Genomic DNA, 56,382 nt, shown 5'->3' with positions numbered 1-56,382 from the left:
GAAGCCGGTGAGGACGATCTCCGCGCCCTGCTCCTGCGCCAGCCTGGCCGTGTGGAAGGCGATGGAGGACTCGAGCAGGACGCCCGTGACCAGGATCCGCTTGCCGTTGAGAAGTCCGCTCATGGTGATCAGTGACCCATGCCCAATCCGCCGTCGACGGGAACGACGGCTCCGGTGATGTACGCGGCGTCGTCCGAGGAGAGGAAGCGCACCGCGGAGGCGATCTCGGCGGGCGCGGCGTAGCGGCCGAGGGGCACGCCCGCGAGGATCTCCGCGCGGCGCTCCTCGTCGAGCACCGCGGTCATGTCGGTGTCGACGAAGCCCGGGGCGACGACGTTGACGGTGATGTTGCGCGAGCCCAGCTCGCGCGCGAGGGAGCGGGCGAAGCCGACCAGTCCGGCCTTGGAGGCGGCGTAGTTGGCCTGGCCCGGGGAGCCCAGCAGGCCGACGACGGAGGAGATCAGGACGATCCGCCCCTTCCGCAGGCGCAGCATGCCCTTGGCCGCGTGCTTGACGACGCGGAAGGTGCCGGTGAGGTTGGTGTCCAGGACGGAGGTGAAGTCCTCCTCCGACATGCGCAGCAGCAGGGTGTCCCGGGTGATGCCGGCGTTGGCGACCAGCACCTCGACCCGGCCGTGCCTCTCCTCGATCTCCTTGAAGGCGTCCTCGACCTGCCGGGAGTCGGTGATGTCGCACTTCACGGCGAGCACGTCGTGCCCGGCGAGCGCCTCGGGGACCTCACCGGAGCGGCTGGTGACGGCGACCTTGTCGCCGGCCTCCGCGAAGGCTAGGGCGATCGCGAGGCCGATGCCCCGGTTTCCTCCGGTGACGAGAACCGAGCGGCTCAACGGTCCACCTCTTTCCTGGTCGTACGGGGCTTTCCTGGTCGTACGGGGCCGGCCGGGCGGACCGGCCGGATGCCCCGGCCGGGTGTCCCCCCGAGGCGGCGGGACGGGCGCGGCGAGGGCGCGCATTGTGACGCTATCCGGCCGCCGGGGCCTCACGTGCCTCCGCCTCCCACAGCTCGCACGGCGTCGAACTGTGGGTTCCCCACAGTCCGGGCACCGGCGGCGGGGCTCCGACGGCGGGGCCGTCAGTGCGGCCGGGGCCCCTCGGGCGCGGGCATGAGGACGGTGGTGAGCAGGCGTCGGACCCGGTCGCCGCCCGGCCGCAGGGCCAGCCGGGGCTCCAGGACGGCGCGCAGGTCGGCGAGGAGGTCCGCCAGCTCCTCGTCGGTGAGGTACAGCGCCGCCTGGCGGTAGCCGACCATGTCGCGGGCGAGGTCGACACCGGCGGCGCCGGGTTCTGCCCCGGGTTGGGCGCCGGGCTCGGGCCCGGCGGCGGCGAGGTAGCGGTCGAAGTCGGCGAGGAGGCCGGAGACGAAGGTGAGGAAGGCCCGCGCGTGCCCCTCGCGGGTCATCCCGGCGGCCTCCTCGGGGCCGACGGACGCGGCCTCGGTGCGCAGCCGGTAGGTCCGCTCGACGGCGCCCCGCACCTTCCGCTCGGCGGCCACCTCCAGCACGCCGCCGTCGGCGAGCGCGGCGATCTGCCGGTAGAGCGTCGCCGGGGGCACGCCCGTGACCTCCGCCCGGATGTCGGCCGTGGTCATCTCCCTGCCGCCGAGCAGCGCCTGGACGATGCGGAGCCGCACCGGGTGCAGCAGAAGGTCCGCCGAAGCCATCGTCTCGTCCACCTCCGGGTCCCATGCTCTCACAATTGACTTCATTCTCGATAATGATAAGAATCGATCCATGACCACTGTGCGCCTCACCGCAACCGGGCTCGACGTCCGCTTCACCGCGTGGGAGAAGGCCCTCGGCCTGGTGCGCGACGTGCGCGTGCCGCTGGCCGCCATCACCGGCGCGGAGGCCGTACCCGCGGCCGACAGCCTCGCGGCGGTCCGCGGGCTGCGGGCCCCGGGGCTCGGGGTGCCCGGCGTGCGCAGGCTGGGTACCTGGCGCGGCCGCGGCCGCAAGGCCCTGGTCTCCGTCCGGCGCGGGCAGCCCGCCCTGCGGGTGCGGCTCACCGGGCAGCCCTGGGACGAGCTGCTGCTCGGCACCGACGACGCGGCGGCCCTCGCGGCCGCCCTCGGCCGGTGACGGGGGTGCGCGAGCTCCCGCTCCCCTTCGCCTGCGGCGGCCGGCGGCTCTCCGGCACGCTCGCCCTCCCCGACGGCCCCGGGCCGCACCCGGCCGTCCTGCTGCTGCCCGGCTCGGGGCCGGTCGACCGCGACTCCGACCACCGCCGGATGCCGCTCGGCGTGACCCGCCTGCTCGCGCACGCCCTGGCCGGCGCCGGCCTGGCCTCGCTCCGCTACGACAAGCGGGGCGTGGGCGCCAGCCCCGGGGACTGGCGCCGCGCCGGGCTGCACGACAACGTCGACGACGCGCAGGCCGCCCTCGCCGCCCTGGCCGCCCGCGGGGAGGTGGACGCCGGACGGCTGCTGCTGCTCGGCCACAGCGAGGGCGCCGTCCTCGCGACGGCGCTCGCCGGCCGTGGCGCGGACGTGGCGGGCCTCGGCCTGCTCTGCGGGGCGGCCCGGCCGGGCGAGGAGGTGCTGCGGTGGCAGGCCCGGCGGATCGCGCCGACGCTGCCCGCCCCGGTGCGGGCGGTCCTGCGGCTCCTGCGGACGGACCTGGAGGCCAGGGTCGCGGCCAACCACGCACGGGTGAGGGCCACCACCGGCGACACGGCCCGGATCGGCGGGGTCCGCCTCAACGCCCGCTGGGTGCGCGAGTACCTGGCGTACGACCCGGCGGCGGACCTGGCCCGGGTCCGCGTGCCGGTGCTCGCGGTCACCGGGGAGAAGGACCTCCAGGTGGACCCGGACGACCTCGCGGTGATCGCCGGACTGGTGCGGGGGCCGGTGGAGACCCACCGGCTCCCCGACGTCACCCACACCCTGCGCGCCCGGTCCGGCCCGCCGTCGCTGCGCGCCTACCGGCGGGAGGCACGCCTGCCGCTGGACCCGCGGGTGACCGCGCTGGTGACCGGCTGGGCCGTCCGCACGGCCGGGGGCGGCGCGGGCCGCTGAGACCTGCGGACCGCCGGGGCGCGGGGGCCGCCGGACTGCGGGGCCGCCGGGCAGCCGGGCAGCTGCGGCCCGGCCGCCGCCGGTCCGGTCAGCCCTGCGGGTCCGGCAGGCGCGAGGAGCGGGTCGGGCCGGGGACGGCCGTCCGCCACAGGGCCCGCACGGGCGTCCCGGTGCCGGGGACGAGGGCGTCCTGCGGTACGGACCAGACGTGCACGGGTCCTCCGTCGGCGGTGAGCGGCGGCCAGCCGGGGTCGCCGTCGGCGGCGAAGGCCGCCCAGGACCGCACCATGCGGTCGGAGAGCGCCCGGTCCGCGTCGTCGGGCGGGCCGCCGACCAGGAAGGCGAGCTCGGGCCGGTCCAGGGTGCCGAAGGCGAACGGCACGTCGGCGGCGTGCCAGGCCCGGACCCGCCCGCGGGGGGTGTCGCGGCGCCGGTCGAAGCGGGCGAGGTACGCCCGGCCGCCGCCCCGGGCGTGGTGCTCGGCGAGGCGGCAGGTGTGCTCGGAGAAGACCGCGTCGCCGGTGAGGGCCAGGGAGACGTCGGCGACCGGGGCGTCCGGCATCAGCGCCCGGTACCCGTCGGCGAGTTCCCGGGGGAGGCCGAGCGCCGCCGCCGTCGCGGCGAGGTCCGCCTCCGTGGCGGCCGGGAGGGCCTGCCCCACCGCGTCGAAGAGCCACCACTCCTCGGTGGTGTGGCAGAGCAGCAGGTCCAGGGCCGGGTCGGCGGGCGCGTCGAGGGGCGCGGCGGGCAGGACGTCCCCGTCCACGACCGGGCCGAAGAGCACGTCGGTGCGTTCCGGGCCGGGTGCGCCGTCCTGGGCGCCGTCCGGGGTCCGGTCCCGGTGGGCGGCGACCCGGTCGGCGGCCGCGACCAGGGCCTCGGGCGGTGCGGAGCGCAGACCCTCGGCGGTGGGCGCCACCCCGGCCGCCGCGGCGATCCGCGCGGTGACGGCGGCGGCGGTCGCGACGGGCTCGTAGCTGTCGGGGACGCTGTGCGCGACCGCCCGGCGGAACAGGCCGCGGGCCTGCTCCATCACGGTCAGGCAGAGCACCGCGCCGCCGCCGGCGGACTGCCCGGCCACGGTGACGTTCCCCGGGTCGCCGCCGAAGGAGGCGGCGTTGTCGCGGACCCAGCGCAGCGCCGCGGCCTGGTCGAGCAGCCCGCGGTTGTGCGGGTGCCCGGGGACGTGGCCGAACCCCTCGAAGCCCACCCGGTAGTTGCAGGTCACCACGACCAGCCCGGCGCGGGCGAGGGCGGTGCCGTCGTGGTCGGGCTGGGAGGAGGAGCCGAAGGTGTACGCGCCGCCGTGGATCCACACCAGGACCGGCAGCGCACCGCCCCGGCGCTCCCCGCCCCGGCCGCCGCCTCCACGGGCGCCGCCCTCACGGACGTCCCCTTCACGGACGAGGGGGGCCCACACGTTGAGGGTGAGCACGTCCTCGTCGCCGGGCGACCAGGGGGGCATGCCGGGCAGCTCGGCGGACTGGGGGGCGGTCGGACCGAACCGCAGGCAGTCCCGGACGCCGCGCCAGGGCTCGGCCGGCTGCGGCTCCCGGAACCGCGCCTCCCCGAAGGGCGGCGCGGCGTACGGCACGCCGAGCCAGGCCGCCACCCCCTCGGCGGCCTCGAACCCGCGCACCCGTCCGCCCGACGTGTCAACGATCATGTCCATCGCCGCGCAGTCTGCCCGACCGCGGAGCGTCCGCCAACCGGAAATCCGGCCCCGGGCCGGAGCGGCCCTCCACCGCGCGGTGCGGGGGCGGGGGCCGGGGGTGCGCCCGCCCGGCCGCGGCCGGCACGGGTCGGACGGCACGCGTGGAGGCGGCACGCGTGGAGGCGGCACGGCAGGGGTGGCCCGGCAGGGGGACTTGTCCCCCTATGGCCTATCCTGAAGATGGCCTGCTGCACACGGCCCGATCCGCCCTGAGGGAAGTGATCCGGATGGCGGACGTCCTGGGGGGTACCGCCCGGCTCACCGTCGACACCTACGACAGGTTCCTCGCCGGAGAGCCCCTGACGACGTACGTACGCCCCCCGATCCTCGACTCCTGGCGCCGGTGCCGCTCCCTGGGCCTCCTGCCCGACTGGCCCGAGATCCCCTTCCGCGGCGACCCGGCGGCCGCCGAGCGGCTGCTGCGCGCGGCCGCGCCCGTCCTGGACCGCTTCGAGTCGACCATCGCCGACAGCCGTGTGGCGGTGGCCCTCACCGACGCGGACGCCACCGTGCTGCACCGCCGGGCGGGCGACCCCTCCCTGCGCGCGGTCCTCGACGACCTGCTGGTCGTACCGGGCTTCAGCTACGCCGAGTCCGACGTCGGCACCAACGCCTGCGGCACCGCCCTCGTGGAGCGGCGGCCGTGCCTGGTGCTGGGCGCGGAGCACTTCGCCGAGCGGCTGCGCCCCTACGCCTGCGCGGCCGCCCCGATCCGCGACCCCGTCAGCGGCCGCATCGAGGGCGCCGTGGACATCACCTGCCGGCAGGACGACGCCAACCCGCAGATGGAGGCGCTCGTCCGGCGGATCGCGGCCGACATCGAGGGGCGGCTGCTCGCCCGGTACCGGGAGCGGGAGCAGGCCCTGCTGCGGGCGTACGCCCGGGCCGGGAGCCGCGTACGGCCGGCGGACCCCGGGCCCGCGACGCTCCTCACCCCGGACGCGGCGGTCGGCTCCGGGGACCTGGTACGGCTCCGTGAGCAGGCCACCCGGCTGATCTCGGCGCCCGGGCGGGGGGCGGTCGAGGTGCCGCTCACGGGCGGCGGCGCGGCCGTGCTGCACTCCCGGCCGGTGAGCGGTCCCGGCGGGATCGCGGGCGTGGCGGTGGAGGCCAGCGTCTCCCCCACCCCGGCCGCGGGGACCGGCCCGGCGGTCGCGGACGGCGGTGCGAACAGCTCCGCGAACGGCTCCGGGGGCCACGGTGGGACCCCCGGCACGGGCAGCGCGGCCACGGGCAGCGCGGCCACGGACGGCACGGGGACGGACGACACGGGCACCGGCGGTGCGGCCGGCCGGTGGCTGCTGCTCGTGGGCGAGCCGGGGGTCGGCAGCCTCGCCGTCGCAGCCCGCCGGCGGCTGGACCTGCTGTACGAGGCCGGGGTGCGCATCGGCACCACCCTCGACCTGCGGCGCACCGCCGAGGAGCTGGCCCGGGTCGCCGTGCCGGGCCTCGCCGACCACGTCACGGTGGACCTGCCGGACTGCGTCCTGGAGGGCGAGGAGCCCGGTCCTGCCGGACCGGACGCCGAGCTGCGCCGCACGGCGGCGGTCGGCCTCGCCGGCGACTGCCCCTTCTACGCCGTCGGCGAGCTGGTGCGGTTCATCCCCGACAGCCCGCAGGCCCGCGCCTACACCGGACGGCGGGCGGTGCTGGAGCCCCGGCTGGCCGAGTCCTCCGGGTGGACCGCCCAGCGCCCCGAGGAGTCGGGGCGGATCCTGGGGTTCGGGGTGCACTCCCTGATGTCCGTCCCGCTGCGCGCCCGCGGCGTGGTGCTGGGCGTGGCGAGCTTCTACCGGCTCCGCAGGCCCGAGCCCTTCGAGGACGACGACCTCTCCCTGGCCGAGGAGTTCGTGGCGCGTGCCGCCGTCTGCATCGACAACGCCCGCCGGTACACCCGGGAGCACGCCACCGCCCTGGCCCTGCAGCACAGCCTGCTGCCGCACCGGCTCCCCGGGCACAACGCCGTGGAGGTCGCCCACTCCTACCTGCCCTCCCACGCCGCCGTCGGCGGGGACTGGTTCGACACGATCCCGCTGTCCGGCGGCCGGGTGGCCCTGGTCGTCGGCGACGTCGTCGGGCACGGCCTGCACGCCGCCGCCACCATGGGCCGGCTGCGCACCGCCGTCCACAACTTCTCCGCCCTCGACCTGCCGCCCGACGAGCTCCTCACCCACCTCGACGACCTGGTCGGCCGCCTCGACGAGGAGGCGGGGGGCGGCGACGGGGGCGGCGGGGGCGACGGCGTCATCGGCGCGACCTGCCTGTACGCGGTCTACGACCCGGTCGCGCGGCGCTGCACCCTGGCCCGCGCCGGCCACCCCCTCCCCGCGCTGGTGGCCCCCGACGGCACGGTCGACTTCCCCGAGCTCCCCGCCGGGCCCCCGCTCGGCCTGGGCGGGATGCCCTTCGAGACCGCCGAGCTGGACCTGCCCGAGGGGAGCCGGCTGGTCCTCTACACCGACGGCCTGCTGCAGGGCGGCGCACACGACCCCGTCCTCGGGCTGGAGCGGCTGCGCGGGGCGCTGCGCCACGCCGGCCCCACCGCCCGGCAGACCAGGGACGCGGTGCTCGACGCCCTGCCCGCCACCGACCCGCACGACGACGTCGCGCTGCTCGTCGCCCGCACCCGAGCCTTCGGGCCGGCGCAGGTCGCCGAGTGGGAGGTCCCGGCCGCCCCGGCCGCGGTCTCCGCCATGCGGGCCACGGCGCTGCGGCAGCTCACCGCGTGGGGGCTGGACGACCTCGCCTTCACCACCGAGCTGGTCCTCAGCGAACTGGTCACCAACGCCATCCGCCACGCCACCGGGCCGATCCGGCTGCGGCTGCTCCGCGACCGCGCCCTGGTCTGCGAGGTCGCCGACGGCAGCAGCACCTCCCCCCGGCTGCGCCGGGCCGACTCCGGCGACGAGGGCGGCCGCGGGCTCTTCCTGGTGGCCCGCCTCACCCAGCGCTGGGGCACCCGCTACACCCCCCGCGGCAAGGTCATCTGGACCGAGCAGCCCCTCCCCGACGGCCCCCTCCCCGCACCGGCCGCCGCCTGAGCCCGCCGCCCGGGCCGTCCGCCGCCCGGGCCCGCGCCGCCGGAGCCGCCCGGACCCTCCCCTCCGCCCCCGGACCGGCCGGCGGCGCGTGCCGGGCGCCCCGCGGCAGCGGCCGGTCAGCCGACGGGCAGGGCCAGCGAGGTGGGCGGGGCGACCGACCCATTGCGCTGGAGCAGGACCAGGTCGGCGACGGTGGCCCCCTCGCCGAGGCCGAGCCGGTCGATCGGCACGGTGCCCGGGAGCGGGACGGCCGAGAGCGCGGTGAGGTGGAGCTCGGAGTCGCCCGTGCGCACGGCCAGGGCGCCGGAGGCGGTGTGCGGGCCGAGCAGCCGCACCACGCTGTCCAGCCGGTCGAAGGGCACCGCGCAGACGACCACGAGCCGGCCGGCGTCGCCCCGGGGCAGCCCCGCGAGGTGGCTCAGCACCTCGGGCCGTTCGGCGATCATCCGGTCCAGGTGGGTGCGGACGTACTCGCGGTCCTCGCGGTGCTCGTCGCCGTCCGCGACCACGGTGATCTCCAGGGTCTGCCCGGGCGCCGCGTGCGGGCCCTCCGGCTCCTGCCAGAACCGCAGCGAGAGGTCGACGAGCAGCGCCTCGTCGCGGCTGGCGCGCGCCATGCCGTCGTCGGCGCCGACCCGCGCCAGCCAGGCGTTGACCTCGGCCCAGCGCCAGACGAGGGAGTGCCCGGCCGTGCCCTCGGGCTCGGGGAAGGGCGCCTCGGCCGCGGCCCGGCGCTCCCCGCCGACCCACTGGGCGACGTTCTGGCGGCTGCGCCCGCAGCGCTCCGCGATGTCGGAGACCCCGACGAGCTCGGGGTCGAGCCGCAGCACGCGCAGACCGGGGAGGGCGCGTCGCAGACCGGTCACGAGGGCGTGCGCGGCCTCCAGGGCGGTGCCGGCCTCGGCGGAGACGGTGAGCAGGCACCGGCCGCGGTGCTCGGCGAGCAGCCCGTCGAACCGCTCGACGAGGACCGTCGCGGCCGCCTCGTCGTCCGGCGTGACGCCGTCGACGACGAAGGTGAACTCGAACTCCATACGCCCCGCTCTCCCGGACGGTGCCGCCCGGACCGGGGCACCGGGGTCCGCCGTCCCCCGCCGCAGCTTCGCCCAGCGGGCCGCCGTTGTCAAACGACAACGCCGCCTCTCGGGGGACGGCTGGGGTCGTCCTCGGGCTTCGGGCAGCGGGCCGCGGCCTGCGCGATCCGGCGGGCCGCGGTGCTCGCGCTCCGGGGGGTCCCCGGCACCAGGACCCGGGTGCAGAGCGGACTGCAGGAGCAGTGCAGGACGCCCCAGTGCCCGCCCTTGCGCAGCGTCCACCCCCGGTCGCAGACGAGCCGCTGGAGGACCTCGCGGACCTCCTTCCTGGTGTGGTCCGCCGGCGACAGCTCCCGCCCCGTCATCCGCACCTCCGCACCTCGGCCCGGTCCCGGACGTCAACGGCGTTGCGTGCGGGGCGTGTTCGGCAGGAATCCGCCTCCGGCGGACCACGCTACCGCGCGCCGCCCGCCGCGGGGCCCGGGCGGCGGACCCCGGCGCCCGCGGGGGCGCCTTGTGGCCGGGGGCCGGGTGTGCGTGACTGGAGGGTGGACGGGTCGGAGCGAGCACGGGAGCCGGCGGCATGGGACTGGTCAACACGGTGGGCCTGGTACTGCACCCGGAGCGGGAATGCGCGGAGACGGTCGCGACGATCGTGGAGTGGACCCGGTCGCGCGGCGGGACGGTCCTGGCCTCGCCCGGGGAGGCGGCGCGGCTGGACGGGGCGGCGGTGGCCGTGGAGGCCGGGCAGCTCGTCCGGCGGGCGGACCTGGTGCTCAGCCTGGGCGGGGACGGCACCATGCTGCGGGCGATGCGGCTGGCGGCGGGCGTCGGCACGCCGGTCCTGGGCGTCAACGTCGGCCGGCTGGGGTTCCTCGCGGAGGTGGACATCCCGGAGGTGCCGGAGGCGCTGTGCGCGATCGACGAGCACCGCTTCACCGTGGAGGAGCGCTCGGGCGTCCGGGCGGTCGGCGGCGGCTGCGAGGAGCTGGCCTTCAACGACATCGCCCTGGTGCGGGTGCCCGGGGACCGCTCGGCGGCGGTCGGCATCCGGGTCGACGGGCACGCCTTCGTGAGCTACGCGGCGGACGCGGTGATCGTGGCGACGCCCACCGGTTCGACGGCGTACAGCTTCTCGGCGGGCGGGCCGATCGTCTCGCCCGGCGCCGAGGGGGTGCTGGTGACGCCGGTGGCACCGCACTCGGCGTTCAACCGGGCCCTGTACCTGTCGGGCGGCGAGAAGCTGGAGCTGGACGTGCTGCCGCGCAGCGGGGAGCTCGCCGTGGAGGCCGACGGGCGCGTGGTGGGGCGGGTGGGGCCCGGCGACAGCGTCGGCGTCGCCGTGCTGCCGGGGGCCTCGCGGGTGGTGCGGCTCGGCCGGACCACCTTCTACCAGCGGGTCCAGCGCAAGCTGCGGATCACCGGCTCCCCCGAGGCGGACTGAGGGGACCGGCGGGACGGACCGGGCAGGCGGGCCGGGCGGACGGGCGGACGGGAGGTCCTGACGGGCCCGGCGGGGCGGACCGTGGGACGATGGAGGAGGGGTGCGGCACGAGAGCCGCCGCCGGTTCCGCGGAGGGCCTGCGACGGGGTCGCACACGGCGCCGAACACGGGAGGTGGCCCATGGGTCTCTCCATGCACGACAGGCGGGTCCTCGCCGACATCGAGCGGCACCTGAGCGAGCGCGACCCGGTGCTGGCGCGCCTGCTGGCCTCCTTCGGCGACCGCCGCAGCAGAGTCCGGGCGGCCGCCCGGGACGTCTGGCTGGGCACGGTCGTGATCGGGGCGGGGCTGGCGTTCCTGCTGGGGGTGGCGCTGTTCTCGGCCGGCGTCGCCGGGCACGACCGGGCGATGACCGCCTTCGGGGCCGTGGCCTTCGCCGCGGCCGAGCTGACGGTGGTGTGCGTCCTGGCGGCAGCCTGGCGCAGGCGCCGCGCCGGCTGACGGCGCTCCCCCGTCCCGGACCGCCGGGCCGGGGCCGGGTCCGACGGCGCGGGGGCGGACCACGGTCCGTGCACGGACGGGGCCGCGGCGGCGCGCCGGGAAACCCGCTGGCAGCAAACGGGTGGACACGCGATGATGCCGTGCGGGCGCCCCTGTGCCGGGGGCGCCCGCACGCCGCCGTCCGGGCGCACCCCGGGGCGGCGGCGCGACACCGTCGGCCCGGACACCACCGACCCGGACAGGGAGCCCCATGCCGGAGACACCCCCCACGGCCCGCGAGCGGGCCGTCGACCCGCTCTTCCTCGCCCTTCCGCTGCGCTCCCTCGCGGACGCCGCCCTGAGCCGGGCGTCGGAGCTGGGCGCGAGCCACGCCGACTTCCGCCTGGAGCGGATCCGCAACGCCTCCTGGAGACTGCGCGACGCCCGCCCGGCGGGGTCGTCGGACAGCCTCCAGCTCGGCTTCGCCGTGCGGGTGGTGCTGGACGGCGCCTGGGGCTTCGCGGCCGGGGTGGACCTGACGCCCGCGGCCGCGGCCCGGGTGGCGGAGCAGGCGGTGGAGGTGGCCCGGCTGTCGGCGCGGATCGGCGCGGCGGCGGGCGGCGGCGACCCGGTGGAGCTGGCCGAGGAGCCGGTGCACCGGGACGGGGTGTGGGTCTCCTCGTACGAGGTCGACCCCTTCGAGGTGCCGGACGCCGAGAAGACCGCGCTGCTCGCCGACTGGAGCCGGCGGCTGCTGGCGGCGGACGGGGTCTCCCACGTGGACGCGTCGCTGCTGACCGTCCAGGAGAACAAGTTCTACGCGGACACCGCGGGCACGGTCACCACCCAGCAGCGCATCCGGCTGCACCCGGAGCTGGAGGCCGTGGCGGTGGACGAGCGGACGGGCGCGTTCGACTCGATGCGCACCCTGGCGCCGCCGGCCGGGCGCGGCTGGGAGTACCTGCGCGGCACCGGCTGGGACTGGGACCGCGAGCTCGCGGAGATCCCGGGGCTGCTGGCCGAGAAGATGAGGGCGCCGAGCGTGGAGGCCGGGCGCTACGACCTGGTGGTCGACCCCTCCAACCTGTGGCTGACCATCCACGAGTCGATCGGCCACGCCACCGAGCTGGACCGGGCGCTGGGCTACGAGGCCGCGTACGCGGGCACCTCCTTCGCGACCTTCGACCGGCTGGGCAGCCTGCGGTACGGCTCCGAGGTCATGCACGTCACCGGCGACCGCACCGCCGAGCACGGCCTGGCCACCATCGGCTGGGACGACGAGGGCGTGGAGACGCAGTCCTGGGACCTGGTGAAGGACGGCGTGCTCGTCGGCTACCAGCTGGACCGCCGCATGGCCCGGCTCAAGGGCCTGGGCCGGTCCAACGGCTGCGCCTTCGCCGACTCGCCCTCGCACGTGCCGGTGCAGCGGATGGCCAACGTCTCGCTGCAGCCCGCGGCGGACGGCCCGGACACCGAGGGGCTGATCGCCGCGGTGGAGGACGGCGTCTACGTCGTCGGCGACCGCTCGTGGTCGATCGACATGCAGCGCTACAACTTCCAGTTCACCGGCCAGCGGTTCTACCGCATCCGGAACGGGCGGCTCGCGGGCCAGGTCAAGGACGTGGCCTACCAGGCGACGACCACCGACTTCTGGGGGTCCATGGAGGCCGTCGGCGGCCCGCAGACCTACGTCCTCGGCGGCGCCTTCAACTGCGGCAAGGCCCAGCCGGGCCAGACGGCCGCGGTCAGCCACGGCTGCCCGTCGGCGCTCTTCCGCAACGTCAACGTGCTCAACACCCAGCAGGAGGCGGGTCGCTGATGCAGTCCACCCACGGCACCGCGCCGCACGAGGTCGTCGAGCGGGCGCTGGAGCTCTCCCGCGCCGACGGCTGCGTCGTCATCGCCGACGAGGAGTCCTCCGCCAACCTGCGCTGGGCGGGCAACGCGCTCACCACCAACGGCGTCACCCGCAGCCGCACCCTCACCGTGATCGCCACCGTGGACGGCGCCGAGGGCACCGCCTCCGGCGTGGTCTCCCGGGAGGCGGTGACCGCCGACGAGCTGGAGGCGCTGGTCCGGGCCGCCGAGGCCGCCGCCCGCGAGGCGGGCCCGGCCGAGGACGCGCAGCCGCTGGTCGCGGGCGGCCGCACCGACGCGGCCTTCACCGAGGCCCCCGCGGAGACCGGCATCGGCGTCTTCGGCGACTTCGCGCCCGCGCTCGGCGAGGCGTTCGCCCGCTGCCGCGACGGCGGGCGGCTGCTGTACGGGTTCGCCCGGCACGAGATGGCCTCCACCTACCTGGGGACCTCCACCGGCCTGCGGCTGCGCCACGACCAGCCGACCGGCACCGTGGAGCTGAACGCCAAGACCGCCGACCTGTCGGGCTCCGCCTGGGCGGGCGCGGCCACCCGGGACTTCCGCGACGTCGACCCGGGCGCCATGGAGGAGGACCTCCGGCGGCGCCTGGAGTGGGGCAAGCGGCGGATCGACCTGCCCGCCGGGCGGTACGAGACGCTGCTGCCCCCGTCGGCCGTCGCCGACCTGATGGTCTACCTGGGCTGGTCGCTCGGCGGGCGGGACGCGGCCGAGGGCCGCACCGTCTTCAGCCGGCCCGGCGGCGGCACCCGGGTGGGCGAACGGCTGTCGGCGCTGCCGCTGACGCTGCGGTCGGACCCGGCGGAGCCGGGCCTGGAGGCGGCGCCGTTCGTGGTCGCGCACTCCTCCGGCGGCAACCAGTCGGCGTTCGACAACGGGCTGCCGCTCGCGGCGACCGACTGGATCCGCGACGGGGAGCTGGCGAACCTGCTGACGACCCGCCACACGGCCGGGCTGACCGGCCTCCCGGTGGCCCCCTCCGTGGACAACCTCGTACTGGAGGCGGGCGGCGGGAGCGACGGGCCGACGCTGGAGGAGATGGTCGCCCGCACCGAGCGCGGGCTGCTGCTCACCTGCCTGTGGTACATCCGCGAGGTGGACCCGGCGACGCTGCTGCTCACCGGCCTCACCCGGGACGGCGTGTACCTCGTGGAGGGCGGCGAGGTGGTCGGCGCGGTGAACAACTTCCGGTTCAACGAGTCGCCGGTGGACCTGCTGGGCCGGGTCGCCGAGGCGGGCCGCACCGAGCGGTGCCTGCCGCGCGAGTGGGGCGACTGGTTCACCCGGGCCGCCATGCCGCCGCTGCGGGTGCGCGACTTCAACATGAGCTCGGTCAGCCAGGCCTCCTGAGGGGCCCGGCACCGAGGGGGACGGGCGAGCGGCGCGGGCGGAGAGGACGAGGGGGAGGCGGCGTGGACGAGCGGACCACGGTCAGGGCGTCGAAGTTCCTGAGCCGGGTGCTGCGGCACGACCCGGCGGCGGCCGGCGTCGAGCTGGACCCCGCCGGGTGGGTGGAGGTCGAGGTGCTGCTGGCCGCCCTCGCCCGGCACGGACGGCCGCTCACCCGGGAGCAGCTCGACCACGTCGTGGCCTCCAACGACAAGCGCCGCTTCGCCTACTCGGAGGACGGCCTGCGCATCCGGGCCAGCCAGGGGCACTCGGTCGCGGTGGACCTCGGACTGCCGCCCGCCGACCCACCGCCGGTGCTCTACCACGGGACCACCGGGCGCACCCTGGGGACGGTCCTCCGGGAGGGGCTGCGCCCCATGTCCCGGCAGGACGTGCACCTGTCGGCCGACCGGGCGACCGCGGTCCGGGTCGGCTCCCGGCACGGCAGGCCGGTGGTGCTGGTGGTGGACGCGGCGGCGATGGCCGCCGCCGGCCACGTCTTCCGGGTGAGCGCCAACGGGGTCTGGCTGGCGGCGGCGGTCCCGCCGCAGTACCTCTCCCCCGGCTGAGGACGGCGGGGCGGCCGGGGAGGACAGGGCGGCCGGGGACGGCGCGGGCCCGGGCCGCGGCTGCGGCCCGGGCCCGCGCACAGCGGTGCGGCCGGGCGGATCTCCGCCCGGCCGCACCGCTGTGGACCGCTGTGGACCGCGGTCACACCCGCCGACGGCCCCACATGGGGGTGACGACGGCGATCAGCAGGGCGGCAACGCCGACCTGGAGGATGTGGCGGATCCAGTCGAAGCCGCCGGTGTCGCGGACGCCGAAGGCGGTGGCGAGGGCGTTGCCCACCAGGGCGCCGACGATGCCGAGGATGATGGTCAGCCAGATCGGGATCGGCTGCCGGCCGGGCAGGACGAGCTTGGCGATGACACCGATGATGAGGCCCGCGATGATGGCCCATACGAAGGACATGCGCTGTCTCCCTCTCGCTGCTGACCCGGACCCCTGCCGGGTGCATCCGGCATCTGCCCTCGCGCCGAACTCCTACTCCCCGGATGTCGCAACCGCGCCGGGGCGCCGTCGTCCCCGTCCGGAACGCGGCGTACCGTTGTAGGGGACCCGATGACACCGGAGGCCCGGCGATCCCGGGGGTCCGGCGTGGAGATGGGGTGGCGAGGGTGATGGGCAAGAGCAGCGGGCACGGCCAGGCCATCCGGATCACCGGGGCGCGGACCGGCCTCAGCGAGGACGTGCGGGGGCGGCAGCGCCGCTACATCATCTCCATGTCGATCCGCACGCTGTGCGTGATCCTCGCGGTGGTGCTGTGGAACGTGGAGCGCCCGCTGGCGTGGGTGGCCCTGGTGGGCGGCGCGCTCCTGCCGTACGTCGCGGTGGTGATCGCCAACGCCGGGCGGGAGAACGCCCCCGGGCTGCCCGACAGCTTCGTCGGGGCGCAGCCGAAGCCGATGCTCGGGGCCCCCGAGGCCGCCGGGGAGCAGGACGCGGAGCAGCCCCGGGAGCCGGTGACGCTGGTCGGCGAGGCCGAGGAGGTGCGCCGGGAGACCCGGCGCGGGCAGGGCTGAGCACCTGCCCGGTCCGGCGGTCCGTTCTGCCCGGAAGGGCACCCCACGGGAAACCTCAGGAGAAGCTCAAATCAATCGGGGGGTTCCGTGGTTCCGGCGGGTGCCGCGCGTGCCATACTGCTCACACGCTCCGCATCCCCCGTCGGAGCGATGGACCGACGCCGGGCAGCTCCCCCCGTGGCTGCCCGGCGTCGCCATGTCCGGGCCCGGTGCTCCCCGGCGCGGCACGAGGGCCCGTACGCGCCGGTCAGGGGCGGTGGGGTCCGGAGGGCCGGGCGGCCGCGGACGCGGACCGGCGCACCGGCCCCTCGGCCCCGGGCGGGCGGAGCGGATGGCAGACTGGCGGCACGCCCCCTCCCTCCCCCGGCACCGTCAGGAAGCGCCCGATGAGCACCCCGCAGCAGCCCCCGTCCCTCCTCGGAACCGCCCCGTCGGCGGCAGGGACCGCGGACGGCGCCCCGGTCTGCTCGGCCAAGGGCTGCCGGGCGGAGGCGGTGTGGGTGCTGGCCTGGAACAACCCGAAGCTGCACACCCCGGACCGCCGCAAGACGTGGCTGGCCTGCGGGGAGCACCGCGAGCACCTGTCGCAGTTCCTGGGCGTCCGGGGATTCCTCAAGGACGTGGTGCCGCTCGCCGACTGGCACGGGGAGGACGCGGCCCCGCGGCCGTAGCCGGGGCGCAGGCCCGTGCGGGCGGCCCTGCCGTCGGCTGCCAGGCGGCGCCGGGGCGGTCAGGGCCGGACCGTGCCCCGGCCGGGGGTCGGTGAGACCCGACGGCCCGCTCCGGCGGTTCCCGCGGTGCGGGGCCGCGGGGCCAGTGCCGCGCGCAGCGCCGGGCCGAGGACGCGGCGGGTCTCGGACGGGGTGAGGGCGGCGGGGGTGGGGAGGGGGTTGAGGTAGCGGGTGTAGATGAGGCCGCCGAGGATCGTCACCACCGCCGTGGCGCGGGCGGTCGCGTCCCGGCCGCCGAGGAATTCAACGAGCCGGGCCAGCAGTTCGCGTTCCAGGTACTCGCGGACCACCTCGGCGGGCTCCTCCCCCCGGGTGGTGAGCCGGATGAAGTCGGCGTCCTCCCACAGGCCGGTCACGGCGTCGACCAGGCGGTCGGGGAGGGTGTCCGGATCCCCGCCGAGGACGTCGTCCACCGCCAGCGCGTCGGCGCAGTGGACCTGCATGACGTCCGCGAACAGGCCTTTCTTCGAGCCGAAGTGGTACGCGATCAGCGCCGGGTCGACCCCGGCGGCACCGGCCACCGCGCGCAGGGTGGTACGCCGGTAGCCGCGCTCCAGGAACAGCGTCCGGGCCGCCGAGACGATCGACTCACGGGTCGGCGGGTTGCCTCGGGGGCGGCCCCGGCTGCGGGCGGGGGCGGGGGCGGCGTTATTCATCGGCGTTGAGCCTGCGTTTCACGACCGGCAGAGTCAAGGGCGTTCCGGAAACCACACGAAGGGATGTTCCGACACCGTGCGTATCGCAGTCTTCGGCGCCAACGGACCGACCGGCCGCCACCTCACGGACCAGGCCCTCGCGGCCGGCCACGAGGTCGTCGCCGTGACCCGCCGCCCCGGCTCCATCACCGCACGGCCCGGCCTCGCCGTGGCCGTCGCCGACGCCACCGACCCGGCGGCCGTCGACGCCGCGATCGGCGGGACGGACGCCGTCCTCTCCTCGTTGGGCGCGCGCTTCAGCAGGGATGCCGTCACCACGTACTCGACGAGCGCCACGGCCATCACGGGGGCCATGGCCCGCCACGGCGTCAGGCGACTGCTCGTCGTCAGCTCCAGCGTCGCCGACCCGCACTGGCGTCCCACAGGCGCGCACTTCTTCAACCACGTGCTCGACCCGCTGGTGAACCGGCGTCTCGGCCGCACCCTCCACGAGGACATGCGCCGCATGGAGGACGTGGTCCGCGGGACGGCCCTCGACTGGACCCTCGTCCGGCCCTCGGGCCTCTTCGAACACCCCGTCGTCACGGACTACCGCACCGCCGAGACCAGTGCCGACGGCCTCTTCACCGCCCGCGCCGATCTCGCCGCGAGCATGCTGCGCGAGCTGGGGGAGCGGCGGTACGTCCGTACGGCCATGGGCGTCATCACCACGGCTGTGAAGCCGAACATCGCCAAACTGATCTGGAACGAGGGCGTGAGGAAGAAGTGAGCCGGCCGGCCGTCGGGCCCCCTCCCGCCGCAGAGGCGTTCCCCGCCCCTCCCCGCACGGCCGCCCTCACCCTCCCGGACGGCCGGACCCGGGGCCCGGGCCCCGGGCCCCGGGTCCGGCGGAAGCCCGGCGGTCCGGCAGGGGCCCGGGGGCCCGGGCCGGTCAGCCGCCGATGGCCGACATCGGGCGGTCGGGCTGGAGGAAGCCGGGGTCGTCGATCCCCGCGCCGGCCTTCTTGCCCCACATGGCGGCCCGCCACAGCTCCGCGATCTCCGCGTCGGAGCCGCCGCCGCGCAGGGCGCCGCGCAGGTCGGTCTCCTCGCGGGCGAAGAGGCAGGTGCGGACCTGGCCGTCGGCGGTGAGCCGGGTACGGTCGCAGGCGCGGCAGAAGGGACGCGTGACCGAGGCGATCACGCCGACGGTCCCCGGCCCGCCGTCCACGGTCCACCGCTCGGCGGGTGCCGCACCGCGCAGCGCCCCGGGCTCGGGGGTGAGGGTGAAGCGGGCGGAGAGGCGCTCCAGGATCTCCTCGGCGGTGACCATCGAGGAGCGGTCCCAGCCGTGCTGGGCGTCGAGCGGCATCTGCTCGATGAAGCGCAGTTCGTAGCCCTGCTCCAGGCAGTGGGCGAGCAGGTCGGGGGCCTCGTGGTCGTTGACGCCGCGCATGAGCACGCTGTTGACCTTGACCGGGGTGAGGCCGGCCTTCTCGGCGGCGGCGAGGCCGTCGAGCACGTCGCGGTGGCGGTCGCGGCGGGTCAGGGTGCGGAAGACCGCGGGGTCGAGGGTGTCGAGGGAGACGTTGACCCGGTCGAGCCCGGCGTCTGCCAGGGCGGCGGCGGTGCGGGCCAGGCCGATGCCGTTGGTGGTGAGGGAGAGCTCGGGCCGGGGCTCCAGGGCCGCGCACCGCTCCACGACGGACACCAGGCCGGGCCGCAGCAGGGGTTCGCCGCCGGTGAAGCGGACCTCGGTGACGCCCAGGCCGGTGACGGCGATCCGGACGAGCCGGACGATCTCGTCGTCGGTCAGCAGCTGCGGCTTGGCCAGCCACTGCAGGCCCTCCTCGGGCATGCAGTACGTGCAGCGCAGGTTGCAGCGGTCGGTGAGCGAGACCCGCAGGTCGACGGCCTTGCGGCCGAAGGAGTCGATGAGAACGGTGGCCACCTCCCTGTCCCTTGCGCCCAGCTTAGTCGCCGCGTCCGACAGCGAGGAGGCCGGACGGCGGGGCGGCGGGGCAGGGAGGCGGCCGGAAGCGGTGTCAGTGGGCGCCGAGGCCGGTGAGGGAGCGCACCTCCAGTTCCGCGTACTTGGCGGGGTCGGCGGTCTCCTTCGAGAGCAGGGTGCCGAGCCAGCCCAGGAGGAAGCCGGCGGGGATGGAGACCAGGCCGGGGTTCTCCAGCGGGAACCAGGCGAAGTCGGCACCGGGGACCAGCGAGGTGGGCCGGCCCGAGACCACCGGGGAGAAGACGACGAGCAGCACCGAGACGGCCAGGCCGCCGTAGACGGAGCAGACGGCGCCGGCGGTGGTGAACCGCTTCCAGAAGAGGCTGTACAGGAGGGTGGGGAGGTTCGCGGAGGCCGCCACCGCGAAGGCCAGGGCGACCAGGGCGGCCGCGTTGAGCTTGTCGGCGAAGATGGCGAGCAGGATGGCGACCGCCCCGATGACGACGGCGGCGATCCTGGCGACGCCGACCTCCTCCTTCTCCCCCGCCCTGCCGCGGCGGACGACGTTGGCCCACAGGTCGTGGGCGAAGGACGCCGAGGAGGCGAGGGTGAGGCCGGCGACGACGGCCAGGATGGTGGCGAAGGCCACCGCCGAGATCACCGCGAGCAGGACCGCGCCGCCGGTGGACCCGGCGCCGCCGCCGAGCTCCTGGGCGAGCAGGGGGGCCGCGGTGTTGCCCGCAGGGTTGGACGCCTTGATGGCGTCCGGGCCGACGAGGGCGGCGGCGCCGAAGCCCAGCGCGAGGGTCATCAGGTAGAAGCCGCCGATGATGCCGATGGCCCACAGGACGGAGGTGCGGGCGGCGCGGGCGGTCGGCACCGTGTAGAAGCGGACCAGGATGTGCGGCAGGCCCGCGGTGCCGAGCACGAGGGCCAGGGCCAGGCTGAGGAAGTCCAGCTTGGTGGTGCCGGTCGCCCCGTACTTGAGGCCCGGCTCCAGGAACGCCGAGCCCTTGCCGCTGGCCTCGGAGGCCGCGCCGAGCAGCGCGGACGGGTTGAAGTGGTACTTGGCCAGCACCAGGACCGTGAGCAGCAGGGTGCCCGCGATCAGCAGCACCGCCTTGACGATCTGCACCCAGGTGGTGCCCTTCATGCCGCCGACGGTGACGTAGAGGACCATCAGCGCGCCGACGGCGACGATCGTCCACTGCTTGGGGGCGTCCCCGGTGACGCCGAGCAGGAGGGCGACCAGCGAGCCGGCGCCGACCATCTGGGCCAGCAGGTAGAAGACGGAGACGACGATGGTGGAGATGCCCGCGGCGGTGCGCACCGGGCGCTGCCGCATCCGGAAGGCGAGGACGTCGGCCATGGTGTACCGGCCGGAGTTGCGCAGCGGCTCGGCGACCAGCAGCAGGGCGACCAGCCAGGCGACGAGGAAGCCCACGGAGTAGAGGAAGCCGTCGTAGCCGAAGAGGGCGATGGCGCCGGCGATGCCGAGGAAGGACGCGGCGGACATGTAGTCGCCGGAGATGGCCAGGCCGTTCTGGAACCCGGTGAAGGAGCGGCCGCCGGCGTAGAAGTCGGTGGCGTCCCTGGTCTGCCGGCCGGCCCACACGGTGATGCCGAGGGTGACCAGGACGAAGACGGTGAAGAGGGCGACGGTCAGGCCGCGGTGCTGGGTCGCCGCGGAGGCGAGCAGGGCCGGTGCGGTGACGGCGTGGGCGGTCATTCGGCAGCACCCTCCTGCGGCGCGGCGGACGGGGAGGCGGCGGGGGCCGGGACGGCGGCGGTGCCGCCCGCGGCGTGCCCGCGCAGGGCCGCGGCGGCCGGGTCCAGCCGGCGGGCCGCATGGCGGGCGTAGAGCCAGGCGATGGCGAAGGTGGTGGCGAACTGGAGCAGCCCCATCACCAGCGCGACGTTGACGTGGCCGGCCACGGTGGCGCCCATGAGGCCGGGGGCGTAGCCGGAGAGCAGCACGTAGAGCAGGTACCAGGCCACGAAGGCCGCGGTGAGGGGGAAGGCGAAGCCGCGGAAGGAGCGGCGCAGGCCGCGGAACTCCTCCCCCTCCTCGATGCGCGCGAAGGTCCCGGGGTCGCCGGGCGGCGGGGCGTCCGGCTGCGGGGTGGTGTCCACTCGGTCTCTCCTGACGTCGTCCTGGGCGGGTCGTCCTGAGCGGTGCGGCGGAGGCCGGGGCGGCGGGTGGTGACCGCCCGTCGGAGGGCGTGGCGCAGCCACGGGGTGACGCTGCGTCATGTGACGTACGCCACTCCTTTGCGCTCCTTTGTGCATCCGCCGCATCGTAGAGCCGTGGACCATCCGGTGACAGGCCTCGGACACGATCGGCTGCGGCCCGGGCGGACGCGCGCCGCCACCGGGGGTGACCGGCGCCGCGGCCGGTCGACGGGGGCGGGGAGGAGACGGCGGACATCCGGGCACGGAAGGCCCGGAGGAGGCCGGAACGGGCACTCCCGGCCAAGGGGGGCGGCAGCGGACACCGGTGCCGCCCCGGCGCCTGTCGGCGGCTGCCCCTAAAGTGGTCCCCCATGCACGCGATCCAGCCCCGGGGCGGGGGCGCCGCCTGGGCCGCCCCCTTCGCCGACCCGCAGTCCTCCTGGCCCGATGCGTACCCCGAGGGGTACGCGGTCGTCGACGTGGAGACCACCGGACTGGGCCGCAGCGACCGGATCGTCTCCGCCGCCGTGTACCGGCTGGACGCCCGCGGCGCGGTGGTCGACCACTGGTACAGCCCCGTCAACCCCGAGCGCGACCCCGGTCCGGTGTGGATCCACGGCCTCACCAGCGAGGCGCTGGAGGGCGCCCCGACCTTCCCCGAGGTGGCGGAGGAGCTGGGCGCCCGGCTGGCCGGGCGGGTGCTGGTCGCGCACAACGCGCTCTTCGACTGGAACATGATCGCCCGCGAGTTCCTCCGCGCGGGCCTCACGGCCCCGGTCGAGCAGCGGCTCTGCACCATCGTCCTCTCCCGCGACCTGCGGCTGCCGCTGCCCAACCACAAGCTGGAGTCGCTCGCCGCGCACTTCGGCGTGGCCCAGCAGCGGGCCCACCACGCGCTGGACGACGCCCGCGTCCTGGCCGAGGCCTTCCGGCCCAGCCTGCACCTGGCGGCCGCGGCGGGCCTGGCGCTGCCGCTGACCGCGTGCGTGGCGCCGGTGGAGTCCGAGGACCGGCCGGCCGCCGGGCGGCCCGCGCCGGGGGTGCGCGGCGGCGGGTCCTCCTGGGGCCCGTACCGGCCCTCGCGCCGCCGCACGGCCTGCCCGTACCCGAACCCGGGGCGCTGGCAGGACGGCGGGCCGCTGGTCCAGGGGATGCGGGTGGCGTTCACCGGCGACACCGCCACCGACCGCGAGCTGCTGGAGGACCGGGCCGTGGAGGCCGGGCTGCACGTCGCCTCGTCGGTCAGCAGGCTGACCAGCCTGCTGGTCACCAACGAGCCCGGCAGCTGGAGCGGCAAGGCCCGGCGGGCCCGGGAGCTGGGCACGCCGGTCCTGGACGAGCAGGGGTTCCTGCAGCTGCTGCGGGACGTGGCGCCGCACGGCACGGCCCCCGGGCCGGGGGCGGACCGCGGAGCGGGCGGAGCGGGCGGCACGGACCGCTGACCCCCGCGGGGCGGGGGCGGACCGCCCCGGCGGGGGCGGACCGCGGCGGCAGGGGTACCGTTCCGGTGTGTACCGTTTTCTGCTCTCCCGGCGGTGGCTGGCCCTCACGCTGCTGGCGCTGGTGCTCGTGCCGGTGATGGTCCGGCTGGGCTTCTGGCAGCTGCACCGCCACGAGGCCCGGGTGGCCCGCAACGCCCTGATCGCCGGCAACCTGGCGGCGCGGCCGGTACCGATCGGGTCGCTGACCGGGCCGGGCCGCCGGGTGCCCGGCGACCTCGTCTGGCGCACGGTCAGCGCCACCGGGCGCTACGACGCCGCGCACGAGTTCGTGGTGCGCCAGCGCACCGACGCGGGCGGCGACACCATCGGCTACTTTGTGGTCACCCCGCTGGTGACGGCGGACGGCGGCACCGTGCTGGTCAACCGCGGATGGGTGGACTCCGGGGACGACGCCACCGCCTACCCGAAGGTGCCGGCCGCCCCCTCGGGGACGGTCACCGTCACCGGGCGGCTCCGCGCCGACGAGACGCCGGGCACCAGCGGCATCCGCGACCGGGGCGGGCTGCCCGCCCGCCAGTACATGCTGATCAACAGCGGGCAGCAGGCCGGGCGGACCGGCGAGCGGGTGCTCGGCGGCTACGTCGAGCTGGTCTCGACCTCGCCCGAGCCGCGGGCCCACGCCCAGCTGCTGCCCGAGCCGAACCACTCCGACATCGGCCCGCACATGGCGTACGCGGTGCAGTGGTGGCTCTTCGCCGCGATGGTCCCGGTGGGCTGGGTGGTGCTGGCGCGGCGGGAGGCGGCGGACCTGCGCGCGCAGGCGGCGGACGCGGACGGGGAGGGCGCCCCCGGGGGCGGCCCGGACCCCGAGGGGACCGGGTCCGGTGCCGGCCGCCCGGAGGGGGCCGACCGCACCGACCGCGGAGGCACGGCCGCCGAGGACGCCGCCCGGGCCGGGGGCGCCGGCGGCGGGGAGGGCGGACGGTCCGGGCAGCCGGAGCCGGCCGCCCGGGCGTCGGCGGCCGGGGAGTAGACCGGGGACCGCCGGAGCGGACCCGGGGCGGTCCGGCGGGCGGACCCGCCGCGGGCGGAGGGGGATGGCGCGGAGGGGGATAGCGGCGCCGCACCCGGGGAAGTGTCGCTGTGGGGCCGTGCGGGCACCTGACCTCCCGCACGGCCCCTCGCCGTGCCCGGGGCCGCGCGGGGGCCCCCGGCCGGGCCCGCGGTGCGGCTCCGGCACGGCTCGCGGTGCGGCTCCGGCACGGCTTCGGACGGCTCGCGGTGCGGCGGGGCGGCGCCCGCCGGGCGGCGGGGGGCACTATGGGTCCATGGATCTTGGACTGCGGGACAGAGTCTTCATCGTGACCGGCTCCACCCGGGGCCTGGGGCTGGCCGCCGCCCGCCAGCTGGTGGCCGAGGGCGCGCGGGTCGTGGTCACCGGCCGCGGGCAGGAGGCGGTGGACAAGGCCGTCACCGAGCTGGGCGGGTCGCCCGGCGCCCTCGGGGTGGTGGCGGACAACGCCGACAGCAGCACCCCGGAGCGGCTGGTCGCCGCCGCCCAGGCCCGGTTCGGGCGGCTGGACGGCGTGCTGGTCAGCGTCGGCGGGCCGCCCGCGGGCGCGGTCACCGCGATCGACGACGACCAGTGGCGGGACGCCTTCGAGTCGGTCTTCCTCGGGGCGCTGCGGCTGGCCCGGTCGGCGGCGGCCGCGCTGGAGGAGGGCGGCGTGATCGGCTTCGTGCTGTCCTCGTCCGTCCGGCAGCCCATCGGCGGCCTGGGGGTCTCCAACGGCCTGCGGCCGGGGCTGGCCATGGCCGCCAAGACCATGGCCGACGAGCTGGGCCCGCGCGGCATCCGCGTGGTGGGGCTGCTGCCGGCCCGGATCGACACCGACCGGGTGCGGGAGCTGGACGCCCTGGGCGGGGACCCGCAGGCCGAGCGGGAGCGCAACAGCGCGGCCATCCCGCTGCGCCGCTACGGGACCCCGGAGGAGTTCGGCAGGGTCGCGGCGTTCCTGCTGTCACCCGCGGCGTCCTACCTCACGGGCGTGATGGTGCCGGTGGACGGCGGCGCGATGCGGGGCCTGTGACCGTACGGGGCCTGGGGCGGTAAGGGGCCCGCGGCCGTGCGGGGCCGGTGACGGGCGGCCGGTGCGCCGGGGGTCCGGTCCCCCGGGCGTGCGGCGGGCGCCGCACGCCCGGGGGCGCGGCCGTCAGTCGCCCAGGCCGGCCAGGTCGCGCATGCGCCGGGCCTGGGCGGCCCGCTCGGCGGCCCGCTGCGCGTCGTGGTCGCGGCCCGCCGCGCCCCGGAGCAGCGCCTTGGTCTCGATCACCGCGTCGCGGGGCGCGGCCAGCAGGGCCGCGGCCAGGTCGCGGGCGGCGGCGTCCAGGTCGGCGGCGGGCACCGCGAGGTTGGCCAGGCCGGTGCGGACGGCCTCGTCGGCGCCGACCCAGCGGCCGGTGGCGCAGATCTCCAGGGCCCGGGCGTAGCCGACGAGGTCGGTGAGCGGCTTGGTGCCGGCCAGGTCCGGGACGAGGCCGAGCGAGGTCTCCTTCATGGCGAACTGCACGTCGTCGGCGACCACGCGCAGGTCGCAGGCGAGGGCGAGCTGGAATCCCGCGCCGACCGCGTGGCCCTGGACCGCCGCCACGGTCACCAGGTCGGGGCGGCGCCACCAGGTGAACGCCTCCTGGTAGCCGGCGATGGTCGCGTCGAGGTCGGCGTCGTCGGCGTGGGCCAGCGCGATCAGGTTCGGCTCGCCGGGGATGCCCTCGGGGGTGAACATGGCGCGGTCGAGCCCGGCGGAGAAGGAGACGCCCTCGGCGCGGAGCACGGCGACCCGGACCGTGCCGGGCAGGGAGCGGCCGACGGCCGCCAGCGCACGCCACATGGCGGGGGTCTGGGCGTTGCGGCGCTGCGGGTGGCAGAGGGTGACGGTGGCGAGGGCGTCCTCCACCAGGAGGCGCACGCCCGCCTGCTCCCACTCCTGCGCATGGTCCTGCGCGCCGGTCACGGCTCCGGAGGTGGCGGCGGTTCGGTCGGCGGGGATGGTCACGGCAGCCTCCATGGTCGCGTCCGTCCCCGGAAGGGGACGCTACCGAAGAGTAACCACCGGGACGGGGCGCACGGAGGGCAGGGCGTCGGGCGGCCGGGCACCGTGCGGGTCGGGCGGATCGGATCGGGCGGATCGGATCGGGCGGGCGCCGCACCGCCGCCGGTCCGCCCGGGGAGAGGTCCGTGCGGCGGACGGGGACCGTGCCGCGGACGGCCGCCCCGTGGACGGACGGCGCCGTGGCGCGGTACGGGTCGCGCCGCACGCCGGGCCGTGGTGCGTACCGGTCGGCGGTGCGGTGCAGTGCAGTACGGTCACCGGTGCGACGGACCCGGCCGGTCCGGGGCGTCCGCGCCGGTGCGGCGGAGGTGCGTCGGGTCCGTCAGGAGCCCGCGACCGCCGCCGTCCTGGCCTTGCCGCGCGTGGCACCGCCCCGGCCCCGAAGGGTCACCCCGGACTCACTGAGCATGCGGTGCACGAAGCCGTAGGAGCGGCCGGTCTCCTCCGCGAGCGCGCGAATGCTCGCCCCGGAGTCGTACTTCTTCTTCAACTCGGCCGCGAGCTTCTCACGCGCGGCACCGGTCACCCGGCTGCCCTTTTTCAGAGTCTCGGCCACCCGTGCCTCCTCGTAGCAGTGCTCGGTCGGATTCCCATGATCACCCATGGGGGGCATCCTGGCCACCCATTCCGCAAGGTCGATACCGGGAAAGTGCGCACGACCGGTGGTGGCCGTCTCCCACAAGGGCGCCCACCCTTGCCCCGCACGCCCCCGAAGGGGTGCGCCGCGGCGAAGAAATTGCTGATCAACGCGCTTTTACCAGTAAAACGGAAGCGAAATAACTCCCGGGGGTGCCGGTACCCCCGAAAGAAGGCACCGACACCCCCGGATATGCGCTCCGCTGCGCCGGACGAAGGACCTGCGCCGGACTCAGGCCAGCGAGACCAGGTCGGCGTAGTCCGCGCTCCACAGGTCCTCGACGCCGTCGGGCAGCAGGATGATGCGCTCCGGCTGGAGGGCGTCCACGGCCCCCTCGTCGTGGGTGACCAGCACCACGGCGCCGGTGAAGGAGTGCAGCGCGCCCAGGATCTCCTCGCGGCTGGCCGGGTCGAGGTTGTTGGTGGGCTCGTCCAGCAGCAGGACGTTGGCGCTGGAGACGACCAGGGTGGCCAGCGCCAGGCGGGTCTTCTCGCCGCCGGAGAGCACCCCGGCGGGCTTGTCCACGTCGTCGCCGGAGAAGAGGAACGAGCCGAGGATCTTGCGGATCTCCACCAGGTCCATGTCGGGCGCGGCGGAGCGCATGTTCTCCAGGACCGTGCGGTCCGGGTCCAGGGTCTCGTGCTCCTGGGCGTAGTAGCCGAGCTTGAGGCCGTGGCCGGGGCGGACCTCGCCCGTGTCGGGCTGCTCCACGCCCGCCAGCATCCGCAGCAGGGTGGTCTTGCCGGCGCCGTTGAGGCCGAGGACGACGACCCGGGAGCCGCGGTCGATGGCCAGGTCGACGCCGGTGAAGATCTCCAGCGAGCCGTAGGACTTGGAGAGGTCCTCGGCGGTCAGCGGGGTCTTGCCGCAGGGCGCGGGCTCGGGGAAGCGCAGCTTGGCGACGCGGTCGCTCTGCCGGACCTGCTCCAGCCCGGCGAGCAGCTTCTCGGCGCGGCGGGCCATGTTCTGCGCCGCGACGGTCTTGGTGGCCTTGGCGCGCATCTTGTCGGCCTGGGAGTTGAGGGCCGCGGCCTTCTTCTCCGCGTTGGCGCGCTCGCGCCTGCGGCGCTTCTCGTCGGCCTCGCGCTGCTGCTGGTACTGGCGCCAGCCCATGTTGTAGACGTCGATGCAGGAGCGGTTGGCGTCCAGGTAGAAGACCTTGTTGACGACGGTCTCCACGAGGTTGATGTCGTGGGAGATCACGACGAAGCCGCCGCGGTAGGTCTTCAGGAAGTCCCGCAGCCACATGATCGAGTCGGCGTCGAGGTGGTTGGTGGGCTCGTCGAGCAGCAGGACGTCGGAGTCGGAGAAGAGGATCCGGGCCAGCTCCACCCGGCGGCGCTGGCCGCCGGAGAGGGTGTGCAGCGGCTGGCCGAGCACCCGGTCGGGCAGGCCGAGGCTGGCCGCGATGGTGGCGGCCTCCGCCTCGGCGGCGTAGCCGCCCTTGGTGAGGAACTCCGTCTCCAGGCGCGAGTACTTCTTCATCGCGTTGTCCCGGGTGGCGCCCTTGCCGGTGGCGATCTTCTCCTCGGCGATGCGCATGTTGCGCAGCACCGCGTCCAGACCGCGGGCGGAGAGGACGCGGTCGCGGGCGAGCACGTCGAGGTCGCCGGTGCGGGGGTCCTGCGGCAGGTAGCCGACCTGGCCGGAGCGGGTGACGGTGCCGGCGGCGGGGATGCCCTCGCCGGCGAGGACCTTGGTGAGGGTGGTCTTGCCGGCGCCGTTGCGGCCGACGAGGCCGATGCGGTCGCCGGGGCCCACCCGGAAGGAGGCGGACTCGATGAGGACGCGGGCGCCCGCGCGCAGTTCGAGGGCGTTGGCGGCGATCATGGCGGTGGTGACTCCTGCAAGCGGATCGGCCCCGGGCGCGCACGGGGGCGCGGCTCGGCGGGGACCGGACGGACGGCGGGCCTGGGGGGACGGGGTGCGGGCCGCGCGCCGCTAATGCCCGGAGAGAACAGCCATGCGGGCCAGTCTACCGGTCGGCCGGGGAGGCCCCCGGGGGTCGTCCGGCCGGGCAGCGCTCCGCCGGGGCCTCGGCGGCGAGCCGCAGGGCGGGGTCGCCGCAGGCCGGTACCGGGGCGCCGCGCACGGCGTCGACCACCCGCACGCCGAGGACCGGGCCGTCCCACACCGCGACCCGCCGGCCGTCGAGCCGGTCGGGACGCGCCTGCGGGCCCGCCGTGAGCCTCCACAGGCGGCCGCCGATGCCGTAGCCGGCCACCTCCCCCGTCCGGGCCCGGCCGCCGTCGCCGGTGCCCGTGCACGGCCGGGCGACCACGGCGGCGCCGTCGGTGCGGGCGGCCCGGTCGGGGGCGAAGGCGCAGCCGCGCGGCGGGGCGAGGATCCAGCGCAGGTCGCCGTCGCGGTCGCGGAAGCCCATGGCCAGCGCGGGGGTGAAGACGCCGAGCCACGGTTCGGGGCCGTCCACCGGCTGCAGGACGGTCCGGGCCCGGCCCACCGCGGCCGGCGTGCCGCCGGGGCCGGGGGAGCCGCCGGGGCCGCCGCGCAGCCACGCGGCGAGGCCGGGCACGGCGCGGTGCCAGCGCACCCGGTGGCCGGCGGGCCGCACCGCCGTGAGCAGGCCGTCGTCCCAGACCACCACGGCGTCGCCGCCGGACCGCACGGCGTGCAGGGCGGCGGCGCCCCGGCGGCGGTAGGACCACAGGTGCCGGCCGGTGCGGGCGTCGTACGCCTCCAGGCCGGGGCCGATCCGCAGGTCCAGCCCGTCGACGGCCAGACGGCCCGTGGCCGGGCCGTCCGGGCCCGGGCCACCGGCGGACGCGCCCGCGGAGCCGGCGGGGAGGACGCCGGCGGCCCCGGGGGCGGCGATCCGGTCGCCGTAGGGGGCGGGCCGGTGGGCGTGGGCGGCGGCCCCGGCGAGCAGCACCAGCAGGACGGCGGCCGGGGGCAGGGCCGCCCGGGGGCGCAGGCCGCGCGGCCGTGGGCGCGGCAGGGACGGGCGGCGCAGCGGTATGCGGGGCACGGGCGGAGCGTACCGGCGGCCCGGGGGTCCGTCAGGCGGATTACGGCGGCCTGCGGCGGCCGGTCCGGGGAACGCCCGGCGAACGGCCGGGGAAGGCCCGGGAGTCGGCCGGGGATCGCGGCGGGCGGCCCGGGGTAGACGGGGCGGGAGGAACGCCCGCACCGGTGCGGGCCGCTGACGAGGCGGTGCAGGATGCAGTTCGACGACCAGGCGGGACTGGACACCTCCCAGGTGGAGGACCGGCGCGGGATGTCCGGCGGGCGGGTCGCCGTGGGCGGCGGCGTGGTGGGGATCGTCGGGCTGCTGCTCGCCCTGCTGCTCGGCGTCGGGCCGGACCAGCTGGGGCTGACCGGCGGCTCCCCGGGCGGCCCCGCGCAGCCGACGACGGCGGGGGAGCTGTCGCAGACCTGCCGCACCGGCGCCGACGCCGAGCGGCGCGAGGACTGCCGCATCGTCGCCGTCGTCAACAGCGTCCAGGCCTTCTGGACCGGCGAGCTGAACCGGCGCGGCTACCGCTACAGCCCCGCGCCGACGGTGTTCTTCACCGGCAGCGTCAACACCGCGTGCGGCACGGCCGGCTCCGACGTGGGCCCCTTCTACTGCCCGGGCGACCGCAAGGTCTACCTGGACCTCGGCTTCTTCGACGAGCTGCACAGCCGCTTCGGGGCGAACGGCGGCCCGTTCGCCCAGGCGTACGTCGTGGCCCACGAGTACGGCCACCACGTGCAGGACCTGCTGGGCACCATGGACCGGGTCGGCGGCGACCGGCAGGGCGCCGACAGCGCCTCGGTCCGGCTGGAGCTGCAGGCCGACTGCTACGCCGGGGTGTGGGCGAAGCACGCCGAGGACACCCCGCAGCCCTCCACCGGGCGGCCGCTGATCAGCGGCATCACCCGGGCCGACATCGCCGACGGGCTCGACGCGGCGGCGGCGGTCGGCGACGACCGCATCCAACAGCGCTACCAGGGCCGCGTCACCCCGGACACCTGGACGCACGGCTCCTCGGCGCAGCGGCAGCAGTGGTTCACCACCGGCTACACCACCGGCGACATGGCCCGCTGCGACACCTTCGGCGGCCGCTGAGCCCGCCGTGGGACGGGACGGCGGCCCGGACGCGCCGGAGCTGCGCGCGGACGGGCGGACGGTGGCGTACGCGCGGGCCGTCGCCGAGCTGCTGGAGCGCAGGCACCCGGGGCTGGTGGTGTCGCGGACGGACCGCTCGCTGCGCGGCGGCCGGGTGCTGGTGGACTGGGCCCGGAACAACGCGGCCAGGACCACCGTCGCCCCCTGCTCGCTGCGCGCCCGCGCCCTGCCGACCGTCTCCACGCCCCTGGCGTGGGACGAGGTGGAGGCCTGCCGGGAGGCGGAGGAGCTGCGGTTCACCGCGCCGGACGTGCTGGAGCGGGCGGAGCGGCGGGGCGACCCCATGGCGGAGGTGCCGGGGACGCGGCAGCGGCTGCCCCGCGCCCCCGCCGCGGCCTCCTGACCTGACTGCCGGGCCCCCGGGCCTGCCGCTCCCCCGGCCCGCCGGCGCCCTGACCTCCCGGCCTCCTGTCCTCCCGGCCCGCTAGACGAGGCCGGGCGCCTCCAGGGTGAGGGTGGCGGCGTCGGCGTCCAGGACGGCGGGCACGCCGAGCGGCACGGTGAGGGTGGACGGGCCGTGCCCGAAGCCCAGCTCCTCGACGACGGGGACGCCGAGCGGCCCCAGGCGGTCCAGCATCAGGGCGCGGACCGCCTCGGCGGGCCCGCAGTCCTGCCAGGAGCCGAGGGCGACGCCCGCGACGCCGTCGAACACGCCGGAGCGCAGCAGCTGGGTGAGGATCCGGTCCAGCCGGTACGGCTCCTCGCCGACGTCCTCCAGCAGCAGGACCGCCCCCGCGAAGGACGGGCGGGCGTGCGGGGTGCCGCGCTCGGCCGCCAGCAGGCTGGCGCAGCCGCCCGCGGTGATGCCGCGGGCGCGTCCGGGCACGAGGGTCGCGGCGGTGGGCGAGGTGAGGACCAGCGCCGACTCCGGCTCCATGAGGGCGCGGCGCAGCCCCTCGGCGGTGGGCCCGTCCTTGACGAAGGTGAGCGCGGCGGCCATCGGCCCGTGGAGGGTGGCCAGGCCGAGGCGGACGGCGAAGGCCTCGTGCAGGGCGGTGACGTCGCTGTAGCCGACGAACGCCTTGGGCGGGGCGGCGCGCAGGGCGTCCCAGTCCAGCAGGTCCACCATGCGCTGGGCGCCGTAGCCGCCGCGGGCGCAGACCACCGCGGCCGTGCCGGGGTCGAGCCAGGCGCGCTCCAGGTCGCGGGCGCGGTCGGCGTCGGTGCCCGCCAGGTAGGGGCGGCCGGGGTCGACGTCGGTGGTGTGCGGGGCCACCTCGACCTCCAGGCCCCAGGAGCGCAGGAGGCCGCAGCCCAGCGCCAGGCGGTCGGCGGGGACGGGCCCGCTGGGGGCGACGACGGCCACCCGGTCGCCGGGGACGAGGCGGCGGGGGCGGGCGAGCGGGCGGAGGGGGGCGGTCATGGGCTCCTGCCGTGGGGGTCCGGGTGTGGGTGTCCGGGTGTGGGGGCCATCGTGCCACCGACGGCGGGACGGCGCCGGTGCGGTCCGGGCCGCGGGCCGCCGGGCGGCGGTGCGGGGGCGGTGCGGTGCGGGGGCGGTGCGGGAGTGCGGTGCGGTGCGGCGGCGGTCCGGACGCGGGGTCAGCCCGCGGTGGTCAGGAACCTGTCGAGGACGCGGGCGCCGAAGTGCAGGGCGTCCACCGGCACCCGCTCGTCCACGCCGTGGTACATGCCGTGGTAGTCGAAGCCGGGCGGCAGCCGCAGCGGGGAGAAGCCGTAGCCGGTGATGCCCAGCCGGGAGAACTGCTTGGCGTCGGTGCCGCCCGACATGGAGTACGGCACCACGTGGGCGCCCGGGTCGTGGGCGAGCAGCGCGTCGCGCATGGCGGCGAGGACGGGGGCGTCGACGGGCGCCTGGAGCGGGACCTCCCGGTGCTGGAAGGCCCACTCCACGTCGGGCCCGGTGAGCTCGTCGAGGACGGCGCTGAACTCCTCCTCGCCGCCGGGCAGCACCCGTCCGTCGACGGCGCCGGTGGCGGAGCCGGGGATGACGTTCACCTTGTAGCCGGCCTGGAGGACGGTGGGCGCGGCGCTGTTGCGCAGGGTGCCGGCGACCAGGGCGGCGGCCTCCGGGTCGAGGCGGGCCACGAAGGCGTCCACCCCCGCGCCCGACGGGTCGTCCAGGCAGGCGGGGTCGAGCGGGGTCCCGGTGGCCTCGGCGAGGGCGAGCAGGGCGGCCCGCACCGTGGGGGTGAGGCGCAGCGGCCAGCGGTGGGTGCCGATCCGGGCCATGGCGGCGGAGAGCCGGGTGACGGCGTTGGAACCGTTGGGCTTGGAGCCGTGGCCGGCGCGGCCGGTGGCGGTGAGCCGCAGCCAGGCGGTGCCGCGCTCCCCCGCCGCCACCGGGTAGAGGCGCTGCCCGGCCGCGGTGTGCACGGTGTAGCCGCCGGACTCGCCGATCCCCTCCGTGCAGCCCTCGAAGAGGTGGGCGTGGTGCCCGGCCAGCCAGGCGGAGCCGGCGGCGGCGCTGTCCTCCTCGTCGGCGGTGAAGGCCAGCACCACGTCGCGGCGGGGGCGGCGGCCCTCGCGGGCCCAGGCGCGGACCACGGCGGCCGTCACCGCGACCGTGCCCTTCATGTCGACGGCGCCGCGCCCCCACACCTCGCCGTCGCGGACCTCGCCGGAGAAGGGCGGGACGCTCCAGTCGGCGGCCTCGGCCGGGACGACGTCCAGGTGGCCGTGGACCAGCAGGGCGGGCAGACCCGGCTCGGCGCCCGGGACGCGGGCGACCACGTTGGCCCGGCCGGGGGCGGACTCCAGCAGCAGGGGGTCGAGCCCGGCCTCGGCGAGGAGGCCCGCGACGTACTCGGCGGCGGGGCGCTCCCGGCAGTCGCCGCCGCCCCGGTTGCTGGTGTCGATGCGGATCAGCTCGGAGGTGAAGCGGACGGCCTCCTCGCACGTCGGCGCGCCGTCGGCGGCGGGCCGGGCCGCCGGGGCGGCCCCGGTCGGGCGGACGGTCCCGGTCGGGCGGACGGTCTCGGTCATGCCGCGGTCCCCTCGGTCGTGGCTGCTCGCTCCCGGCCACCGTAACCGCCGGGGGCGGGACGGGCAGCGCGGCCGGGGCCAGGTTCACCGGGGCCGTGCATCCGGTGGAGCCGGAGGGGCGCGGCAGGGGGCGACGGGTGACGGCCGGGTGCGGCGGTTCACGCGAAGGTGTCGCCGGATGTCCCCCGTGAGGGGAAATCACGCCCTCTGTCCGGTACGGCGGTTAGGGTCGTGAGGGCGGTCCGCGGCGCCCGGCGCCGGTCCGCAGCACCCGTCACCGAGGAGTCCCGATGCCGCTGGGCCGTCTGCTCCCGGGCCGCCCCACCCCGGACCGCCCCACCCCGGACCGCCCCACCCCGGACCGGCCGCTCCCGGGGCACTCGCCCGGGGACCGCGCGCCCGAGGACGGCCCGCCCGGGGGCCGGCCGTCCGGACGCCCGTCCCCGTGGCGGCGGGCCGCGCTCCGGGCGCCCTCCGGCCGTCCGGCGCGGGTCGCCGCCGCCCTGCTGCTGCTCGCCGCCGCCGCGGTGCCCCTCGCCCTCGTGGCGGACCGCGCCCCGGGGCCGCAGGCCGCCGACCCGGCCGTGTCCGCCGACGGCCTGCCCTCCTCCGACGGCCCCGACCTCACGGCGGTGCCCGACCACGACGTCCCCTTCGGCGCCTTCCTGGGCTCCTGGGAGGACGGCGTCCGGTCCATCGGGCCGCTGGCGCAGTGGCTGCACGGGGCCGACGTCCGGGTGGGCCACACCTACCTGGCGGGCAACGACTGGTCCGACATCGAGGGCGACACCCCCGCACTCGCCCTGTGGAGCCGGTGGCGGCAGGCCGAGCCGGACCGGATGCTGGTGCTCAACGTGCCCCTGCAGGCCGGGAACGAGGACGGCGCCGGCGACGACGAGGTCCGGGACCTGATCCACCGCGGCGCGGACGGGGAGTTCGACGGGCACTTTCTGACGCTGGCCCGCAGGCTGGTGGACCTGGGCGCGGGCGACACCGTCCTCGTGCTCGGCTGGGAGATGAACGGCACCACCTACAACCACCGCTGCGGGCCCGACCCCGAGGCGTGGCGGGCCTACTGGCGGCGCGTCGTGGGGGTGATGCGCTCGGTGCCCGGGCAGCGGTTCCGCTTCGACTTCGCGCCGAGCCGCGGCCTGGACGCGGTGCCGTGGACGCACTGCTACCCGGGCGACGACGTGGTCGACGTGATCGGCATGGACAGCTACGACCAGGACCCCGGCGACACCTTCGACGACTACGTGGCGCAGCCGTACGGGCTGCGCCGGCAGGTGGAGTTCGCCGCGGCCCACCGCAAGCCGGTGTCCTACCCGGAGTGGGGGCTCTTCCGCCACGGGGACGACCCGGAGTTCGTCCGCCGCATGGTGGGGTGGATCCGCACCCACGACACCCTCTACCAGACCGCCACCGACTACTGCCCGCACGGCTTCTGGCAGTGCGGTGAGAACCCCCGCTCCAGCGAGGTCTACCGCGAGCTGCTGTCGGCGCGGCCGGGGGCGTCGGCGGCGGCTCCCCCGGAGGCCTCCCCCGGCCCGCGGCCCTGAGCCGTCCCGTCCCCCCGGCGGGGGGCGCGCAGCTCCCGCAGCCGGGTGCGGAGCGCCTCCAGCCACGGCAGGCGGGTGCGGGCCGCCCGGGCGGCGGCGCAGCGCAGCCGCACCGCGCCCGCGTGGAGCGCGGCGGCGGGGGCGAGGCGGCCGCCGAGGACCAGGCGCTCGTTGCGGTCCAGGTCCGGGCGCCAGCGCTGCTTGTACGGTTCGGTGCCGCGCAGCAGGCTGAGCACCGGCACGCCGTCCCGCAGGGTGCGGGCCAGGGACTCGCCGAAGAGCAGGCCCGCGATGTCCAGGCGCTGCCGCAGGCTCGGGTGGGCCCCGTACATGTAGAGGCCCGCGACGGCGGGGGACAGCAGCAGGAGGTTGACGGCGACCAGCTCGCCGTCCAGGCGGTACTCCTGGACGGAGGCGCGGCCGGCCGCGACCATGCCCCGGACGGCCTCCCGCAGGTGGCCGCCGAAGCGCTCGCCGAGGTGCTCCGGGGTGGCGCCGCGCCCGCGCCACTGGAGCTCGTGCAGGCGCAGCATGGCGTCGACGGCGGCGGGCGCCCCGTCCGCGGGGACCTCGCGGACCTCGACCCCCGCCTCCGCGATCCGGCGCTGCTTGACCCGGTTGCGCTGGGCGGTGCGGCCCGGCAGGCGGCGCAGCAGCTCCTCCATGGGGAGGGCGGGCAGGTGCTGGCAGACCGAGTCGGGCAGGCGGCGGACCCGGCCCGGCCAGTGGGCGGGCAGCCGCTGGGCGGCGCCGTCGGGCCGCAGCTCGCGCAGGTCGGTGACGGTGCGGGGGAAGCGGGCGCGCAGGGCGGCGGCGAGCTCGGCGGCGGCGCGGTCGGCGCAGGCGTCGTCCAGCAGCACGTCGTTGTAGTCGCTCACCCCGGCCCCCACCGGGACCAGCACCCGGTACGGCGTCCGGCGGACCGTCAGGGCGGCCGCGGCGACCAGGCGCCCGTCGCGGCGGACCAGCAGCAGGCGCAGCCGGCCGGGGCGGCCGTAGGCGCGCCACCAGGACGCCAGCCAGGCGGCGGACTGGAAGGAGGTCGCGGTGCGGCAGCGGGCCGCCAGGGCGTCCCACTCGGCGGCCAGCTCGTCGAGGGCGCCGTCGTCGCGGCGCACCTCGGCGGTCCAGCGGGTTGCGGGCGTGCCGTCCGGCGGCGCGGCGTCCGCGGGGCGCGGGCGGACGGCGCCGGCCGGGGCGGGGGTGCGGCCGGGGAGCAGGGCCGTGGCGTCCTCGGTCACGCGCGGCTCCGGGTGCGGGCGGCCGCCCCGGCGGCGCGGGTGCGGGTGGCGGAGGGCGCGTCGGCGGCCGGGGGCGCCTGCTGCCCGTCGGGGACGGGGACGGGGGCGGTGCCGGCCCCGGGCGCGGCGTCCTTCCCGAGGACCGGCTTGGCGGCGGGCGTCCCGGAGAGGGCCGGCTGGGCGACGGGGGTGCCCGTGGAGAGCCGCTTCGGGACCCGGGGCTTCGCGGGCCTCTCGGCGGCGGGCTTCACGGCGGCGGACCTAGCGGCGACGGACTTCGCGGCAGCCGGCGCCTCGGCGGCGGCCTTCACGGCAGCGGACTTCACGGCGGGCTTCGCGGCGGACGGCTTCGCGGCGGACGGCTTCGCGGCGGACGGCTTCACGGAGCGGGACTTCGGGGCCGGACCCTTCGCCGGCTCGGACGGCGCGGGCTCGGACGGCGCAAGCTCAGACGGCGCGAGCTCGGACGGCGCGAGCTCGGACGGCGCGGGCTCCGGCTTCGCGGCGGCCGCCCTCCCCGCCGCCCTCCCGGTCGTCGGCCCGGCGGCCGGGGTCCTCGCCCCGTCCATCGCGGCGGACGTCTGGGCGGCGGGCTCCCCGGCCGCCCGGACGGCTGCCGAGGGGGATGCCTCCCCGGCCGGCCCGGCGGCGGACCCGGCCGCCGGCACCGCGGGCTCCGGTGCCGCGGCCGCCGGCCGCGGGACGGGCACGGCCGCGGGCGCGGCCCCGGCCGGCGCGGTGGCGGGCCCGGAGCCCGCGCCCTGACGGGCCGCCATCACCAGCCCGCCGAGCAGCAGTCCGGCCGCCGCGCCCACCGCGACGTCGATCGGCGCCGCGGGCGAGGAGGGCTCCGTGGGCGAGGCCGCCGGGGCGAAGTCGACGAGCTTCACCCGGGTCTCCCCCGTGGTGCCGTTGCCGAACCGGACCAGGGAGCGGGCCACGGCGTTGGCGGACCCGGCGGCGGCCTGCGGGCTCGGCGCGGTGCCCCGGACCTCGATCACCGGGGCGTCCGGGGAGGTGGTGCCGCCCACCTGGTCCGCGAGGGCGGCGCTCGTGGTGCCGATCTCGGCGGCGGCGCCGTACAGCACCTGGGGCTGCGTCACGAGGCGGCCGTACGCCTGGGCGTAGTTCACCGCCGCGGCGGGGTCGGTGGCGTTCTGCGGCACCACCAGGACGTAGGCGCTGGCGCTGTAGGAGGGGGGCGCGGCCATCGCGTAGGTGCCGCCGGCGGCGGCGCCGAGCGGCACGGCGAGCAGGACGGGCCACCAGCGGCGGGCGGGGCGGCCGGCGGGGTCGCGGGGTTCGGCGGTCATGTCGGGTCCTCGTCGGGTGGGGGGTCGGCAGGGTCGGGGTGGGTCGGCGGGCCGGTCCGGGAGCGGGCCGGCTCAGCGGCGGGCCGGCGCGGGTGCCGGGCGGCGCGGGGCGCCGACCCGGTCGTACAGGGCGCCGAGCCCGGCGGCGGTGCGGGCGATGTCGTAGTGGTGCACCGCCGGCGGCTGGGGCAGCGGCGGCGGGCGGCGGCCCGCGGGGGCGGCGAGGGCGTCCGCGTACGCCGCCGGGTCGGGGGGCAGCCGCCGCGCGCCGGGGGCGGCGCCGGGCGGCAGCCGGTCCAGGGCGGGGCAGCTGCCGTAGCGGACGGGCAGTCCGGCGGCGAGGCCCTCCAGGACGGCCAGCCCGAAGGTCTCGGCGTCGGAAGGCGCGGCCAGCACGTCCACGGCGGTGAGCAGGTCGGGCACGTCGTCGCGCTCCCCGGCGAACACGGTGCGCCGGGCCACGCCGGCGGCGCGAGCGCGGGCCTCCAGGGGGGCGCGTCCCGGCCCGTCGCCGACGAGCAGCAGCCACGGCTCGCGGCCCGCGGCGCCGCCGCCGGCCGGACGGCGGGCGGCGAGCAGGGCCAGGGCGTCGACCAGCACGTCGAAGCGCTTGCCGGGGACGAGCCGGCCGACCGCGCCGACCACGTGGGCCTCCTGCGGCAGGCCGAGCCGGTCGCGGAGCGTCCGCCGCAGTGCGGCGCGGGCGGCGTCCGGGCGGACGTGGCGGGCGGCGTCGACGCCGTTGGGCAGCACCTCCAGCCGGTGCGGCGGCACGCCCCAGGCGGCGAGCCGGTCGCGGACGTCGTCGGAGACGGCGACGGTGGTGCTGCCGAGCCGTTCGGCGGCCAGGTACAGGGCCCGGACGCCCCGGGTGGCGGGGCGGCCCTCGATGCACCCGTCCAGCAGGGAGTGCTCGGTGGCGACCACGGCCCGCACTCCGGCGAGGCGGGCGGCGAGGCGCCCGTACAGGCAGGCCCGGTAGAGGTGGGTGTGCACGACGTCGAAGCGGCCGCGGCGGACGAGCCCGGTGAGGCGGGGCAGCACGGCCGCGTCCCGGTTGCCGCGCATGCCGAGGTGGTGGACGGGCGTGCCGTCGGCGCGGATGCCGTCGGCGACCGCACCGGGGGCGGTGAGCACCGCGACCTCGCACCGGTGGTGACCCGGCAGGTGGCGCAGCAGCAGCCGCAGCTGCTGCTCGGCGCCGCCGGCCCGCAGTCCCGTGATGACGTGGAGGACCCTCACCGGGCGCCGCCCTCCGGCCCGGCGCCGCCGTCCGGGCGGAGGCGGCCGGCCGCGCCGCGCAGGTCGCGCAGCAGGTGCCGGGCCCGTTTGGCGTGCAGGCGCAGCGGCCCGTCGCGGTCGCCGACGTACGTGCGGGGCAGGGCGTGGCGGCCGGTGAGCGGTCCGTGGGCGATGGCGCAGGCGTGGTCGTAGCCGGCAGCGCGGACGGCGGCGGCGGCCCGCGCGTCCACGGCGCCGTAGGGGTAGCAGAAGCCGGTGACGGGGACGCCGGCGACGTCCTCCAGGAGCTCGCGGCTGCGGGCGGTCTCGGCGGCGAGCGCGTCGTCGCCGAGGCCGGTCAGGTCGGTGTGGAGCAGGCCGTGGGAGCCGATCTCGACCCCGGCCGCGGCGGCCTCACGGACCTGGTCCGCCGTCAGCAGGGGCTTGCGGGGGCCGTCGGGGTCCCAGGCGTTGTCGCCGCCGAGGCGGCCGGCGACGACGTAGACGGTGGCGGTGAAGCCGCGGGCGCGCAGGACGGGCACGACGTGGTCGAGGAGGTCGGCGTAGCCGTCGTCGAAGGTGAGGCCGACCAGGCCGCGGGCGCGGCCGTCCGCCGCCGCCCGCAGCAGTTCGCCGACGCCGACGCCGCGCAGGCCGCGGGTGTGCAGCCAGCGCATCTGGGCGGCGAACCGCCCGGGGGACACGGTGAGGAGGTAGGGGTCCTCCTCGTAGGGGGCGACGGAGTGGTACATCAGCGTCCACGGCGTCCCCGGCGTCCACGGCGGCGCGGCGAGCGGGGGGCGCGGTTCCGCGGCGGGCGCGGACGCGGGCGGCGGGACGGCGGGCCCGGGAGCGGGCGGCACGCCGGGTGCGGCGGGTGCGGCGGGTTCAGCGGCCATGGCGGCGGCCCCTCTCGGCGGCGGTTCGCAGGACGCGCCCGGCGGCGCGCAGCGGGGTGCGCAGCTCGGGTGCGCCGAGCGCGGCGGCGGTGGCGGTGAAGACGGCGGCGACGGCGGCGCCGCCCAGCAGGACGGCGGGCACCGGGCGGGGCCCGGCGAGGGAGGCGGCGGCGGTGCCGGCGGCCGCAGCGGCCGCGGCGGCGGCGGCCAGCCGGGCCTGCCCGGCGAGCACGGCGCGCAGGCGCAACGGGATGCCCCGCAGCCGCAGCCCGTGCAGGAGGAGGGCGGCGGTGACCGCGATGCCCGCCGCGTCGGCGGCGGCCACGCCGGGCGCCCCGGCCCGGGGCGCGGCGGCGGCGCCGACGCCCGCCGTGACGACCAGTCCGAGCAGCATGGCGGCGACCGGGTACCAGTCCAGGCGCGGCCGGGCCGCGCCCGGCGGCTCGGGCGTGCCGGCGATCCGGACGGCGGGCCGGGTGGAGAAGAACGGCCGGACCAGGGCGCCGGTCATGGCCTGGGCGAGCAGGCCGAGGCTGTACACGCGCATCACGCCGGCGGTGGCGGCGGTGTCCTGCGGTCCGAAGGCGCCGCGCTGGAAGACGACCGCCACGACGGCGGGCGCGCAGGCCAGCAGGAAGGCCGTGCCGCACAGGACGACGGCGCCGACCAGGCCGAGGTCCTTCTCGACCCGGTCGCGGGCGGCCCGCAGGTCGCCGTCGGCGACCGCGCGGGCGACGAGCGGGAAGGTGACGGTGCAGATCAGCAGGGAGGCGGTCATGGCCAGCTGGGCGATCTTGGCCGCGTAGTTGAGGTGCGAGATGGTGCCGGGCGGCAGCTCGGAGCCGAGGTACCGCTCGACGAACACCTGGGACTGCCGCGCGAGGGAGAAGGCGACGACGGGCAGCAGTACCAGCGGGCTGAGCGAGAGCGGCCCCGCCGGGCGGCCGGCGGCGCGGGCCGCCGGGATCCCGGGCGCCGGGCCGGTGCCGGTGCCGGTGCCGCGCAGCCGGCGGAGGAAGGGCGGCAGGAGCAGGGCGGTCATCAGCACGCTGCCGAGGGCCACGCCGGCGGCGGCCGCGGTGACGCCGAACCGCCGGTGGCAGGCGGCCAGGAGGCCGAGGATGCCGAGGTTGTAGACGACGGTGACCGCGGCGGGGGCGGTGAAGCGGTGGTGGGCCCGCAGGGCGGCGCTGAGGTAGCCGGTGACGCCGAAGGGCAGCACGGTGAGCGCGGTGATCCGCGTGCAGCGGACGGCGAGCGCGGGGTCGGGCAGTCCGGGGGCGAGCAGGTGGACGAGCTGCGGGGCGCCGGCGGCGACCGCCCCGGAGAGGGCGGCCAGGGCGAGGCAGAGGCGGGGCAGGGTGGCGGCGACCAGGGCGCGGACCGGGTCGGGTGCGCCGGGGCGCGCGGCGCGGTCGCCGCGGGCGGCCAGCGCGAGGCTGAAGGCGGGGACCATGAGGAAGGCCATGGCGTCCTCGATGAGCAGCGGGGACGCGGTCTCGGGCACGGTCCAGGAGACGAGGAACGCGTCGGTGCCCTCGTCGGCGCCGAAGTAGCGGGCGAGGAGCAGGTCGCGCAGCATCCCCAGCAGCGAGCCGGCGGCGGTCAGCAGCGCGGTGACACCGAAGGCGCGGGCGACGAAGGACGCGCCGGCGGTCGGCGCGGCCGGATCCGGGGCTGCGGACGCCGCCGGGTCGGCGGCGGACGCGGGCTGGCCCGCGGCGGCGGGCGGCGGGCCGGGGGCGGCGGGTGCGGCGGGCGGTGCGGCGTCCTCCGGCGCGGGGGCGGCGGCCGGGACGGGGGCCGGGGCCGGTGCCGGGACCGGGGCTTCCTCCGGGGCCGTCCCGGCGGCGGCCGGGACGGGGAGCGGGGACGCGGGCGGGTTCGGACGGGCGGTCACCGGAGGGCGTCCTCCCCCGCCGGTCCGGGCGCCGCGGGCAGCGCCCACCGGGCGGCGAGGCCGAGCACGACCGAGGTGAGGACCGTGGTGGTGCCGCCGATGTCCGCGTACAGGAAGTCCACGAGCTGCCAGACCAGCAGCCCGGTGGCGGCCGGACCGGCGGCGCCGCGCACGCCGCCGCCGGTCCGGCGCAGGCAGCGCACGAGCAGCACCAGGCAGAGCGCGGCGTGGGCGAGGAGGCCGAGCAGGCCCTGCTCGCTCAGCACCAGCAGGTACATGTTGTGGGGGGAGAGCAGCGGCTCGCGCCGGAAGCCGGACGCGGCGTCCTCGGTGTCGCTGCCGGAGGAGAGCCGCAGCGGGGCGTGGCCGTCGCGCTCCTGCGGGAATCCCTTGGGGCCGGTCCCGGTGACGGGGTGGTCGAGCCAGATGCGCCCGGCGGTGGTCCACAGGTCGTAGCGGTCGCTCACGGACTGGTCGGGGTCGGCGGAGACGGTGGCGATGCTGGCGAGCCGCGCCCCGACGCCGTCCTGCCCGCCGCCGACGCCGCCGACGCCGCCGGACACGCCCAGCAGCACGGTGGCGGCGGCCGCCGCGGACGCGGCGGCGCGCAGGGCGAGGCGGGCGTCGGTGCGGAGCAGCACGACGGCGACGGCGGCGGCGCAGGCGATCCAGCTGCCGCGGCTGAAGGAGAACGCCAGCGGCAGCGTCAGCAGCGCCGCGGCCGCGTACAGGGCGCGGCGGGGCCACCGGTGGCCGGGCGTGCCGCGCAGGCCGAGGGCGAGGCCGAGGGCGGCCAGCAGGCCGAGGGAGACCACACCGGACATCGCCATGACGTCGAGGGCGCCGAAGGTGCCCACCGCACGGACGGGCCGCCCCGCGTAGGAGGCGCCGGTGCCCGTCAGGTACTGGTGGACGCCGACGGCGCCCTCGGCCAGCGCGGCGGCGACGAGGGCCCCGAGGACGAGATGGAGGTCGCGCCGGTCGCGCAGCGCCAGCAGCACGGCGGCGGGGACGAGGACGAAGACCTGGACCAGGCGGACGAAGCCGGTGAGCGCGGCGGCGGGGTCGAGGGCCGTGGCGGTGGCGGCGGCCGCGGCGGCCGCCACGCCTCCGAGGAGCAGGCAGGCGAGCGGGGGCGGCGCGGTGCGGGACCGGCCGCGCAGCAGCGGGACGGCGGTGAGCGCGACCAGGACGAGGGAGGCGACGTCGGCGGCGGTGACGTGGACGGCGGCGGCGACGTCCTGCGCCCCGCCGGGGGCGGGGAGGCAGACGAGCAGGACGGTCGCGGCGGCGGCCAGGGCGGGCCGGCGCAGCAGGTCGAGGGCCAGGTCCCGGAGGGGGCCGGGAGCGGGTGCGTGCACGGTGGGCGCGGGCGAGGAGGAGGCGTGTGCGGAGGGGGCGCACGCGGGGGGCGGCTCCGGGAGGCCCCGGGGCGGCGCGGGTGCGGTGGCGGCGGCCTGCACGGCGGTCAGCTCCCGTCCGGGCGGATCAGCGAGGCGGCCGTGCGCAGCAGGATCTTGACGTCCTGCCACAGGCTCCAGCTCTCGATGTAGTGGTTGTCGAAGCGGGTGCGGTCCTCGATGGAGGTGTCGCCGCGCAGCCCGTGGACCTGGGCGAGGCCGGTGAGGCCGGCCGGGACGCGGTGCCGGTCGGCGTACTCGGGGTGGGCCTGGGTGAAGCGCATGACGAAGTACGGACGCTCGGGGCGCGGCCCGACCAGGCTCATCTCGCCGCGCAGCACGTTCCACAGCTGGGGCAGCTCGTCGAGGGAGGTACGGCGCAGGAGGCGGCCGACGCGGCCGACGCGGTGGTCCTGGGCGATGTTCCAGCGGGTCGCGGACTCGTGCTCGTCGGCCGGGCGCAGGGTGCGGAACTTCAGGAGGGTGAACGCCCGCCCGCCGAGCCCCACCCGCTGCTGGCGGAAGAGGACCCCGGGACCGTCGTCGAGCCGGACGGCGAGGGCGCACAGGGCCAGCAGCGGCGCGGCCAGCACGAGCAGGACGGCGGCGGCGGCGACGTCCAGGGCGCGCTTGGCGGCCCGCCGCACGGTCTGGCGGCCGGGCCGGCCGAGCCGCAGGCAGGGGAAGCCCCACAGGTGGTCGCCCTGGGCGGGCCTGCGCTGACCGTGCAGCAGGGCGCCGTACTCGCGCAGCCCGGGCACCAGCCACAGGTCGCAGCCGAGGCGGGCGGCGGCGCGGATCGCGGCGGCGGCTCCGGCGTCGGCGTCCTCGGCGGCGACCACCAGGTGCCGCACCCCGCGGCGCCGGACCTCCCGCTCCAGCACCTCGCACCCGCCGAGCACGGGCACGGGGAGCCCGTCGGGCAGCGGCACGGGGGCGGTGTCCAGGTGGCCGACGGGCCGCATGCCGTACCGGGGGTGCTCCAGGAGGGTCGCGGCGACCTGCCGCCCCAGCCGTCCGGCTCCGACGACCAGGACCGGCCGCGGGTCGCGGCGGCGGATCCGCAGCAGGGCGGCGTGGGCGGCGGCGCGGGCGAGGACGACGAGGACGGTGTACGCGGCCAGCAGCCGCAGCAGTCCGGTGGCGGTGTCGAACGGCGGCCACGTGCGGCCGAGGCAGCCGGCGAGGGTCGCCGTGAGGGCGGCGGCGACGGCCGCCCGGCCGGCGAGGGCGGGCAGCTCGTCGAGGACGGAGGGCGACAGGCGGCTGCGGTGGAGTCCGCCGGAGCCGTTGAGCAGGAGCAGTGCGGACAGCAGGGCGCCGGTCGCGGGCAGCAGGTCGGCGAGGGTCCAGGGGCGGCAGTGGGCGGCGAGCACGGCGGTGCAGGCCGCCGCGGCGTCGGCGGCGAGCAGGACGGCGGGGAGGGCGGCCTCGGCCCGGTCGGTGAGGCTGCGGCGGCGGACGGGGGCCGGGGCGGTGGCGGGCGCGGGGGCCGGGGCGGGCACGGAGGGGGGCGGGGCGCCGAGCCGGGGGGCGGCGCCGCCGAACGGTGCGAGCCGTCCGGAACGGGGCGCGCTCTCGTTCTCAATGCTCATCCGCGCACGTACTCCCCTGCTGTGTGCCCTGGTCCGGGTCGCTCCGGTCCGCCGGGGCGGCCCGGGTGGGACCCGCCGCCCCGGTCGGTCCCCGTCCGCCGGGCCGCAGCCGCGGGACGGGTACCGGCAGAGCCAGACATTCCAGACAGTACCGACGATTTTTGGACAGGCGGTCAGTTGACTTGCCCTTTCACCCGGCTGCCATTCATCCGGTGCACGCTCCCGGGGTCCGGGCGCGGCGGGGTCCGGCGCCCCGGCGGCCTCCGGCGCCGCCGCCCGGACGGCCGCCGACCCGCGCCCCTCCCCCGGCGGCGCGCGGGGGCGCCGCCGGACGGCTGCACGCCCCGGCCGGACGTCGCCCGCCTCCCCGGGGGGCGTGCGCGCCGTCCAGCAGGGGCGCGCGCACCCCTCGCGGAGGCGGGCACTGGAGAAACGATCAGGACGGCGGCCGGGACACGGGCCGCCGGGACACGGGCGGCGGGCGGCCGGGCGGGCCGCGACCGCCCGGAACGCCGTCCGATCAGGCGCGGGCCGGGCCCGGGGCCTGACGGAGGTTCACCCGGACGGGGCAGGCGGGACGGGCCGGGCGGACGAGCCGCCGCCCGCCAGCAGCTCGCGGTAGAGGGCGCCGACCCCGGCCGCCGTCCGCGTCACGTCGTGCCGGGCCGCGACGTGGCCGCGGACCGGCCCGCCGCGGCGGGCGCACCCGGCGCGGTCGCCGAGCGCCGAGGCCAGCGCGTCCGCCAGCGCCGGCGGGTCCTCCGGGGGCACCAGGGCCCCCGGCAGCTCCCACGGCGGCAGGCACTCGGCGGCGCCGGGCACGTCGGTCAGCAGCACCGGGCGGGCCGCCGCCATGGCCTCCAGCGGCGCCAGCGCCATCCCCTCCCACCGGGAGGGCAGCACCACCAGGTCGGCCGCCGCGCACCAGGGGCGCGGGTCGGGCACGTCCCCGGCGAACAGGACCGGCGCGCCCGCGGGCAGCAGCGCCGCACGCGCCTCCAGGGCCGGCCGGTCGGGGCCGTCGCCGACCAGGGCGAGCCGCGCGTCCGGCACCCGGCCCAGCACCCGCGGCCAGGCCGCCAGCAGCAGGTCCTGGCCCTTCTGCCGGCACAGGCGTCCGACGCAGACGGCGAGCGGGGCGAGCGGGTCCAGGCCGAGGGCCCGCCGGGCCAGGCGGCGGTCGGCCTCGCCGGCGGCGGTGTGGCGGTCCAGGTCCACACCGTTGGGGACCACCTCCCAGCGCCGGGCCCGGATCCCGGCCGCCAGCCCCTCGCCGCGCTCCCGCTCGCTGACGCAGAGCACGGCGTCGGCCCAGCGGGCGCCCAGGCGCTCCCAGCGCACGGCCGCGGCGGCGACCGGCCCGGTGGCGGCGGCGAAGGACCAGGCGTGCGGCTGGAAGACCGTCGGGACGCGGCCGCGCACGGCCAGGCGCCCGGCGAGGCCGGCCTTGGCGCTGTGCAGGTGGAGGAGGTCGGGGCGGGCCCGGTCGACGATCCGGCCCAGCCGCCGGGCCTCGGCCGGGACCGAGGGCCCGGGGGCGCGCCGCGCGGGCCAGGGCAGCACCCGGGCGCCGGCCCGCGCCGCCTGCTCGGCCAGCCGCCCGCCGGGCGGGCAGGCCACGGCCACGCGGTGCCCCTCGGCGGCCTGGCTCCGCACCAGGTCCACCGCCACCCGGGCGACCCCGCCGTCCACGGGCTGGGACACATGAAGGATCGTCACGTCCACGTCCGTAAGGCTAGGTTTGCCCGCCTCCGGGACGGTGCGCCGTCACCCGCACGGGGGACCGGCGGGCGCGCCGGGGGGCCGGACGCGGCGGCGGGCGGCGGGCGGCGGGGCACGGCGTGCCGGAGCGGCCCGGCCGCCGGGGGGACGGGCCCCGGCGGCCGCGGACCGGCCGGCCGGCGCGGGTCAGTCCGGGCGGTGGGAGAGGTGGAGGTCGCGCTCGGTGTCGCCGTCCTCCAGGCGCAGCGCGGTGGCCACCGGCGGGTAGCCGCTGGCGATCACGGTGTACTCGCCCGGCTGGAGGTCGCCGAAGCGGAAGGAGCCGTCGGCCCCGGTGGTGACCGCCGCGACGACCGTGCCCGCGGGGTCCAGCAGCGTCACGCGGGCGTCGGCGACGGGGTGGCCGCCGGAGGTGCGGACGGTGCCGCGCAGGGTCCCGCTGCCGGCGAGGGCCACGTCCTGGCGGGTCTCGCCGCTGGGGGCGACCGCGACGGCCAGCGCGGCGGGCCGGTAGGCGCGGGCGCTGACGGCCAGGGTGTAGTCGCCGGCCACCAGGTCGCGGAAGTGGTACGCGCCGTCGTCGTCGGTGTGGCCGGTGGCGACGACCTCGCCGCGCGGGTCGGTGAGGACCACGGCGGCGCCCGCCACCGGGGCGCCCTCGGTGCTGCGGACCGCGCCGCCGAGGCGGCCGGTGCCGCCGAGCACCACGTCCAGGTCGACGGGACGGCTGCCCACGGCGACCGTGACGGCCTGCGGCTGGTGCCCGGACGCGGCGGCGATCAGCACGTAGTGGCCCGGGCGGGGGGCGGCCATGGCCCACCCGCCGTCGGGGCCGCCGACGGCGCGGGCGGCCTGGCGGCCGTCCCGGTCGATCAGGGTGAGGACGGCGCCGGGCACGGCGGACCGGTCCGGCTCGCGGACGGTGCCGCGCAGCGGCACGCCCGGCGAGGGGTGCCCCGCGTCGGGCGCGGCGCGGTCGGCGCCGGAGAGGGCGGTCGCGGCCCGGACGGCCGCCCGCACGGTGTCCCCGGCGGTGTCACGGCCGGTGTGCCCACCGGCTTCGCGGCCGGTGCCGTGGTCGGCGGCCGGGACGGCGGGGACGGGCTCGGCGGCCTGGGACGGCACGGCGGAACCGGGGGCCGGCTGCATGGCCAAGGGTTTCTCCTTCAGCAGGAAGGCGAGGACGAGGCCCAGCGCCAGGACGGGCACCAGGTACAGGAAGATCCGCGGCATGGCGTCGGCGTACGCGGCGACGTACGCGTGGTGCAGCGGCGCCGGCAGGGCCCGGACCAGCTCCGGGGTGATGGAGTCGGTGTCGGGCAGCGCGGGGCCGCCGGTCCCGGCGGCGGGCAGGGCGTGCGCGAGGCGGTCGGTGAGCCGGGCGTGGAAGAGGGAGCCGAAGACCGCCGCGCCGACCGAGCCGCCGATCTGCCGCAGGTAGTTGTTGGCGGAGGTCGCGGTGCCGATCTGGCGCGGGGGCACGGAGTTCTGCACGGCCAGCACCAGGACGGGCAGCGACAGGCCGACCCCGAGGCCGAGGACGGCCATGGCCCCGGCGGTGACCGCGTACGGGGTGTCCTCGCGCAGCAGTAGGCCCAGCAGGGCCATGCCGGCCGTGGAGAGCGCGCCGCCGAGGACCGGGTAGGCCTTGTAGCGGCCGGTGCGGCTGATCAGCTGGCCGGAGCCGATGGAGGCGAGCACGATGCCGCCCATCATCGGGAGCATCAGCAGCCCGGAGCGGGTGGCGCTGGCGCCGTCCACCATCTGCAGGAAGCTGGGCAGGTAGCTGGCGGCGCCGAACAGCGCCACGCCGACCACCACCCCGATGCCCCCGGCGACGGTGAAGACGGGGTCGCGGAAGAGGCGCATGGGGATGACGGGCTCGGCGGCGGCGCGCTCGGCGAGGACGAAGAGCGCCAGGCAGCCGAGGGTGGCGCCGCCGAGGCCGAGGATCACCGGGTCGGTCCAGCCGTACTCGGTGCCGCCCCAGCTCGTGGCGAGGACCAGGCAGGTGGAGGCGGCGGCCAGCAGCAGCGCCCCGGCCACGTCGAGCCGGGGCCGGCGGGCGGGCCGGGCCAGGCCCCGCAGTCCGACCAGGGCGACGAGCAGGGCCACCGCCCCGATCGGGATGTTGACCCAGAAGCACCAGCGCCAGCCGGGCCCGTCGGTGAACCAGCCGCCCAGCAGCGGCCCGGCCACGGAGGAGATGCCGAAGACGGCGCCGATCAGGCCCATGTACCGGCCGCGGTCCCGCGGGGGCACGATGTCGGCGATGATCGCCTGGACGCCGATCATGAGGCCGCCGCCGCCCACGCCCTGGACGGCGCGGAAGGCGATGAGCTGGTCGATGGTGCCGCACCAGCCGGCGAGGGCGGAGCCGGCGACGAAGACGGCGATGGCGAACCGGAAGACCCGGGCCCGGCCGAAGAGGTCGCCGAGCTTGCCGTAGAGGGGCAGGACGACGGTGGAGGCCAGCAGGTAGGCGGTGACCACCCACGACATGCGGTCCAGGCCGTGGAGTTCGCCGACGATCCGCGGCAGGGCGGTGGCGACGATGGTCTGGTCGAGGGCGGCCAGCAGCAGGGCGAGCATCAGGCCGGCGAAGACCAGGCGCACCTGACGGGGCGTCATCGTCTCGGCGGCGGTCTCGGGCGGGCGGACCGCCGGTGCCTGGGGTGCGGCCTCCATCACGGACATGCCGTGGATGATGGCAGCCGGCGGCACGCTCCCCGAACCGGTCGTATCGTCGGGCTTACCGCCGCGACCGGCGCGGATGCCGCTTTCGGCCGCCCCGGGGCGCCGCGGTTTCACCCGCACGGGGAGGCCGGGGGCCGTGTCCGCGCCCCGACCGGCGCCCGACCGGGTGAACGGGGCGCGCGGTCCGCGGCGGCCGGGGGCGGCCGCGGCCGGGGGCGGCCGGGCGGGGGCCCGCGACACGGGGGCCGCGGGGCGCCGCTCCGGGCCACGGTCAGCCCAGGGTGGACTCCAGCTCCTCCATGGCCCCGGTGACGATGTCCCGCATCGCCCGCTCGGCCCGCGCCGCGTCGCCCGCGCAGACCGCCTCCGCCACCTCGCGGTGCCGGGCGACGGCGTACGGCTGCGGGTGGTGCGGCATCAGGTGGTGCTCGGTGCGGCCGGTGAGGACGGCGGCCACCACCTCGCCCAGGTGCGCGAACATCTCGTTGCCGGACGCCTCCAGCACCAGCCGGTGGAAGGCGATGTCGTGCCCGAGGAAGACCGCGAGGTCGCCGGCGCGGGCGGTGACGGTGAGCTCCACCGCGAGGGCGCTCAGCCGGCGGCGCTGGTCGTCGGTGGCCCGGTCGGCGGCGAGGGCGGCGGCGGCGGGCTCGACGGCCGCGCGCAGGGCGCCCAGCGAGCGCAGCTGGGCGGGGCGGTCGGGGCCGGCCAGCCGCCAGCGGATCACCAGGGGGTCGAAGACGTCCCAGGCGGAGCGGGGCTGCACCGTGATCCCCACCCGGCGGCGGGAGGCGACCATGCCCATGGCCTCCAGGACCCGGACGGCCTCCCGGACGACGGTGCGCGAGACGCCGTACCGGACCTCCAGCTCCTCCATGCGCAGCACGGCGCCCCCGGGGATCGTGCCGGAGGCGATGGCGGGGCCGAGCTCGGCGAGGAGGCGGCCGTGCAGCCCCTGCCCCGCGCCGCCTCCCGTGCCGTCGCCCGTGCCGTTGAAGGTGTCCACCCGACCAGCCTAGAGGGCGGCTGAGACCACATTCATATGACGATTACGTCTCGGCGTCTTGAATAAGTCATATCTTTGGCGTCATAGTTCCGTGCAGCCGGGCACGGGGCAGCGGCCCCGCGGGACAGTCCCGCACCGGTCGGACACCGTCAGGAGCACCACCATGGGTCTCAACGCCGAGAACCACCCCTCGTGCATCGTCGTGATGGGCGTGTCAGGGGTCGGCAAGACCACCGTCGCCCGCCTGCTCGCCGAGCGGCTGGACGTCCCCTTCGCCGAGGCGGACGACTTCCACCCGGCCGCCAACGTCGCCAAGATGTCGGCCGGCGTGCCGCTGGACGACGCGGACCGGCAGCCGTGGCTGGAGTCCATCGGCCGCTGGCTGCACGACCGCGACACCGCGGGCACGGGCGGCGTGGTGACCTGCTCGGCGCTGAAGCGGCGCTACCGCGACACCCTGCGGGCGGCGTCGCCCGGCGTGTTCTTCCTGCACCTGACCGCGGACCGCGCGCTCGTCGCGGACCGCATCGGCCACCGCAGCGGCCACTTCATGCCCGCGTCCCTGCTGGACTCCCAGCTGGCGGCGCTGGAACCCCTCGGACCGGACGAGCGCGGCGCCTCGCTCGACGCCGGACCGGGCACGGAACACCTCGTCGAGATGGCCGTGGCCGCCGTGCCCCGGCCCGTCAATGGAGACCTCGCGTGACCCTCTCCCTCGCCACTCCCGGGGCGGCCTCCCTGCTGGCCGCGGCCCAGGAGACCCTGCCCCACAGCAGCAGCTCCGGCAGACTCGTCGCCGCCATGCTGGTCGGCATCGCGGTCATCGTGCTGCTGATCACCCGGCTGAAGATGCACCCCTTCCTGGCCCTCACCCTGGGCTCCGGGGTGCTCGCCGCGGTCGCCGGCGTGCCGTTCGACAAGCTGACCTCCAGCTTCACCACCGGCCTGGGCACCACCGTCGCCGGCGTCGGCGTGCTGATCGCCCTGGGGGCCATGCTGGGCAAGCTGCTGGCCGACTCCGGGGGCGCCGACCGGATCGCCGACACGATCCTGTCCCGCTCCGGGCCGCGGTCGCTGCCCTGGGCGATGGCGCTGGTCGCCGCCGTGCTCGGCCTGCCGCTCTTCTTCGAGGTCGGCGTCGTCCTGCTGATCCCGATCGTGCTGCTGGTCGCCCGCCGCGGCAACCTGCCGCTCATGCGCGTCGGCATACCCGCCCTGGCCGGCCTGTCCGTGCTGCACGGCCTGGTCCCGCCGCACCCGGGCCCGCTGGTGGCCATCGACGCCCTGCACGCCGACCTCGGCACCACCCTGGCCCTCGGCCTGCTGGTCGCCGTCCCCACCGTGGTCGTCGCCGGTCCGCTCTTCGCCCGGGTGGCCGAGCGCTGGGTCGGCCCGCTGGAGATCCCCGAGCGGAACATCACCTCCGACGAGGACCAGGCGGCCCGCGAGCGCGACGGCGTGCGGGTGCCGAGCTTCGGCGCCACGCTGGCCACCATCCTGCTGCCCGTGGTGCTGATGCTCGCCAAGGCCCTGTGCGACGTGGTGGTCGACAACCCCGACGCCATGGCCCAGCGGATCTTCGACTTCGCCGGCTCCCCGCTCGTCGCGCTGCTCGCCGCCGTGCTGCTCGGCATGGTCACCCTCGGCCGGGCGGCCGGCTTCACCAAGGCCCGCATCTCGACCACCATCGAGCGCTCGCTGGCCCCGATCGCCGGCATCGTCTTCATCGTGGGCGCCGGCGGCGGCTTCAAGCAGACCCTCGTCGACGTGGGCATCGGCAACGTGATCGCCGACTGGTCGGACTCCTGGCACATCTCCGCGCTGCTGCTCGGCTGGCTCGTGGCGGTCGGCATCCGCCTGGCCACCGGCTCGGCCACCGTCGCCACCGTCACCGCGGCCGGCATCGTCGCCCCGCTGGCGGCGGAGATGAGCTCCACCCACGCGGCGCTGCTGGTGCTCGCCGTCGGCGCGGGCTCGCTCTTCCTCTCCCACGTCAACGACGCCGGCTTCTGGCTGGTGAAGGAGTACTTCGGGATGAGCGTCGGCCAGACCTTCAAGTCCTGGTCGGCGATGGAGACCGTGATCTCCGTGGTCGCGATCGTCCTCATCCTGCTGCTGGGCCTGGTGGTCTGACCCCGGCGGCCCCGCACAGCGGCGGCGCCCCCGTCCCCGGCCGGAACCGGGACGGGGGCGCCGCCGCGTCCGCGGCCGCACGGGCCGTCAGCGGACCTCGGCGGCGAGGCGGTCCAGCACCTCGCCGTGGATGCGGTTGAGGCCCTTGGGCGCGAAGGTGCGCTCGAAGAAGCCGCCGATGCCGCCCGCGCCCTGCCAGGTCGTCTCCACGACGACCTTGGCCCGGCCCTCGCCCGCCGGGGTGACCGTCCAGGTGACCACCATGCTGGAGTTGGCGTCGGTCTCCACCAGGCGCCCCGGGGAGGGCTCGGAGACGGTGAAGAGGCAGTCGCGCACCCGCTTCTCGGTGGCCTGGAGCCTCCAGTGCACCTGCGTGCCGGCGCCGGTGCCGCCCCGGCGCACCTCGTACTCGCTGTACTGGGCGGGCAGCAGCCGGGGCCGGACCTGCCCGTAGTCGGCCAGGGCCTCGTAGACCCGCTCGGGCGAGGCCTCCACCACCCGCTCCGTGACGGCGTACACCTGCGACATCTGGCTGCTCCTCATGGCTCGTCGTTGCGCGCGGGACGCGTCCCGGGCGGCCGCGGCGGCCGCGGCGGCCGCCCGGTGGACAGCCAACCACAACCGATCTTCGAATATCTGTTCTAATCTGGTTCCCTGGGCACCGCAACCGGCGAGGAGGACCACACGATGCGCTGGGACGACCTGCGGAACGACCCCCCGGCCGACGGCCCCGCCCCCGCCGGACCGGCCGCCCTCTTCGGCGCCGGCACGGTCGTCCGGCGGTTCGACACGCCCGAGTTCCGCGGCGTCACCTTCCACGAGGTGCGGGCCCGCTCGATCCTCAACCGGGTGCCTGGCGCGTCGCGGATGCCGTTCGAATGGACGGTCAACCCGTACCGGGGCTGCACCCACGCCTGCGTGTACTGCTTCGCCCGCCGCACCCACGAGCACCTCGACCTGGACGCGGGGCGCGACTTCGACACCCAGGTCGTGGTCAAGGTCAACGCCGCCGAACTGCTCCGCCGCGAGCTGGCCTCCCCGCGCTGGCGCGGCGAGCACGTCGCCATGGGCACCAACGTCGACTGCTACCAGCGGGCCGAGGGCCGCTACCGGCTGATGCCAGGCATCCTGGAGGCGCTGCGCGACCGGGCGAACCCCTTCTCCGTCCTCACCAAGGGCTCCCTGATCCTGCGCGACCTGGAGCTGCTGCGGCAGGCCGCGGCCGTCACCGACGTCTCCGTCAACGTCTCGGTCGGCTTCACCGACCGGGAGCTGTGGCGCGGCGCGGAGCCCGGCACGCCCTCCCCGCAGAAGCGGCTGGAGGTCTGCCGCACGCTCACCGACGCGGGCGTCCCCTGCGGGGTGCTGATGGCCCCGGTGCTCCCCTACCTCAGCGACTCCCCCGAGCAGCTCCGGGCCACCGTGCGGGCGGTGGCCGAGGCCGGCGCGGTCTCCGTCACGCCGCTGGTGCTGCACCTGCGGCCGGGCGCCCGCGAGTGGTACACGGCCTGGCTGCGGCGCCACCACCCCGGGCTGCTCCCCCGGTACGAGGCCCTGTACGGCGACTCCGCCTACGCGCCGCGCTGGTACCAGCGGCGGATCACCCGGGCCGTCCACGAGATCGCCGCCGCGTACGGCTGCGGCCCGGCCGGGCCCGGCGGCCCGCGGCGGATCCCCCCGGCCGCCGCGGGGCCGGCCGCCGCCGCGGGACCGGTGCAGCTCACCCTGCTGTAGCGGACCCCGGTTAGGCTGGCCGGGTGCTGAACGAGGTGACCGCCCTGCGCTACCTGGAGCCGCTGCGCGCCGGCGGCTCGGTGCCCGGGGTGACCGAGACCGACGACCTGGGCACCTACGTGGTCAAGTACGCGGGCGCCGCGCAGGGCCGCAAGGCGCTGGTGGCCGAGGTGGTCGTCGGGGAGCTGGCGCGGCGGCTCGGCCTGCGCGTGCCCGACCTGGTGCGGGTGCGCTTCGACCCCGCGGTGGCCGCCCACGAGCCGGACCAGGAGGTTCAGGACATCCTGCGCGCCAGCGCCGGCCTCAACCTCGGCATGGACTTCCTCCCCGGCGCCCGCGACTTCGCCCCCGAGGCCCTGCGGGTCGACCCGGTCGAGGCGGGGCGCGTCGTCTGGCTGGACGCCCTGACCGCCAACGTCGACCGCACCTGGCGCAACCCCAACCTCATGGTCTGGCACGGCTCGCTCTGGCTGATCGACCACGGCGCGGCGCTGGTCTTCCAGCACCGCTGGGCCGACGCCGCGGCCGCCGTCACCCGCCGCTACTCCCTGGCCGACCACGCCCTCGGCGTCTTCGGCCCGGACGTGGCGGCCGCCGACGCGGCGCTGGCACCGCTCGTCACCGAGGAGCTGCTGCGCGAGGTCGTGGCCCTGGTGCCGGAGGAGTGGCTGGCCGGCGAGCCCGGCTTCGGCTCGGCGGAGGAGCTGCGCGAGGCGTACGTGGCCCACCTGGCCGCCCGCGCCGCCGCCTCGGAGCTGTGGCTGCCCGACGGCTTCGCCACCCCCGAGCAGCTGCGCGCCGCCGAGGCCCGCCGCACCGCCGCCACCCTGGCGGGGCGCCCGGCCTGGCTCCAGCACGTCCGCGGCTGACACCCGGAGGGGCCGTCCCGGCGCCGCCGCGGGCCGCCACGGCGCCGCACCGGTTTGTCACCCGGTGACAAGCGGGACCGTCGGCGCTGAGCCGCCCCCTGGACCCGGGCGGGCGGCCCGTACGAGGATCCCGTTGCGGGGATCATGGTCCGGCGGCCGGGACGGTCCGGCGGCCGGAGCGAGCGGAGGGCGGGCGCCATGCAGGGACGGGACTGGTCGGCGTTCCAGTTCGAGGTCTACCTGAACGGGATGGACGGCACCGTCCCCCGCCTGCCCACCGACCTGACCCGGCTGGAGGAGCTGGCCGCGGCGCGGCTCGCCCCCGGCCCGGTGGGCTACGTCGCCGGGAGCGCCGGCAGCGGCCGCACCGAGCGGGCCAACCGGGAGGCGCTGGACCGCTGGGCGATCGTGCCCCGGATGCTGCGCGACGTGCGCGAGCGCGACATGGGCGTGGAGCTGTTCGGGCGGCGGCTGCCCGCCCCCGTGGCGCTGGCCCCGGTCGGCGTCCTGTCGATCATGCACCCGGACGCCGAGCCGGCGGCGGCGCGGGCCGCGGCCGCCCTGGGCCTGCCGTTCACCCTCTCCTCCGCCGCGAGCACCACCCTGGAGCAGGTCGCGGAGGCGATGGGCGAGGGCGCCGAGCGCTGGTTCCAGCTGTACTGGCCGAAGGACCGCGACGTGTGCCGCTCCTTCCTCGCCCGGGCGAAGGCCGCCGGGTACACGGCGCTGGTCGTCACCCTGGACACCTGGCTGCTGGCGTGGCGGCCGCGCGACCTGGACCGGGCGTACCTGCCGTTCCTGCACGGCGTCGGCACCGCCAACTACTTCTCCGACCCCGCCTTCCGCGCCGGGCTGGCCAAGCCGGTCGAGGAGGACCCGCGGGCCGCCGTGCTGCACTGGGCGCAGATGTTCGCCGACCCCGGCAAGACCTGGGAGGACCTGGCCTTCCTGCGCGAGCACTGGGAGGGCCCGATCGTCCTCAAGGGCGTCCTCCACCCCGACGACGCCCGCCGCGCGGCCGACGCCGGCATGGACGGCGTCGTCGTCTCCAACCACGGCGGGCGGCAGGTCAACGGCGCCGTCGGCGCCGCCGACGCGCTGCCGGGCGTCGCGGACGCGGTCGGCGACCGGCTGACCGTGCTCTTCGACAGCGGCGTGCGCACCGGCGACGACGTGCTCAAGGCCCTGGCGCTCGGCGCGCGGGGCGTGCTGCTGGGCCGCCCGTACGCCTACGGGCTGGGCCTGGACGGCGAGGCGGGCGTCACCCACGTGCTGCGCAGCCTGCTCGCCGAGTTCGACCTGACCATGGCGCTCTCCGGCCACACCCGGCCGGCGGAGCTGACCCGCGACGTGCTGGTCCGGCACGGCGCCTGAAGGAGCACCCGATGACCGACCGCACGGACCTGCTGGCCGTCGTCCCCGCCCACCTCGGCGGCCGGGAGGTCGGCGCCGGGCTCGCCGCGGCCCTCGCCGACCGGGCGGAGGTCACCGTGGTGGAGTCCGCCGGCGAGGACCCGGCGGCGCTGGCCCGCGCCCGCGTGCTGCTCACCGCGCTGGCGCCGGTCACGGCGGAGGACCTCGCGGCCGCGCCGGGGCTGGAGTTCGTCCAGTGCGCCAGCCACGGCTTCGACTACGTGGACGTGGCGGCCGCCCGAAGCCGCGGCGTCACGGTGGCGACCATCGGCTCCAGCGGCGCCGAGCACCACGACGTGGCCGAGCACACCTTCGCCCTGATGCTGGCCC

51 protein-coding genes (2 of these 51 cut by a window edge) are annotated in these 56,382 nt (G+C 77.6%); 23 read left to right on the top strand and 28 right to left on the bottom strand.

From position 1 onward, the window contains the following. The 3 genes from fabI to LO771_RS12740 all read right to left on the bottom strand — a co-directional run. Window positions 1-123 carry the 5' end (the start) of an enoyl-ACP reductase FabI gene (gene fabI, locus LO771_RS12750; protein ID WP_230651509.1) on the bottom strand. Its footprint begins 645 nt before the window's first position, so 123 of the gene's 768 nt are visible here — the first part of the coding sequence; its start codon is at window positions 121-123; the stop codon falls past the left edge of the window. 5 nt (window positions 124-128) lie between these two features. After that, window positions 129-848, bottom strand: coding sequence for a 3-oxoacyl-[acyl-carrier-protein] reductase (fabG, locus tag LO771_RS12745; RefSeq protein ID WP_230651506.1), 720 nt, complete (start codon window positions 846-848; stop codon window positions 129-131). 245 nt (window positions 849-1,093) lie between these two features. Next, window positions 1,094-1,726 (bottom strand): helix-turn-helix domain-containing protein, encoded by a 633-nt coding sequence (locus LO771_RS12740; protein WP_230651503.1) that lies wholly within the window; start codon window positions 1,724-1,726, stop codon window positions 1,094-1,096. Window positions 1,727-1,751: 25 nt separating this feature from the next. Here LO771_RS12740 and LO771_RS12735 point away from each other — a divergent pair, with 25 nt between their 5' ends. Continuing rightward, on the top strand, window positions 1,752-2,099 hold the full coding sequence (locus tag LO771_RS12735) for a hypothetical protein (protein ID WP_230651501.1): 348 nt from the start codon (window positions 1,752-1,754) through the stop codon (window positions 2,097-2,099). Between the two features lie 5 nt (window positions 2,100-2,104). After that, window positions 2,105-3,034: a S9 family peptidase gene (locus LO771_RS12730; protein ID WP_230651498.1), complete on the top strand. Its 930-nt coding sequence runs from the start codon at window positions 2,105-2,107 to the stop codon at window positions 3,032-3,034. 88 nt (window positions 3,035-3,122) lie between these two features. Here LO771_RS12730 and LO771_RS12725 read toward each other — a convergent pair whose 3' ends face one another. Next, entirely contained in the window at window positions 3,123-4,706 is a 1,584-nt protein-coding gene (locus LO771_RS12725) for a carboxylesterase/lipase family protein (RefSeq protein ID WP_230651495.1), read from the bottom strand. A gap of 269 nt (window positions 4,707-4,975) precedes the next feature. On the opposite strand from LO771_RS12725, the gene LO771_RS12720 reads away from it, so the two are divergent. Continuing rightward, window positions 4,976-7,789 (top strand): SpoIIE family protein phosphatase, encoded by a 2,814-nt coding sequence (locus LO771_RS12720; protein WP_230651493.1) that lies wholly within the window; start codon window positions 4,976-4,978, stop codon window positions 7,787-7,789. A 116-nt stretch (window positions 7,790-7,905) separates the two neighbouring features. On the opposite strand, the gene LO771_RS12715 is transcribed toward LO771_RS12720, so the two are convergent. Beyond that, the gene (locus LO771_RS12715) at window positions 7,906-8,823 is read right to left on the bottom strand and encodes an AlpA family transcriptional regulator (RefSeq protein WP_230651490.1); all 918 of its coding nucleotides are present in this window, start codon (window positions 8,821-8,823) and stop codon (window positions 7,906-7,908) included. A gap of 89 nt (window positions 8,824-8,912) precedes the next feature. After that, window positions 8,913-9,188, bottom strand: coding sequence for a hypothetical protein (locus LO771_RS12710; RefSeq protein WP_230651487.1), 276 nt, complete (start codon window positions 9,186-9,188; stop codon window positions 8,913-8,915). 218 nt (window positions 9,189-9,406) lie between these two features. On the opposite strand from LO771_RS12710, the gene LO771_RS12705 reads away from it, so the two are divergent. From LO771_RS12705 to LO771_RS12685, 5 genes are all read left to right on the top strand, one after another. Then, window positions 9,407-10,267 (top strand): NAD(+)/NADH kinase, encoded by an 861-nt coding sequence (locus LO771_RS12705; protein ID WP_230651484.1) that lies wholly within the window; start codon window positions 9,407-9,409, stop codon window positions 10,265-10,267. A 180-nt stretch (window positions 10,268-10,447) separates the two neighbouring features. Next, window positions 10,448-10,768: a DUF3040 domain-containing protein gene (locus tag LO771_RS12700; RefSeq protein WP_230651481.1), complete on the top strand. Its 321-nt coding sequence runs from the start codon at window positions 10,448-10,450 to the stop codon at window positions 10,766-10,768. 250 nt (window positions 10,769-11,018) lie between these two features. Then, window positions 11,019-12,566 carry a TldD/PmbA family protein gene (locus LO771_RS12695; RefSeq protein WP_230651478.1) on the top strand — a complete coding sequence of 516 codons (1,548 nt, stop codon included), beginning with the start codon at window positions 11,019-11,021 and terminating at the stop codon, window positions 12,564-12,566. After that, window positions 12,566-13,972: a metallopeptidase TldD-related protein gene (locus tag LO771_RS12690; RefSeq protein ID WP_230651475.1), complete on the top strand. Its 1,407-nt coding sequence runs from the start codon at window positions 12,566-12,568 to the stop codon at window positions 13,970-13,972. The genes LO771_RS12695 and LO771_RS12690 overlap by 1 nt, the downstream gene beginning before the upstream one ends. 62 nt (window positions 13,973-14,034) lie before the next feature. Further along, window positions 14,035-14,580 (top strand): RNA 2'-phosphotransferase, encoded by a 546-nt coding sequence (locus LO771_RS12685; protein ID WP_230651472.1) that lies wholly within the window; start codon window positions 14,035-14,037, stop codon window positions 14,578-14,580. Between the two features lie 142 nt (window positions 14,581-14,722). Here LO771_RS12685 and LO771_RS12680 read toward each other — a convergent pair whose 3' ends face one another. Further along, on the bottom strand, window positions 14,723-14,983 hold the full coding sequence (locus LO771_RS12680; RefSeq protein ID WP_230651468.1) for a GlsB/YeaQ/YmgE family stress response membrane protein: 261 nt from the start codon (window positions 14,981-14,983) through the stop codon (window positions 14,723-14,725). A gap of 209 nt (window positions 14,984-15,192) precedes the next feature. On the opposite strand from LO771_RS12680, the gene LO771_RS12675 reads away from it, so the two are divergent. Continuing rightward, the gene (locus tag LO771_RS12675) at window positions 15,193-15,594 is read left to right on the top strand and encodes a DUF3099 domain-containing protein (RefSeq protein ID WP_230651670.1); all 402 of its coding nucleotides are present in this window, start codon (window positions 15,193-15,195) and stop codon (window positions 15,592-15,594) included. A gap of 386 nt (window positions 15,595-15,980) precedes the next feature. Next, entirely contained in the window at window positions 15,981-16,265 is a 285-nt protein-coding gene (locus LO771_RS12670; protein ID WP_230651465.1) for a hypothetical protein, read from the top strand. Window positions 16,266-16,324: 59 nt separating this feature from the next. Here the strand turns inward: LO771_RS12670 and LO771_RS12665 are convergent, their stop codons facing one another. After that, a complete protein-coding gene (locus LO771_RS12665) occupies window positions 16,325-16,981 on the bottom strand; it encodes a TetR/AcrR family transcriptional regulator (protein ID WP_230651463.1) in 657 nt (218 codons plus the stop codon). A gap of 76 nt (window positions 16,982-17,057) precedes the next feature. Between LO771_RS12665 and LO771_RS12660 the strand changes: the two genes are divergently transcribed. Continuing rightward, window positions 17,058-17,750: an NAD(P)-dependent oxidoreductase gene (locus LO771_RS12660; RefSeq protein WP_230651460.1), complete on the top strand. Its 693-nt coding sequence runs from the start codon at window positions 17,058-17,060 to the stop codon at window positions 17,748-17,750. A gap of 162 nt (window positions 17,751-17,912) precedes the next feature. On the opposite strand, the gene moaA is transcribed toward LO771_RS12660, so the two are convergent. The 3 genes from moaA to LO771_RS12645 form a co-directional block, all read right to left on the bottom strand. Next, complete coding sequence (gene moaA, locus LO771_RS12655; RefSeq protein ID WP_230651457.1) at window positions 17,913-18,911, bottom strand: GTP 3',8-cyclase MoaA; 999 nt, start codon at window positions 18,909-18,911, stop codon at window positions 17,913-17,915. Between the two features lie 94 nt (window positions 18,912-19,005). After that, window positions 19,006-20,640 carry a cation acetate symporter gene (locus LO771_RS12650; protein ID WP_230651454.1) on the bottom strand — a complete coding sequence of 545 codons (1,635 nt, stop codon included), beginning with the start codon at window positions 20,638-20,640 and terminating at the stop codon, window positions 19,006-19,008. Then, window positions 20,637-21,044: a DUF485 domain-containing protein gene (locus tag LO771_RS12645; RefSeq protein ID WP_230651667.1), complete on the bottom strand. Its 408-nt coding sequence runs from the start codon at window positions 21,042-21,044 to the stop codon at window positions 20,637-20,639. Before LO771_RS12645 ends, LO771_RS12650 begins: the two co-directional genes overlap by 4 nt. A 410-nt stretch (window positions 21,045-21,454) precedes the next feature. On the opposite strand from LO771_RS12645, the gene LO771_RS12635 reads away from it, so the two are divergent. The 3 genes from LO771_RS12635 to LO771_RS12625 all read left to right on the top strand — a co-directional run bounded on the left by LO771_RS12635 (window position 21,455) and on the right by LO771_RS12625 (window position 24,615). Continuing rightward, a complete protein-coding gene (locus LO771_RS12635; protein WP_230651451.1) occupies window positions 21,455-22,525 on the top strand; it encodes a DEDDh family exonuclease in 1,071 nt (356 codons plus the stop codon). A gap of 67 nt (window positions 22,526-22,592) precedes the next feature. Beyond that, window positions 22,593-23,558, top strand: coding sequence for an SURF1 family protein (locus LO771_RS12630; protein WP_230651449.1), 966 nt, complete (start codon window positions 22,593-22,595; stop codon window positions 23,556-23,558). 295 nt (window positions 23,559-23,853) lie between these two features. Then, on the top strand, window positions 23,854-24,615 hold the full coding sequence (locus LO771_RS12625; protein ID WP_230651445.1) for an SDR family oxidoreductase: 762 nt from the start codon (window positions 23,854-23,856) through the stop codon (window positions 24,613-24,615). 123 nt (window positions 24,616-24,738) lie between these two features. On the opposite strand, the gene LO771_RS12620 is transcribed toward LO771_RS12625, so the two are convergent. The 4 genes from LO771_RS12620 to LO771_RS12605 all read right to left on the bottom strand — a co-directional run bounded on the left by LO771_RS12620 (window position 24,739) and on the right by LO771_RS12605 (window position 29,261). Beyond that, complete coding sequence (locus LO771_RS12620; protein WP_230651661.1) at window positions 24,739-25,539, bottom strand: enoyl-CoA hydratase/isomerase family protein; 801 nt, start codon at window positions 25,537-25,539, stop codon at window positions 24,739-24,741. 421 nt (window positions 25,540-25,960) lie between these two features. After that, the gene (locus LO771_RS12615) at window positions 25,961-26,194 is read right to left on the bottom strand and encodes a helix-turn-helix domain-containing protein (protein ID WP_230651658.1); all 234 of its coding nucleotides are present in this window, start codon (window positions 26,192-26,194) and stop codon (window positions 25,961-25,963) included. 312 nt (window positions 26,195-26,506) lie between these two features. Continuing rightward, entirely contained in the window at window positions 26,507-28,105 is a 1,599-nt protein-coding gene (locus LO771_RS12610) for an ABC-F family ATP-binding cassette domain-containing protein (RefSeq protein WP_230651443.1), read from the bottom strand. A 145-nt stretch (window positions 28,106-28,250) separates the two neighbouring features. Next, window positions 28,251-29,261, bottom strand: a complete 1,011-nt coding sequence (locus LO771_RS12605; RefSeq protein ID WP_230651441.1) for a PQQ-like beta-propeller repeat protein — start codon at window positions 29,259-29,261, stop codon at window positions 28,251-28,253. 192 nt (window positions 29,262-29,453) lie between these two features. Here LO771_RS12605 and LO771_RS12600 point away from each other — a divergent pair, with 192 nt between their 5' ends. Together LO771_RS12600 and LO771_RS12595 are read left to right on the top strand one after the other, a co-directional pair. Continuing rightward, window positions 29,454-30,344 (top strand): neutral zinc metallopeptidase, encoded by an 891-nt coding sequence (locus LO771_RS12600; RefSeq protein ID WP_230651439.1) that lies wholly within the window; start codon window positions 29,454-29,456, stop codon window positions 30,342-30,344. A gap of 7 nt (window positions 30,345-30,351) precedes the next feature. Beyond that, the gene (locus LO771_RS12595) at window positions 30,352-30,747 is read left to right on the top strand and encodes a hypothetical protein (protein WP_230651436.1); all 396 of its coding nucleotides are present in this window, start codon (window positions 30,352-30,354) and stop codon (window positions 30,745-30,747) included. Window positions 30,748-30,828: 81 nt separating this feature from the next. Here LO771_RS12595 and LO771_RS12590 read toward each other — a convergent pair whose 3' ends face one another. Together LO771_RS12590 and LO771_RS12585 are read right to left on the bottom strand one after the other, a co-directional pair. Further along, window positions 30,829-31,767, bottom strand: coding sequence for an LD-carboxypeptidase (locus LO771_RS12590; protein WP_230651433.1), 939 nt, complete (start codon window positions 31,765-31,767; stop codon window positions 30,829-30,831). Window positions 31,768-31,946: 179 nt separating this feature from the next. Then, window positions 31,947-33,350 (bottom strand): M20/M25/M40 family metallo-hydrolase, encoded by a 1,404-nt coding sequence (locus LO771_RS12585; RefSeq protein WP_230651430.1) that lies wholly within the window; start codon window positions 33,348-33,350, stop codon window positions 31,947-31,949. 290 nt (window positions 33,351-33,640) lie between these two features. Here LO771_RS12585 and LO771_RS12580 point away from each other — a divergent pair, with 290 nt between their 5' ends. Continuing rightward, window positions 33,641-34,909: a glycoside hydrolase family 26 protein gene (locus LO771_RS12580; protein WP_230651427.1), complete on the top strand. Its 1,269-nt coding sequence runs from the start codon at window positions 33,641-33,643 to the stop codon at window positions 34,907-34,909. Here LO771_RS12580 and LO771_RS12575 read toward each other — a convergent pair. The 10 genes from LO771_RS12575 to LO771_RS12525 all read right to left on the bottom strand — a co-directional run bounded on the left by LO771_RS12575 (window position 34,831) and on the right by LO771_RS12525 (window position 49,903). Further along, window positions 34,831-36,150 carry a GNAT family N-acetyltransferase gene (locus tag LO771_RS12575; RefSeq protein ID WP_230651424.1) on the bottom strand — a complete coding sequence of 440 codons (1,320 nt, stop codon included), beginning with the start codon at window positions 36,148-36,150 and terminating at the stop codon, window positions 34,831-34,833. The genes LO771_RS12580 and LO771_RS12575 overlap by 79 nt on opposite strands. Next, complete coding sequence (locus LO771_RS12570; protein ID WP_304944800.1) at window positions 36,147-37,463, bottom strand: Wzz/FepE/Etk N-terminal domain-containing protein; 1,317 nt, start codon at window positions 37,461-37,463, stop codon at window positions 36,147-36,149. Before LO771_RS12570 ends, LO771_RS12575 begins: the two co-directional genes overlap by 4 nt. A gap of 72 nt (window positions 37,464-37,535) precedes the next feature. Then, window positions 37,536-38,705 (bottom strand): glycosyltransferase, encoded by a 1,170-nt coding sequence (locus LO771_RS12560; RefSeq protein WP_230651420.1) that lies wholly within the window; start codon window positions 38,703-38,705, stop codon window positions 37,536-37,538. Further along, the gene (locus tag LO771_RS12555) at window positions 38,702-39,436 is read right to left on the bottom strand and encodes a polysaccharide deacetylase family protein (protein WP_230651655.1); all 735 of its coding nucleotides are present in this window, start codon (window positions 39,434-39,436) and stop codon (window positions 38,702-38,704) included. Before LO771_RS12555 ends, LO771_RS12560 begins: the two co-directional genes overlap by 4 nt. A gap of 136 nt (window positions 39,437-39,572) precedes the next feature. Further along, on the bottom strand, window positions 39,573-41,483 hold the full coding sequence (locus LO771_RS12550; RefSeq protein ID WP_230651419.1) for a lipid II flippase MurJ: 1,911 nt from the start codon (window positions 41,481-41,483) through the stop codon (window positions 39,573-39,575). Next, on the bottom strand, window positions 41,480-42,946 hold the full coding sequence (locus LO771_RS12545) for an O-antigen ligase (protein ID WP_230651417.1): 1,467 nt from the start codon (window positions 42,944-42,946) through the stop codon (window positions 41,480-41,482). The genes LO771_RS12550 and LO771_RS12545 overlap by 4 nt, the downstream gene beginning before the upstream one ends. Before the next feature lie 5 nt (window positions 42,947-42,951). Beyond that, window positions 42,952-44,478: an exopolysaccharide biosynthesis polyprenyl glycosylphosphotransferase gene (locus LO771_RS12540; protein WP_230651415.1), complete on the bottom strand. Its 1,527-nt coding sequence runs from the start codon at window positions 44,476-44,478 to the stop codon at window positions 42,952-42,954. 555 nt (window positions 44,479-45,033) lie between these two features. Further along, window positions 45,034-46,197 carry a glycosyltransferase gene (locus LO771_RS12535; protein WP_230651412.1) on the bottom strand — a complete coding sequence of 388 codons (1,164 nt, stop codon included), beginning with the start codon at window positions 46,195-46,197 and terminating at the stop codon, window positions 45,034-45,036. Window positions 46,198-46,386: 189 nt separating this feature from the next. Further along, the gene (locus LO771_RS12530) at window positions 46,387-48,897 is read right to left on the bottom strand and encodes an MFS transporter (RefSeq protein ID WP_374228158.1); all 2,511 of its coding nucleotides are present in this window, start codon (window positions 48,895-48,897) and stop codon (window positions 46,387-46,389) included. Between the two features lie 271 nt (window positions 48,898-49,168). Beyond that, on the bottom strand, window positions 49,169-49,903 hold the full coding sequence (locus LO771_RS12525) for a FadR/GntR family transcriptional regulator (protein WP_230651410.1): 735 nt from the start codon (window positions 49,901-49,903) through the stop codon (window positions 49,169-49,171). A 163-nt stretch (window positions 49,904-50,066) separates the two neighbouring features. Here LO771_RS12525 and LO771_RS12520 point away from each other — a divergent pair, with 163 nt between their 5' ends. Together LO771_RS12520 and LO771_RS12515 are read left to right on the top strand one after the other, a co-directional pair. After that, complete coding sequence (locus LO771_RS12520) at window positions 50,067-50,609, top strand: gluconokinase (RefSeq protein ID WP_230651408.1); 543 nt, start codon at window positions 50,067-50,069, stop codon at window positions 50,607-50,609. Beyond that, window positions 50,606-52,036, top strand: a complete 1,431-nt coding sequence (locus LO771_RS12515) for a gluconate:H+ symporter (RefSeq protein WP_374228157.1) — start codon at window positions 50,606-50,608, stop codon at window positions 52,034-52,036. The genes LO771_RS12520 and LO771_RS12515 overlap by 4 nt, the downstream gene beginning before the upstream one ends. An 87-nt stretch (window positions 52,037-52,123) precedes the next feature. On the opposite strand, the gene LO771_RS12510 is transcribed toward LO771_RS12515, so the two are convergent. Next, on the bottom strand, window positions 52,124-52,564 hold the full coding sequence (locus tag LO771_RS12510) for an SRPBCC family protein (RefSeq protein WP_230651405.1): 441 nt from the start codon (window positions 52,562-52,564) through the stop codon (window positions 52,124-52,126). A 159-nt stretch (window positions 52,565-52,723) separates the two neighbouring features. On the opposite strand from LO771_RS12510, the gene LO771_RS12505 reads away from it, so the two are divergent. The 4 genes from LO771_RS12505 to LO771_RS12490 all read left to right on the top strand — a co-directional run. Beyond that, window positions 52,724-53,770, top strand: a complete 1,047-nt coding sequence (locus tag LO771_RS12505) for an Rv2578c family radical SAM protein (protein WP_230651403.1) — start codon at window positions 52,724-52,726, stop codon at window positions 53,768-53,770. A gap of 23 nt (window positions 53,771-53,793) precedes the next feature. Next, on the top strand, window positions 53,794-54,639 hold the full coding sequence (locus LO771_RS12500) for a HipA family kinase (RefSeq protein WP_230651400.1): 846 nt from the start codon (window positions 53,794-53,796) through the stop codon (window positions 54,637-54,639). Between the two features lie 198 nt (window positions 54,640-54,837). Further along, window positions 54,838-56,013 carry a lactate 2-monooxygenase gene (locus LO771_RS12495; protein ID WP_230651397.1) on the top strand — a complete coding sequence of 392 codons (1,176 nt, stop codon included), beginning with the start codon at window positions 54,838-54,840 and terminating at the stop codon, window positions 56,011-56,013. Window positions 56,014-56,024: 11 nt separating this feature from the next. Further along, window positions 56,025-56,382, top strand: the 5' portion of a protein-coding gene (locus LO771_RS12490) for a 2-hydroxyacid dehydrogenase (protein WP_230651394.1). The gene runs 614 nt beyond the window's last position; the window shows 358 of its 972 coding nt (coding positions 1-358); it begins with the start codon at window positions 56,025-56,027; the stop codon falls past the right edge of the window.

It is taken from the genome of Streptacidiphilus sp. ASG 303, from assembly GCF_020991365.1.
In the GTDB taxonomy this organism is placed as follows: domain Bacteria; phylum Actinomycetota; class Actinomycetes; order Streptomycetales; family Streptomycetaceae; genus Peterkaempfera.
This window is presented reverse-complemented; position numbering and strand designations above follow the sequence as displayed.

Coding starts and splice junctions, on each gene's coding strand:
- LO771_RS12670 (WP_230651465.1), top strand. CDS start 15,981: ATGAGCACCCCGCAGCAGCCCCCGTCCCTCCTCGGAACCGCCCCGTCG.
- LO771_RS12625 (WP_230651445.1), top strand. CDS start 23,854: ATGGATCTTGGACTGCGGGACAGAGTCTTCATCGTGACCGGCTCCACC.
- LO771_RS12600 (WP_230651439.1), top strand. CDS start 29,454: ATGCAGTTCGACGACCAGGCGGGACTGGACACCTCCCAGGTGGAGGAC.
- LO771_RS12590 (WP_230651433.1), bottom strand. CDS start 31,767: ATGACCGCCCCCCTCCGCCCGCTCGCCCGCCCCCGCCGCCTCGTCCCC.
- LO771_RS12635 (WP_230651451.1), top strand. CDS start 21,455: ATGCACGCGATCCAGCCCCGGGGCGGGGGCGCCGCCTGGGCCGCCCCC.
- LO771_RS12530 (WP_374228158.1), bottom strand. CDS start 48,897: ATGTCCGTGATGGAGGCCGCACCCCAGGCACCGGCGGTCCGCCCGCCC.
- LO771_RS12495 (WP_230651397.1), top strand. CDS start 54,838: ATGCAGGGACGGGACTGGTCGGCGTTCCAGTTCGAGGTCTACCTGAAC.
- LO771_RS12680 (WP_230651468.1), bottom strand. CDS start 14,983: ATGTCCTTCGTATGGGCCATCATCGCGGGCCTCATCATCGGTGTCATC.
- LO771_RS12665 (WP_230651463.1), bottom strand. CDS start 16,981: ATGAATAACGCCGCCCCCGCCCCCGCCCGCAGCCGGGGCCGCCCCCGA.
- LO771_RS12510 (WP_230651405.1), bottom strand. CDS start 52,564: ATGTCGCAGGTGTACGCCGTCACGGAGCGGGTGGTGGAGGCCTCGCCC.
- LO771_RS12705 (WP_230651484.1), top strand. CDS start 9,407: ATGGGACTGGTCAACACGGTGGGCCTGGTACTGCACCCGGAGCGGGAA.
- LO771_RS12740 (WP_230651503.1), bottom strand. CDS start 1,726: ATGAAGTCAATTGTGAGAGCATGGGACCCGGAGGTGGACGAGACGATG.
- LO771_RS12735 (WP_230651501.1), top strand. CDS start 1,752: ATGACCACTGTGCGCCTCACCGCAACCGGGCTCGACGTCCGCTTCACC.
- LO771_RS12695 (WP_230651478.1), top strand. CDS start 11,019: ATGCCGGAGACACCCCCCACGGCCCGCGAGCGGGCCGTCGACCCGCTC.
- LO771_RS12720 (WP_230651493.1), top strand. CDS start 4,976: ATGGCGGACGTCCTGGGGGGTACCGCCCGGCTCACCGTCGACACCTAC.
- LO771_RS12570 (WP_304944800.1), bottom strand. CDS start 37,463: ATGACCGCCGAACCCCGCGACCCCGCCGGCCGCCCCGCCCGCCGCTGG.
- LO771_RS12690 (WP_230651475.1), top strand. CDS start 12,566: ATGCAGTCCACCCACGGCACCGCGCCGCACGAGGTCGTCGAGCGGGCG.
- LO771_RS12585 (WP_230651430.1), bottom strand. CDS start 33,350: ATGACCGAGACCGTCCGCCCGACCGGGACCGTCCGCCCGACCGGGGCC.
- LO771_RS12675 (WP_230651670.1), top strand. CDS start 15,193: ATGGGCAAGAGCAGCGGGCACGGCCAGGCCATCCGGATCACCGGGGCG.
- LO771_RS12725 (WP_230651495.1), bottom strand. CDS start 4,706: ATGGACATGATCGTTGACACGTCGGGCGGACGGGTGCGCGGGTTCGAG.
- LO771_RS12520 (WP_230651408.1), top strand. CDS start 50,067: ATGGGTCTCAACGCCGAGAACCACCCCTCGTGCATCGTCGTGATGGGC.
- LO771_RS12700 (WP_230651481.1), top strand. CDS start 10,448: ATGGGTCTCTCCATGCACGACAGGCGGGTCCTCGCCGACATCGAGCGG.
- LO771_RS12540 (WP_230651415.1), bottom strand. CDS start 44,478: ATGAGCATTGAGAACGAGAGCGCGCCCCGTTCCGGACGGCTCGCACCG.
- LO771_RS12650 (WP_230651454.1), bottom strand. CDS start 20,640: ATGACCGCCCACGCCGTCACCGCACCGGCCCTGCTCGCCTCCGCGGCG.
- LO771_RS12715 (WP_230651490.1), bottom strand. CDS start 8,823: ATGGAGTTCGAGTTCACCTTCGTCGTCGACGGCGTCACGCCGGACGAC.
- LO771_RS12580 (WP_230651427.1), top strand. CDS start 33,641: ATGCCGCTGGGCCGTCTGCTCCCGGGCCGCCCCACCCCGGACCGCCCC.
- LO771_RS12610 (WP_230651443.1), bottom strand. CDS start 28,105: ATGATCGCCGCCAACGCCCTCGAACTGCGCGCGGGCGCCCGCGTCCTC.
- LO771_RS12710 (WP_230651487.1), bottom strand. CDS start 9,188: ATGACGGGGCGGGAGCTGTCGCCGGCGGACCACACCAGGAAGGAGGTC.
- LO771_RS12505 (WP_230651403.1), top strand. CDS start 52,724: ATGCGCTGGGACGACCTGCGGAACGACCCCCCGGCCGACGGCCCCGCC.
- LO771_RS12555 (WP_230651655.1), bottom strand. CDS start 39,436: ATGTACCACTCCGTCGCCCCCTACGAGGAGGACCCCTACCTCCTCACC.